We start from the raw sequence: 57,014 nt of genomic DNA on the forward strand, positions 1-57,014 counted from the left end.
CGGCCTCCTTGTCCCACTCGTCATACGCCCCCCGGGTGTTGGGGGGCTTTTCTGTGTTCCCCTGCACGACCTTTCCCGCCCCCCGCCCGCCGGCGGGGGGCGCCCCCCCCCGCTGGGGGGCCCGGGGCCACCGCGCCCGGCCCCCCTCTGTGAGTGTGGCGTTCAGTAGGCGCGGGACAATTGCGCTTCACACTGCTCGCGAGTGATCTCGCCCGCGTTGCACCTGGCCATGAGTGCGGCGTCTGCGTCGCGCAGTCGGTAGAACGTCATCATCACGGCGCAGATCAGAGCGCCGAGCGCGGGGATGAGCGCCACCGTGATCCAGAGTGCTGCCAGTGCGCTGTCGGGCTGTGTCACGCCCTGTGCGGCCAGGTCGGCAAACGATTCGGCTTCCACGGTGATCCATCCCCCGAGCCCCAGGATGAACAGTGCCAGCGCCGCGGCGAGCCCAGAGACGGCCTTGGTGACGAAAGAGTCGAGCGAGTAGAAGATCCCCGCGCAATCCTGTCCGGTCCGGTAGCGCGTGTATTCGATGGTGTCGGGGATGAGGAACGTGCGCAGGATGACATTGACGGTTGCGGGGATCGAGCTGATGGCCATCAGCGCGATGACCAGAAAGAGATTGCTCGGTCCGGCGAGATAGAGGGCGAGTCCGGCGAGGGCGCCGATCAGCCCGAAACCCACGATCGCATTCCGCTTGCCTACGGCGTGTGCGATGCGATCGGCGAAGAACTGCAGGATCAGCCCGGGGATGAACGCGATGAGGATCGGAATCGTCAGCACCATCGAGTTGCCGAACAGGAAGAAGGCGGCGAAGACAGAGGTCGTGAGCGACGTCAGGCTGATTCCGCCGACGATGTCGGCGGACAGGATGAGGAGCATGTATCGGTTGGTCCGGATCGCGCGCAGCATCTCTCGGATCGTGTACTTCGGCGCCGCCTCGTCAGTGACGTTCTTGAGTTGAACGTTGTGCTCGGTGACCTTGCGGCTCAGGGGAAGCATCAGCAGAAGCGCCACGATGGCCGAACCGATTGCGACCACGGCGATGGGAAGGCCCACGAACTCGCTGATCGAGAACTGCCAAAGCAGTCCGCTGACCACCGTGACGAAGATCAGGAGCACGCCCCTGATCTTGAGGAGATTGTCTCGCTCGCTGATCCTGTCGGTCAGCGTCATCACCATCGAATGCATCGGCACCTGCGAAAGGGTGCACGCGAGGTCGTAGATCAGATAGGCGACGGCAAACCAGGCCAGCTTCGCAACGTCCGGCAGACCGCCCGGCATCGCGAAGAACAGCACCACGCTCAGCGGAAGAAGGAAGAAGGTGACGCGGTACCACGGCAGATACTTCCCGGCGCCGGCGATCTTGCGCAGGAACTGCAGTTGCGTGGGGTTGATCCGGTCGATGACGTAGCCGAACAGCAGGTCGTCGAGCGCGTCGATGACCTTGACGATCAGGATCAGGGTCGCGACGGCCGCCAGGCTCACGCCCTGGAACATGAGGAACATCGTCATGAAGAAGATCACGATGCTCGCACCGGCAGTCCAGCCGACCGAGCCGAGCTGGTATCGAGTGCGTTCGCCGCGCGTCATGCGCCACGTCGCCTTCTCCTCCGCGCGGGACATCGTCGCGGTCGCGGCTGTTGATGCTACGACTGTGGTTGCGTCATTACTTGCCACGCCTGATCCTCCTTGATCGAGGAGCCCATGCTCCAATTTCTGATCGTACATAGAAATTAGGGAAAGGCGCAACGGGCAGAATCAGAGATCTTGTCGGCTGCCGGGATCGGAGAACCGGGCACACTACTCGTCGAGCGATTTCCGATCGACGTCGATCCAACTCTCGTTGCGGGTGATCTCGGCGTCTGGACCGATGAAGACCTGCTCGGCTTCGTCGTCGCCCATCAGCGTGTACCTGAACCATGCGGTCATGTAGCCGTCAGCCCACGTGAGCATGTCTCCGTGGTCGGCGCCGTCGCGCCTCGCCATCACCGCAGGCACTCCGTCGGGCACCGCATCGAAGTTCTCCCGCATCGAAGTGAGCGGCGCGATGGTCTCGGCATCGACCTCGCCGGTTCCTGCGACAGAGAAGTAGGGCACACGGACCTTCGCAGTGTCGTAGGTCCACGCCGAGAGCTCGGCATCCTTGATGAGCGCCAACGATGGCGTGCTGGCGGTGAACAGTGATGCGAAGCCGATCGGACCTGAGTCGCTGGTGGCTGCCCTGATCGCGGCGGCGCCGCCTTGAGAATGGCCCGCGATCCCGATTCGATCGATATCGACGCGCTGATAGAGCTCGCTTTGCGGGTCGTCGTTCATCTCGACCAGATAGTCGAGTGCGAGTGTCGATGATCTGCCGTTGCCTGAGTCCGGGTCATCGTTGCCGATCACAATGAATCCCCACGACGCGAGATGTTTGAAGACCGGTTCGAATCGGAAGAAGGGTGTTCCAGACCCGTTCGCCACCACGACCGCCGGGAGCGCCAGATCCGCTCGGCTGTCGGCTTCGGCCGGTAGCCAGATCTTGAAGGTCTTGAACAGCGTGTCATCGGAGCCGACGGTGACCTCGTCCACGTCCCAAGGTCCGAGGGCGGTGTATTCGGTTTCGAGCGGCATTGAGACATCCGTTTCGTCGTAGTAGGTGTCTCCTACGACCGAGCCGTTGACCACCTGATTGAAGAGCGCCCAGCCAAGCGAGACGATGATGGCTGCCGCGAAGGCGATCGAGAGCGCCTTGGTCAAGCGTCGTGGCAGCCGGCCAGGTTTCCCGATGGAGCGTCCGTTCTTGTCGGTGCGAACGCCGAGCAGGATCTGGAGCAGGTCAGCGATCGCGCCCACGCCTAGCCCGCCGAGGGACAGCGCGTAGAGCCCGCCCGTGACGAACTTGCCCTCGTAGAAGCGGTGCGCGCCGAAGATCCCCAGGAAGAGGCACAGGGCGATATCGACTGATTTGGACTTGGGTGACGCGGTCACGGGAGGGCCTCCATTGAGGTGGTGGAGCGGTCTACGCCTTGACATCGCACCCGGCAGAAACCTTGGTGCGTTCATATTTACACGGTAACGGTCGCCGTCCTCGTCGGACCTGAGGCAAGAATGAAATTATGTGTCGAGTCCGATTTTCGTGCTACGGTGGCGGCGCCCGTGCCTCATCCGGCGCGCCAGCGCCAGCGCCGCGAGGAACGCCGGAGACTGCTGGCTGTGGGAGAAAGAAAGGGAACATCATGAGCGTTGTCGAAAGACTTCCGGAAGAGTGGGGCGGCAGGTGGATCTCGCCGTTCGAAGACGCCATAGTTGCGCCGGACCGCCCGGCCTATGTCCTCGAGCGGAGATTCTCGCTCCCTGCGGAGGCGGCATCAGCGGCGCTCTTCGTGACAGCGCTTGGGGTGTATGAGGCATTCCTGAACGGCCGTCGGGTCGGCGACCACGAACTCGCGCCAGGATCCACCAGCTACGACCGCACCCTGTACGCCCAGGCATACGACGTGGCCGAGTACCTCGTTCCGGGCGAGAACCGCGTGCAAATCATTCTTTCTGACGGTTGGTATCGCGGGCGCAACGGTTCCACTCGGGATCAGAACTGCTGGGGCGATACGACTGCGGCTCTTGTCCGACTCGAAGTGGAAGGAGTCGATGGGTCGACCGCGACAGTCGTGAGCGATGAGTCGTGGACGAGCCGCATTTCAGAGATCGTCCGCGCCGATCTCATGGGCGGTCAGACGACCGATTTCTCGCGCCCCGAAAGCGCTGCCCGGGAGGTTCGGATCGGTCTGGTCACCGGGGCTCCGTCACCGACGCTCTCGCCCGCGCCGCCCGTGCGTCGTATCGAAGAGCGTCCCGTCGTATCTGTCGCGACCGTCTCGGACGACGTGTCCATCGTCGACTTCGGACAGAACCTGACCGGGTGGGTCCGCGTGACTGACCTCGGGGCGCCAGGCGATGAAACCGTCCTGGAATTCTCCGAGCATGTGGACCCGGGCAGCACCTTCACGACTGCGCACCTCGACACCAAGACGCCGCGCGGCGAGCACATCCCGTTCACGCAGGTCGATCGCGTCGTCGCAGGAGCGGATTCCACGGAGTTCGAGCCACGGCATACGGTCCACGGGTTCCGGTACGTGCGGATCTCGCACCCCGGTCGCGCGCTTCAGCCAGACAGCCTCACGGCAGTGGTCGTGCACTCCGACCTCGCTCAGACCGGCTGGTTCGAGTGCGGCGATGAACGCATCGAACGGTTGCACGAAGCGGGCCGATGGACGTTCCGCGGGAACGCCGTCGACGTGCCCACAGACTGCCCGACCCGCGAGCGGGTCGGCTGGACCGGTGACTTCCAGATCTTCGCACCGGTGGCGGCCACGCTCTTCGACATCGATGGATTCGGACGGAAGTGGCTGCAGTCCGTCCGAGATGATCAGTACGACGATGGATGTCTTGCGATGTTCTCGCCCGATCCGCTCCGGATGCGCAGCTCAGAGAACGCCGATCGCGTGGGTGGTGGATCTGCAGGCTGGGGCGACGCTGCGATCGCGGTTCCGTGGACGCTCTACCGGCAGTACGGTGATCCGTCAGTGCTGGAGGACAGCTGGGACTCGTGCGTGCGCTGGATCGAGTACGCGCTGAGCTGTGCCCGCCGGTTCCGGCACCCGTCGCGGGTGCAGCGATCCGCCACGCCCCTGGAGCATGAGGAGTACATCTGGGACGGGCCTTTCCACTTCGGGGAATGGCTGGAGCCGCGCGACCCGAACGCGCCGGATCGAGACCCCGCCGAAGCATTGCGTGCACTCTTCGCCGCAGATCAAGGGGAGGTGGGCACGGCCTACCTCTACCGATCGCTGCGACAGCTGTCGCGCATCGCCGGTGTGCTCGAGAAAGCCGACGATGAGGCGCGGTTCGCAGAAACCGCCGCTCGGGTGCTCGCCGCCTGGCGTACCGAATTCGCGCAAGGAGGTGGTCGCACGGCCATGGACACCCAGGCTGCCTACGTGCGGGCAATCGCGTTCGGCCTGCTCCCGCAGCAGGAAGTCGCTCAGGCCGCTGCCCGCCTGGTCGAGCTGATCCATGAGCGAGACGATCGTCTGGGTACTGGGTTCCTCAGCACAGGAATGCTGCTCCCCGTGCTGGCGGACGCCGGGTACGCGGAACTCGCCCATCGACTCCTCGTCCGAGATGGTGTGCCGTCGTGGCTGGAGATGCTCAATCGAGGCGGGACCACGTTCTGGGAGAACTGGGACAACGTCGACGAATCCGGGACCGTCCGAGCCGGCTCACTCAACCACTACAGCAAGGGCGCGGTCGTGGGGTATCTCTACAGCCATCTCGCGGGTCTGCGCCAGCACGAGGACTCCGCGGGGTGGCGTCGCGTCACGATCGCGCCGCACCCGACCGGAGACCTGGAGCACGCATCCGCGCGCATCCGCATACCTGCCGGGATCCTCGCAGCGAGTTGGAAGCGCGACGGAGACCTCCTCGAAGTCTCCGTCGATGTTCCACCGGGAGTGGAGGCAGAGGTGCGCCTTCCCGGTGGCGATGTCCGGTGCCTCGAGCCCGGTTCCACCACGCTTCGCGCCACCATTCAGCGCGACGACCATTCGACGAGCAAGGAGCAGCATTCGTGAACAACGAGACACACGGGTTTCCCGAAAGTTTCCTGTGGGGCGCCGCGACGTCGGCGCATCAGACCGAGGGCAACAACACCAACTCCAACTGGTGGCACCTCGAGACCTCGCCGAACTCGCCGTTCAAGGAGCGGAGCGGGCAGGCAGTGGACTCCTACCACCGCTATCGGGAGGATATGGAGCTGCTCGCCGCCGCGGGACTCGACTCCTACAGATTCAGCCTCGAGTGGGCGCGGATCGAGCCGCGACCCGGAGAGTTCGACGCCCAGGAGCTGGCGCACTATCGCGACATGATCTCCACAGCGTTCGAACTCGGGCTCACGCCCGTCGTCACGCTGCATCACTTCACCACTCCGCTGTGGTTCTCTCAGACGGGTGGCTGGAACGCGCCGGACGCCGTGGACCTGTTCGCCAGGTTCGCCGGGAAGGCAGCGGAGATCGTGGGTGATGTTCCTTGGATCTGCACGATCAACGAGCCGAACATGATCGCGTTGCTCGCCGAGATGCCGGCGAAGCTCGCGGCTGCGGAGAGCAGCGTAGCCGCCATGGACGATCGGCCGATCGCGGGTCTGGCGCTCAGCATGCCGTCCAGCGCTGTGACTGCGACGCTCACCGAAGCTCACCGACGGGCCGTCGAGGTGCTCCGTCCTCGCACGGACGCGCGGCTGGGATGGACGGTATCCGGCCAGGGCTTCGAAGCTCAGCCTGGCAGCGAGAAGGTCATGGCGGAGGTCAAGTGGGCCTGGGAGGATCGTTACCTCGAGGTGTCGCGTGAAGATGATTTCGTGGGCGTCCAGTCCTACACGACCCGAGTCATCGGCCCGAACGGACTGCTTCCATATTCTCCGGCTGAGCGGCAGACGATGACCGGCTGGCCCTTCCGACCGGACGCCGTCGGGCGTGCACTTCGCAACGCCTGGCACGTCACGGGCGGTACGCCTCTGCTCGTGACAGAGAACGGTGTCGCCACTGCGGACGACACGCAGCGCATCGACTACATGTCCGGAGCCTTGGACGAGGTCCGCTCCGGGATCGCCGATGGCATCGATGTTCGCGGGTATCTGTATTGGAGCGCGCTGGACAACTACGAGTGGGGCGAGTGGGGCCCGACCTTCGGGCTCATCGCCGTCGACCGGGAGACATTCGTGCGTGCGCCGCGCCCCAGCCTCGCCTGGCTCGGAGACATGGCCAGATCGCACCGCATGGTCTCGCGCTGAGAGAACGAGAGAGCAGAAGAACATGGCCAGACCAGATGAATCCGACCTGCGCGCACGTGCCGTGCAGGAAGCCGTGATGGTGAAGCTGGGGCGCAATCGTCCCGCGAACTCCTTCACCCCGGCGAGGGAACGCGCTTCCCAAGTCGGCGAGGACGGCGTGCTCTACATCAACGATGTCCCCTACGGAACGGAGTATCCGAACAGCTTCCTGGACGTCTGGTACCCGGACACGAATCTCGAGCAACCACGCCCAGTGCTGATCTACTTTCACGGTGGCGGGTTCCTGTTCGGAGACAAGATCGCCGGTGACCCCCTGGCTGACGAGACGCAGGTCGGGGTGAAGTCCCTCATCAAGCCGTTCCTCGACGACGGCTTCTGCGTCGTCTGCCCCGAGTACGCGTTTGCTCCGGACCACCGCTATCCGACGCAGGTCAAGCAGGTCGATCATGTGATCGCCTTCCTGCAGAGCCACCGTGACGAGTTCGCGGTGGACACCGACCGGATCGTGATCATGGGCGGCAGCGCGGGGGCGAACCTCACAGAAATCTACGGACTCGTCGTTTCCGACGAACGCTACGCTCAACGGCTCGGCATCGAGCCGTCAGTGCGAGCTGGACAGGTGCGCGGCCTCATCATCGACGAAGCCGCGCTGGGGCTCGGCGACCTGGCTGACGAGAACATGAGGACGCTGTCCGAGACCTGGCTGGGGGACACCGACCTCGAAGGTAGCGAGCAGGCCGAGCAGACCGACGTTCCCGGGAATATCGCCGGGTCCTACCCTCCGGTGTTCATCAACGCGAGCAACGTCGAGCCCTTCTTCCGACAGTCAGCCGAGGCACTGCGCGACGTTCTCGATCGTGACGGCCTCCCATACGAGTACTTCTATCGCGATCAGTCGGTGGATTCGCTCGAGCACGGGTACGTGAACCGTCATCGGACCAATGCGGTCGCCAAGGAGTGTCTTGAGCAGATGCGAGAGTTCGCCCGCAGAGTCATCCGCTGACCCGGAGTCGTGTGAGTAGTGTCCGAGGCGGCGGTGTGGGCGATCAGCCCACCGCCGCCTGAACGCTTCAGTCGGGCTGCTCGGCTGAAGCCACGGCGGGAACTTCATCGATCTCAGTCTCGACGCAGTGCGCAAGACGATCGAAGCCCATGTGATCGAGGCGCTCACATGGACGAAGCAGATCCATCGCGCGTGGCAGGGGCGCGTCAGCATCGCGTCCGTGGCGTCGTGCTGGCCTGCGTCGACGATCGGCTCCTACGGCGCGAGCAAAGTGGTGCTAATCCAGCTCACGGAGCGCCTGGCCCTCGAGCTCGGTCCGAGAGCTCGGGTCAACGCGGTGGCGCCTGCGGTCGTCAAGACCAGACTTGCCGCCACTATGTACGAAGGTCGGGAGGGTGAGGAGGCCGAGAAATACTCTCTGAAGCACGTCGCCAGACAACTTCATCGAGAATGCTGCCGCGCCAGCGGGCGCCATAAGCTCTTCGCGCCCGATATCCCAGCATCGCAAAGTGTCCGGAAAGTGTCCGGAGTGTCCCGAGCGCCTCGATTCTGGAGTGCGTTGGGCATGATTGAGTGTCTGACGATCCTGTCATTGCATTGCTCGGACGCGCGGAATCTCGCGAATCCGACGTGCTCTCCGATGAAGTGGGCGGCGGAGCTCGCGCACTCGGTTAGACGATGCACCACCCTGCTAAGGTGGAGTCCTCGCAAGGGGACCGAGGGTTCAAATCCCTCCGTCTCCGCCATTTTTTCCCTGGTCAGCGCACTGAGCGACCGGCCCTCACCGCCCGAGGAAGTCCGGCGTGCGCTTCTGTTGGAACGCCGCGAATCCCTCGCGGTAGTCATCGGTGTCGCACAGCGCAGCCTGGGCGGCATTCTCGAGGTCGACGGACGCCCACAGCGCGAGGCGCTCGTCGCGGATCCGAGCGATGAGTCGCTTGCTCGCCAGGAACGCCGCCGTGGCTCCGCGAGCGGCGGTGACCGCGGCATCCTGCGTCGCCGTGACGACCTCGTCGTCGGGGAAGACGCGCGAGAAGAGTCCGGAGGCGACGGCCTCCGCGCCGCTCATCAGGCGACCGGTGTAGATCAGATCCAGCGTCCGGTGGGCACCGAGGCGGTCGAGGAACAGCGCATGCCCACCAGAGTCGAGCGTTGCGCCGAGCGCTCCGAAGGGGGACCCGATCTTCGCCGACTCGGCGACGTAGACGACGTCGGTCGCGATCAGGAGGCCGAGTCCGACGCCGAGGCACGCCCCGTGGGCGACTGCGAACGTCGGCGCGGGGAACCGCGACATCCGCTGCAGCAACGGGGTGACCAGGCCGCCGAGGTAGCCGAGCACATCGTCGTTCCGAGGGTCGACGCCGGAGATGTCGCGACCGGCGCAGAACGCGCGTCCCTCCCCTCGGAGCACCAGCGCCCGCACGCCGGCGGCTTCCGCGGCGGCGTACGCGGCATCCAGCTCGGCCAGGGCCTGCTCGTCGAGGGCGTTCAGCTTCGACGGCGCGTTCAACACGATCGTGGCGACGTCGTCGGCGACGGTGAAGTCGATCATCAGAGGCCTCCGGTTCAGACGTCGTAGTCCACGACCACGCGGTCGCTGGTCGGATGGGACTGGCAGGTGAGCACGAATCCGCGCTCGAGCTCGTCGGGTTCCAGGGCGTAGTTCTCGGTCATCGTGACGCTGCCCTCCAGGACGCGTGCGCGGCAGGTGCCGCAGACACCGCCCGCGCACGCGAACGGGGCATCGGGTCGCACGCGCAGCGCCGCGTTGAGCACCGACTCGTGCGCGTCGACCGGACTCTCCACGGTCGAGGAGACGCCGTCGAGCGTGACCTCGATCCGCACCGTCTTCTCGCCGGCCCGCATCTGCACCGGCCGCGCTGCGCGGGCCGGTTCATCGCCGGTCGTGAAGAGCTCGAAGCGGATGTGCGAACGGTCGACGCCGACATCCGCCAGCACCTCGCGGCAGAGGTCGACCAGGGCGAGCGGTCCGCACAGGAACCATTCGTCGACCGTCGACGGCGGGATGAGCGTGCCGAGGATCGTACGCAGCTTCGCCTCGTCGATGCGTCCCGAGAGCACCGGGGCTGCGCGCTGCTCGCGGGAGAGCACATGGTGCAGCACGAGTCGGGTGGGGTAGCGGTCCTTGAGGTCGGCGAGGTCCTCCAGGAACATCACGTCGAGCGTGGCGCGGTTCGTGTAGAGCAGCGTGAACCGCGACGTGTCGGACCGGGTGAGCACCGTGTGGGCGAGTGCCATCAGCGGCGTGATGCCGGAGCCGGCGGCGATGCCGACCACCTGTCGGTCGTCCAGGTCGGCGAGGTGCGAGGTGAACGTCCCCTGCGGACTCATCACGTCGATCTCGAACCCGGCATGGAGTCCGGTCTGCGCCCACGTCGAGAACAGTCCGCCCTCGTCGCGCTTCACAGCGACGCTCAGTCGGGTGTCCTGTCCGTCGTCGCGGTGCTCGGGCGCGCGGCAGAGCGAGTAGGAGCGCCGCACCTCGACGCCGTCGAGTGTGGTGCGCAGGGCGACGTACTGGCCGGGAAGGTGGTCGTACTCGTCGGCGAGCGCCGCCGGGACCGTGAACGTCACCTCGACCGAGTCATCGGTGAGCGGGCGCACGTCCTCGACGGTGAGCGTGTGGAAGCGGGCGCGCTTGCGAGGCGCGTTCGCGCGCAGCGCCGTCGCACGCAGGACGGATGCCGGAGCGGAGGAGAAGAGCGACACGTCAGTGCACCTTGAAATGGTCGAAGGGCTCGAGACAGGCGCGGCATTCGAACAGCGCCTTGCACGAGGTCGAGCCGAAGTGGGAGACCTCGCGGGTGTCGAGGGATCCGCACCGCGGACAGCGCACGCTCAACGACAGACGGAGGGGGCCGGTCGACACGGCGGCGCGTCCGGAGGGAGGAGCGATGCCGTACTCGGCGAGCTTGGTCCTGCCGGCATCCGTCATCCAGTCCGTCGTCCAGGCAGGGGAGAGGACGAGGCGCACGTCGACCTCGTCGTAGCCGGCCGCGGTGAGGGCGAGGATCACGTCGTCGCGGATCGCGTCCATCGCGGGGCACCCGCTATACGTCGGCGTGATCTCGACCCGCACGCGCTCGCCGTCGACGGCGAGCGCGCGGAGCACGCCGAGGTCCTCGATCGTGAGCACGGGCACCTCGGGATCCGGCACGGCCGCCACGACGCGCCAGGCCTCCTGCGTCGGAGTGAGCGTCACCATGTCGCCCCCGGGTGCCGCCGTGCGAGCACCTGCATCTCGGCGAGAATGTGCCCGAGAGGTGTCGCATGCACTCCCTGCCGTCCCCCGGCCGACGACGAAACGACCGCGGGGACCGACAGCCCCGCCTCGGCGAAGACCGTGTCGACCACACCGTCGAATCCGGCGCGGAGACTCGACGGGCGCACGGCCGCCTGTCCGAGCCGATCGATCAGGTCGTCGTCGCGGAACAGCTCGTCGACGTATGGCCAGACGTCTCCGGTCGCCCGGATGATCCGCGTGCGGGACTCCTCGGTACCGCCGGCGAGGCGCAGCATCCACTGCACCGCGTGGTCGCGGTGGTAGTCGACCTCCTTGAGCGACTTCTCGGCGATCGCGGCGAATGTCTCGTCGCTGCTTCCGCGCAGCGCGGAGTACAGCTCGAACATGTAGGTGGCGACGACGAACTGACGGGCGATGGTCTGGGCGAAGTCGCCGTTGGGCTGCTGCACGATCCAGGCGCAGCGGAACTCGGGCTCGTCGCGGAAGAAGGCGAGGTCGTCCTCGCTGCGACCGTCGAACGACCCGGCGTAGTGCAGGAACGAGCGCGCGTGGCCGAGCAGATCGAGGGCGATGTTGCCGAGCGCCACGTCCTCCTCCAGCTCAGGGGCGTTGGCGATCCACGCGCCGAGCTGCTGCGCCAGAATGAGCGCGTCGTCGCCCAGGCGCAGCGCATACTCCGCGATGTCGGCCGATGCCGCGGTCGCGCCGGTGCCGGAGAGCTCCTGTGCGAGGCGGAGCTGGTCGACCGAGACGTTCCCGTGGATGTCGATGTCCTCGTGTGCAGTGTTCACAGGTGCGGCACCCCCTCGGATGCCGTGTAGTACACGGCATGTCGATAGTTCTTGCCGGCGGGGCTCTCGAAGTACGCGCCCTTGGCGTCCGGGTCGCTCGTCGTGATCGCCTCGGCAGGGGCGACCCAGATCGAGACGCCTTCACCGCGGCGGGTGTAGAGATCGCGCGCGTTGCGGATGGCCATCTCCGCATCGGGTGCGTGCAGCGATCCGACGTGCACGTGGCTCAGTCCCCGATTCGCGCGGACGAACACCTCCCACAGCGGCCAGGGTTCGTGTTCGCCTGCTCCCGGGGTCGCCATCACGCCACCGGTTCGACGGGCTCAGGGGCCGAGGGTGAGCGAAGCGCCTGCTTGCGCGCGTACTCGGCCGCGGCCTCTCGAACCCATGCGCCCTCTTCGTGCGCCGTGCGGCGGCGTTCGAGTCGCTCGGCGTTGCATGGGCCGTTGCCGCGAACCACCTCGAAGAACTCGTCCCAGTCGATCTCGCCGATCACGTACTGCCCGGTCTCCTCATCGAGGCGCAGGTCCGGGTCGGGCAGCGTGACGCCCAGGATCTCGGCCTGGGGCACGAGCATTCCGACGAAGCGCTGGCGCAGGTCGTCGTTCGAGAACCGCTTGATCTTCCACTTCATCGACTGCGCCGAGTTCGGAGACTGGTCGTCGGGCGGTCCGAACATCGCCAGGCTCGGCCAGTACCAGCGGTTCACGGCATCCTGCGCCATCTCGCGCTGCTCCTCGCTGCCCTGCATCAGGGACAGCAGAATCTCGAAACCCTGGCGCTGGTGGAACGACTCCTCCTTGCACACCCGCACCATGGCGCGTCCGTAAGGGCCGTACGACGCCCGGCACAGCGGGACCTGGTTCACGATCGCCGCACCGTCGACCAGCCAGCCGATCGCCCCCATGTCCGCCCAGGTGGGCGTGGGGTAGTTGAAGATCGACGAGTACTTGGCCCTGCCGCTGATGAGCTGATCCATCATCTCGTCGCGGGTGATGCCGAGGGTCTGCGCCGCCGAGTAGAGGTAGAGGCCGTGCCCCGCCTCGTCCTGGACCTTGGCCATCAGGATCGCCTTGCGCTTCAGGCTCGGCGCGCGCGTGATCCAGTTGCCCTCGGGCTGCATGCCGATGATCTCGGAGTGCGCGTGCTGGGAGATCTGACGGATCAGCGTCCTGCGGTAGGCGTCCGGCATCCAGTCGCGGGGCTCGATGCGCTGCTCGTTCGCGATGAGCTCATCGAACAGGCGTTCCTCGTCGGAGATGCCGCCCACCAGGGACAGGTCTGCGGGGCCGGTCATCGTCGCCTCCTCGGCACCAGGTCATCTTTACTGACCGATCGTTAGGTAATTGTGTCAGGTTGTGCGACCCGTTTCAAGACGGGCGCCGGGGTGCGGCGGGGGCTCCGTGCTCGCTGCTTCCTTCGAGACCAGAGTGAGGACGTCGTAGGTCGCGACGATCTCGTCCTTCTGATTGCGGATCACCGCGTCCCAGCGCACTTCGCCGTACTCGTCGGTCTCGCGCGGCGTGATCTGCTTCGCGGTGAGTTCGACCCGGATGCTGTCGCCCGGCGACACCGGCGTGACGAAACGCAGATTCTCCAGGCCGTAGTTCGCCAGCACGGGACCGGGTTCGGGATCGACGAACAGGCCGGCGGCCCACGAGACGAGCAGGTAGCCGTGCGCGACCCTGCCGGGGAAGAACGGGTTCGCCGCGGCGGCCTTCTCGTCCATGTGGGCGTAGAAGGTGTCGCCGGTGAAGTGCGCGAACGTCTCGATGTCGTCGAGGGCGACCTCACGGGACGCCGACACGATCTGATCGCCGATCCGCAACTCGTCGAGGGACTTGCGGAACGGATGCCGTCCGCCGCTGGTCGCGGCAGCCCCGGTGTGCCATACGCCGGTGAGGGCCGTGAGCATCTCGGGCGAACCCTGCACGGCGGTGCGCTGCATGTGGTGCAGGACGGCGCGGATGCCGCCGAGCTCCTCGCCCCCGCCGGCCCGGCCAGGGCCGCCGTGCACGAGGTTCGGCAGCGGCGAGCCGTGGCCGGTCGATGAACGGGCATCGTCGCGGTCGAGCAGCAGCATCCGGCCGTTGAAGGGAGCGATGCGGGTCGCGAGTTCCACAGCCTGCACCGGGTCGTGCGTGGCGAGGCTGGTGACGAGAGAGCCGCCGCCGCGGGCGACGAGGGCCGCGGCCTCCGCGGTCGTGTCGTAGGTCAGCAGGGACGAGACGGGGCCGAAGGCCTCGACGTCGTGCACGGCATCCGCCTGCGCGTCCGCGAACCGCAGCAGTATCGGCGAGACGAAAGCACCATCGGGCGCGGCACCCGTCGTTCCGTCGGCGTGGAGCACCTCGGGGGCGTCCGTCGTTCCGACGACGACCTCGCCGCCGGCATCCTGCAGCCTCCGCACCTGGCGGAGCACCTCGTCGCGCTGCGCGGTCGAAGCGAGCGGACCCATCGTCACACCCTCGGCACGTGGGTCGCCCAGCACCGTCTTCTCGGCGATGCGCGCCCGCACCGCGGCGATCACGGCATCGGCGGTGGCGGTCGGGACGATCGCGCGACGGATCGCCGTGCACTTCTGGCCGGCCTTGGACGTCATCTCGGTGACGAGCTGGCGCACGTAGGCGTCGAACTCCGGTGTGCCCTCGACCGCGTCGGTGCCCAGCACCGAGGCGTTGATCGAATCGGTCTCGGCCGTGAACCGGACCCCGCCCGTCTGCACCGCAGGGTGGGCCTTCAACGACTCGGCGGTCGATGCGCTGCCGGTGAACCCCACGATGTCGCCGAGGCGCAGGTTCTCGAAGAGGTCGGGCACACTGCCGCTGATCAACTGCAGCGTGCCGGCGGGAAGAAGTCCGGATTCCACGAGGATCCGCACCATCGCCTCCGCGAGGTAGCCGGTCGGGGTCGCCGGCTTCACGACCGTCGGCATGCCGGCGAGAAACGCGGGAGCGAACTTCTCCAGCGAGCCCCACACCGGGAAGTTGAAGGCGTTGATCTGCACCGCCACGCCGGGGAGTGTCGTGTAGACGTGGCGGCCGAGGAACGAGCCGTCCTTCGAAAGCGGTTCGACGGGGCCGTCGACGTGCACTCTGCTGTTCGGCAGCTCGCGGCGACCCTTGCCCGAGTAGGAGAACAGCACGCCGATGCCGCCGTCGATGTCGACCCAGGAGTCGGACTTCGTGGCGCCCGTGCGCGCCGAGAGGGCGTACAGCTCCTCTTTGCGTTCGGTGAGCGCGAGCGCGAACTGCTTGAGCAGCACGGCGCGCTGGTGGAAGGTGAGAGCGGCGAGGCTCGCCTGGCCGGTCTTCCGCGCGAACTCGAGCGCGCCGGCCAGATCGAGACCGTCGGTCGACACGCGCGCGACGACTTCTCCGGTGGACGCGTCTCGGACCTCGGTCGTGCCCGCAGGCGCGCTCAGGGACCCAGCGGGCGTGGAAGGCGTCCACCATCCGTCCTGGACGTAGCTCGGCAGGTAGTCGGTCATCTCTCCTCGTTCCAGACATAGAAGCCGCAGCCGGTCTTGCGGCCCAGCTTTCCCTCGGCGACCAGACGGCGCAGGAGCGCCGGCGGTTCGAATCGCTGCCCCAGTTCGCGGGTCAGCTCCTCGGCGATCCCCAGCCGCACGTCCAGACCGACGACGTCGGTGGTGCGCAGCGGGCCCATCGGATGCCGGTAGCCGAGCGTCATCGCGGCATCGATGTCGGACGCCGACGCGACGCCCTCCTCGAGCATCCGGATCGCCTCGAGCCCGAGCATGACGCCCAGTCGCGAGGAGGCGAAGCCGGGGGAGTCGCGCACGACGATCGGCGTCTTGCCGAGGGACATGACCCAGCTGCGGGCCGCGTCGGCCACGTCCGCGCCGGTGGCCGCTCCGTGCACGATCTCGACCAGGGCCGATGCCGGCACTGGATTGAAGAAATGCAGACCGAGAAAGCGCTCGGGGCGCAGGCGTGCGGTGGCCAGGTCATCGATCGAGATCGACGAGGTGTTGCTCGCGAGCGTCGCGTGCGGAGGCATTGCGGCCTCGGCATCGGTCAGGGCCTGCTCCTTGAGATCGCGATCCTCTGGGACCGCCTCGATCACGAGATCGCGGTCGCCGAACGCCGCGATGTCCGTGCCGGTGCTCAGGCGCGCACGGAGCGCGGCCTCGTCGAGGGACATGTCGCGCTCGACGGAGCGGCGGATGCTGTCGCCGACGCGTTCCGCCGCGGCATCCGCGCTGTCGTCGTCGCGCTCGATGACGATCACGTGCGAACCGGCGAGCAGGAAGGCGTGGGCGATGCCGGCGCCCATGCGCCCACCGCCGAGCACTCCCACGCGGTCAGGGGCGGTGCCGGTCATCGTCCCCTCCTCTCCAGGAACTCGGTCATCCTGCGGTGCTTCTCGGGGGATTCGAACAGCTCGGCCTGCAGCTCCCGTTCGATCTCCGGATGCTGCGCTCGCAGGGTCCGGAGGGCGAGCTTGGTGTGCCGCGTGGCGAGCGGGTCGTTCGCGGAGATGCGATCGGCGATCGCGTGCGCGGCGCTGAGGAGATCTTCTGCGGGATGCACTGCGGAGATCAGTCCCCAGCGCAGGGCCTCCGCGGCATCCAGCGCGCGTCCGGTGAGGAGCATCTCGCTCGCCCGCGCCTCTCCGATGATCTCGGGGAGCCGCCAGGTCGCGCCCGCTGCGGCGATGATGCCCAGCCCGGTCTCGGGATTTCCGATCCTCAGGGAGGGCGTGGCGACACGGATGTCGGCCGCGTAGGCGAGCTCGGCGCCGCCGCCGAGCGCGTAGCCGTCGATCGCCGCGACAACAGGCATCGGCAGCTCTCGGATGCGGATGAAGGCCGTCGCGTTGATCGCTTCTCGCGCGTCTGCGGCGGTGCGGTCGCGCAGCTGCGCGATGTCGGCGCCGGCGGCGAAGTCGCCCCCTGAGCCGGTCAGGATCAGAATGCGCGGGTCGGCCTCGAGCGACGCGCAGAGCGCGTGCAGCGCGTCGATCATGTCCTGATCGATCGCGTTGCGCTTCTCCGGGCGGTCAAGGATCGCGATGACGCGGTCGGCGCGTTCCTCGATGCGCAGGGTCATAAGACGCGCTCCACGATCATGGCCGTGCCCTGGCCGACTCCGACGCACATGGTGGCCAGGCCGCGCCGGGCGTTCTCGCGCTCGATCCGTCCGAGGAGCGTGACGACGATGCGGCATCCGCTCGATCCCAGCGGGTGGCCGAGGGCGATCGCGCCGCCGTCGCGGTTCACGATCTCGGAATCCAGGCCGAGTCGGCGGATCGAGGCGAGCGACTGCGTGGCGAAAGCCTCATTGAGCTCCACCGCGCCGATGTCGGCAATGCCGAGTCCGGCGCGCTGCAGGGCCTTCTCCGTGGCGGGCACGGGACCGAGGCCCATGATCTCGGGGGCGAGGGCGGCGGAGGTCGCTGTGACGATGCGGGCGCGGGGCACCAGTCCATAGCGGCGCACGGCCTCGGCGCTCGCGACGACGATCGCGGACGCGCCGTCGTTGAGGGAACTGGAGTTGCCGGCGGTGACGACGGAGCCACCGGCGACGACGGGCCGGAGCGCGGCGAGCGCCTCCAGGCTCGTGTCGCGTCGGGGCCCCTCGTCGACGGCGACCTCGCCGGTGCGGGTCGGCACGGCGACGATCTCGGCGGCGAATCGCCCGGCGTCGATCGCGTCGATCGCGCGCTGCTGGCTGCGCAGGGCGAAGGCGTCAGCATCCTCCCGGCTGATGCCGTCGCGCCGGGCGACCTCCTCCGCGGTCTCCGGCATCGAGAACGTGGCCTTGTCACGGGCGGCGAGGCGCGGATTCGCGAAGCGCCAGCCGATCGACGTGTCGAAGGCATCGCCGGGTTTCCCCCACGCCCGCTCTGGCTTGGCCTGCACCCAGGGGGCGCGGGTCATCGACTCGACGCCGCCGGCGACCATGACGTCCGCGTCGCCCGCGCGGATCGCCTGCGCGGCCATCGCGATCGCGGACATGCCGGAGGCGCACAGCCGGTTGACGGTGATGCCGGGGACGTCGTCGGGGAGCCCCGCGAGCAGGACGGCCATCCGGGCGACGTTGCGGTTGTCCTCGCCGGCCTGGTTCGCCGCCCCGAGGATGACCTCGTCGATCGCCTCGTCGGGGACGCCCGCCCTGGTCACGGCATTGCGCACGACGAGGGCGGCGAGATCGTCGGGGCGCACGCTCGCGAGCGCCCCGCCGTAGCGTCCGATCGGGGTGCGCGCACCCCCGATGAGGAACACCTCAGTCATCTTCGCCTCCGGGGACGGGAGCGTCGACCGGCCGGACCGAGCCGCCTCGCTCTTTACCTAATGATCGGTCAGTAAATCATATCTGCGGGATGAGTGCCCGCGTGGCTCGAATCACGCGCTGCCGCACGCGGTGGGACACTGTGTGGTGATGTCCGAGAACCAGAACCCACGACGCGGTAGACCCGGCTACGACCAGCAGGGGATGCTCGCGATCGCCGTAGCCGCATTCAACGAGTACGGCTACGACGCGACATCGATGGGCGCGCTCGCCGAACGGCTCGGCGTGTCGAAGTCCGCGATCTATCACCACTTCGCATCGAAGGACGAGATCCTCGACCTGGCGCTCGATGCGGCGCTCAGCGCTCTCGAGGCTGCGGTGGAGGAGGTGGCGCAACCCGAATCAGTCGGAGGCCGAGATGCCGGGCGGCATGCCGCCGATCGTCTCGAGCTCGTCCTCCGCGGCGCCGTGCACGTGCTGGTGGAGCAGCTGCCAGCAGTGACACTGCTGCTCCGCGTCCGCGGGAACACCGAGGTCGAGCGGCGGGCGCTGGTGCGTCGCCGTGCTTTCGATCAGAGGATCACCGCTCTCGTGGCGGAGGCGCAGGCCGAGGGCTCGCTGCGCGGCGACATCGATGCGAGCGTCGTCGCCCGCCTCGCCTTCGGCATGATCAACTCGATCGTCGAGTGGTATCGCCCCGGCGGACGCGAGGATTCCGACCGTCTCGCCGACGACGTCGTCGCCGTCGCCCTGGACGGCATGCGCACCCGTCAGTGATGACGCGTGCCCGTCACGCCCGAAACGGCCTCGAGCGCGATCCGTTCGAAGTCCAGGGTCGCCGGTCGTCGCGGATGCATGGCCCGGACGAGGAGGACCTCTGCCGGGGCGATGTCGACGATGTCGAGGTAGGCGAGATCGGCGCGGCCGAAGTGCGTGGCGACGGAGCGCGTCGCGATGTTCACGCCCACGCCGGCCGCGCACAGCTCCATGAGCCCTTCGACGTCATCGGCCGTCGCCACGACGCGAGGATGCGAGCCGTCGGATCTCGGGTCGACGAGCCACCACGAGCGTGCCGTGCCAGCGGCTGCACTCGGGACGACGAAGTCGAGATCGTCTGTCTCCGCGATGGTCACGCTCGCTCGCGCGGCGATCGGGTGATCCGCCCGCACCACCAGGACGCGCGGTTCGGACATGAGCGGAGTCGCCGAGAACTCTGCGCTCTCGGGCGCCGGGGCGAGCACGAACGCGGCGTCGACGCGGCCCGCCCTGATCGCCTCGGCGGCGTCGAAGAACCCCAGCCGCACGAGCTGCAGCCGGATGCCGGGGTGGCGCTGCACCATCGTGGTGAGGATCCTGCTGGTGACCTCCCCGGCGCCAGACGCCACGATCCCGATGTTCAAGGCGGTGGTCTGCGGGGCCTCGGCGCTCCAGGCCAGCACGAGATCGTGCGCGGCGACAGCGCGCTGGGCCAAGGGCAGCAGCGACCGCCCGTCGTCCGTGAGCGTCACGCCCTGGGGTGACCGGCGGAGCAGCTGCCTGCCCGTCTGCTGTTCGAGCCTGCTGATGCTCTGACTCAGCGACGGCGTCGTGATGTGCAGGCGAGCCGCGGCCCGCGTGAAGTGGAGCTCCTCGGCGAGCGCGACGAAGTAGCGCAGCGCAGTGTCCGAGATATGCATGGCTCCATGTTAGGGCGAGCCTAAGACGCTGCGAGGAAGATCCATATGGATTCCCACATCCGATGCCGGGCATGATCGAAGGACCCGAACTTCAACGAGGAGATTCCCATGACTGCAGCCGATGTCACCAGCGCGCTTCCGAATGTCCCGGCGCCGTACTTTCTCGGCGAGGCGGATGGGGACAAGCTCGTCCTGTTCGATCAGCTCTTCACGCTGCTGACGACGGGCACGCAGACCGATGGACAGTTCGACGCCTTCTTCAACGACGGGCGTCCCGGTCAGGCCGTCCCGCCGCACTTCCACGCGCTGACGCACGAGACCTTCTTCGTCATGGAGGGAGCCATCCGGTTGTGGGTGGACGACCAGCAGGGCAACCGGCAGACGCGGATCCTCGAGGCGGGGGAGTTCGGCTATGTGCCGAAGAACACGATCCACTCCTACCGGATCGAGCGCACCGGCCGGATCTTCGGCATCACCAGCGCTGGCTTCACCGACTTCTTCCGTGCCGTCGGGCGTCCGACCGCGCAGGCCGGGATCCCGGAGCCGGCGGACTTCCACATCCCGCCGCTGGAGCTCCTGGGTGCCGAGGGTGCCAAGCACGATGTGAACTTCGTTCCCGGCTACGAGCTGTTCGACTGATCGTGCCGACGACGCACCGCGACATCGTCTTCGCCGAGCATCCGGGTTTCCGTCCGCTCGCCCTGGATGCGCACCTTCCGGATGCCGCGTCTGCGCCGGTCGTGATCTTCCTGCACGGCGGCGGATGGCGCCAGGGGAGCCGCCGCACCTTCTGGCCGGGGATGTCGGATGCCGCGACGTTCGGACGCATCGTCGCGGCAGGATGGGCGGTCGTCTCGGTCGACTATCGCCTGAGCGGTGAGGCGGTCTTCCCCGCCCAGCTCGACGACGTGCGTGCGGCGCTCGACTGGGTGCGCACGGAGGGCGTGCGCCGATTCGGTCTGGATGCCGCGCGCATCGTCCTGTGGGGCGAATCGGCCGGGGCGCACCTGGCCGCGCTGGTCGGGCTCACCGACGACGGCGTGCGCGGCGTCGTCGATTGGTACGGACCGTCCGACCTGCGCACGCTTCCCCAGAACATCGACGAACTGACGCGGGAGGAATCGCTGCTGGGCGGGAAGGTCGCCGACCTTCCCGATCGGGCGCTGGCTGCAAGCCCCGTGGCCCACGTGCACGAGGGTGCGCCGCCGTTTCTCATCGCCCACGGCGATGCGGACCGTTTCGTGCCCGTGGGGCAGAGCATCGCGCTCGCCGAGGCGCTCCGTGGAGTGGGGGCCGAGGCGACGCTGCAGATCGTTCCGGATGTCGATCACATCTGGCGCGGACTCGATGATCCGGACACGGTGTTCGATCCGGCACTGGAGTTCCTCCGCGGCGTCGCGTGACGCCGGGGCCGTGCATGCGCGGGGTGGCGCCTGTCGACCGGCTGCTTGACAACGGCTGCCGGAGCCGGTTACTCTCAACGAGTCATACGATTAACTAGTCCACGAGGAGGTGTGACATGGGCCGCAAGCCGCGCAACACCGCGACGATGAAGCAGGTCGCCGAACGCGCCGGCGTGTCCCAGGCCACGGTCTCCCTCGTGCTCAACAACGTCGGCGGCAGCCGCGTCAACGAGACCACGCGACAGCGCGTGCTCGAGACCGTCGACGAGCTCGGCTACCGGACCAACGCCTTCGCCAAATCGCTGCGCAGCGGTGAGTCCGGAATGATCGGCTTCATCTCGGACGAGGTCGCCAGCTCGCCCTTCGCCGGAGAGCTCCTCAAAGGCGCGCAGCTTCTCGCGTGGGAGACCGGCAACGTCATCCTCAGTGTCGACACGTTCAACGAACCGGACCTCGAGGCGGCAGCCATCGACATGATGCTGTCCTATCGGGTGAAGGGCGTCGTCTACGCGTCGATGTATCACCGCGTGCTCGATCTGCCTGCCGGACTGGATGCTGTGCCGACTGTCGTGGTCAACGCGCAGGAGCGCTCAGGCCGCGTCGCGAGCGTGTTCCCCGATGAGGAAGCCGGCGGTTACGCGGCCACCCGTCAGCTCATCGAGGCCGGGCACACCCGGATCGCGATGATCAGCATCCAGCCGGAGGACAGCGACCTCCCGGCCGGTATCGGCAGGCTCGCCGGCTACCACCGGGCGCTCGCGGAGGCCGGTGTCGCCGAGCATCCGGAGCTCGTCCGATACGGCGGAGGGATCGTGGAAGACGGCCTCGCGCTGACGCTCGATCTGTTCGATCTCGATGAGCCGCCGACCGCGATCTTCTGCGGAAACGACCGTACGGCGTGGGGCGCCTACCGCGCCCTCGAGTCCCGCGGGCTGAGCGTGCCTGAGGACTGCTCCATCGTCGGCTTCGACAACCACGCGATGCTCGCCCCCATTCTCGACCCCGGACTCTCGACCATCGAGCTCCCCTACGAGCAGATGGCGCGCACGGGCATCGAACTCCTCCTGTCCGGCAACGCGCAGGAGCCCACGACCCATCCGATCGAGTGCCTGCCGATCCTGCGGGGATCGGTAGCCGATGCGAAGGTGCATGCATGAACAGACAAGCCCCCGCCGAACCGGCGTCCCGTATCGCCCCCCGCAAGGGACGCATGCGGGCGCACCTGCGGCGCGCACTGCACTCGTGGCAGTTATACGTATTACTAGCTCCAGCGGTGATCTACATCATCGTCTTCAAGTACTGGCCCATGTACGGCGCGCAGATCGCCTTCCGCGACTACAACCCCGCTCTCGGATTCGCCGGCAGCCCGTGGGTCGGGCTCGAGCACTTCATCCGATTCGTCAACTCGTTCCAGTTCTGGCGCCTGATCGAGAACACACTGACGATCAACGCCCTCGGCCTGCTGATCGCGTTCCCGGTGCCGATCATCCTCGCGCTGGTCGTCAACCAGCTCTCCAGCCCGCGGTTCAAGAAGTTCACCCAGAGCGTCCTCTACGCCCCCTCGTTCATCTCGGTGGTCGTGGTCGTCGGCATGATCTTCCTGCTGTTCTCGCCGCGCTCCGGAATCGTCAACAACGCCATCGTCGCGTTCGGCGGTGACCCGGTCTTCTTCATGGGGTCGCCCGAGTGGTTCCGGCCGCTCTACATCGGGTCCGACATCTGGCAGAACGCCGGCTTCTCGATGATCGTGTACCTCGCGGCACTGACCGCGATCGACCCGGCCCTGCACGAGGCGGCGCGCGTCGATGGAGCCAGCAAATGGCAGCGCATCCGCCACATCGACATCCCCGGGATCATGCCGGTCATCACCATCCTCTTCATCCTGGCGATCGGCAACCTCTTCAACCTCGGGTTCGAGAAGGTGCTGCTCATGCAGACCGATCTGAATCTGCCCACGTCCGAAGTGATCCAGACCTACGTCTACAACGTCGGCCTCCAGCAGGCGCAGTTCAGTTATTCCGCTGCCATCGGCCTGTTCAACTCCCTGATCAACCTCGTCCTGCTGCTGACCTTCAACTGGGTCGCGAAGCGTGCCGGACAATCGACCCTTTGGTGATGACGCCATGACCGACACGCTCGCCGCACCGCCGGCATCCGCCCGCCCGTCCGTCCCGTCCGGCACCGACGCTCCGCGTCGACAGCCCGCACGCGGACGCTGGCGCGACCGCGCCTCCGACCCGGTGTTCAACTTCTTCGCCATCGGGATGCTGATCGTCGCGATCATCGCGATCCTCTACCCGATGTACTTCATCGTGATCGCTTCGGTCAGCGAGCCGTCCGAGATCCTCAACGGCAACGTGTGGCTCTGGCCGCGGGGCTTCACCCTGGAGGGGTACGCGCGCATCTTCTCGGATGCCACGATCATCCGCGGATTCGGCAACTCCGTGCTCTACACGGTGCTCGGCACGGCGATCAGCGTGACCGTGATCCTGTGCGCCGCCTACGCCCTGTCGCGCAAGGACCTGTACGGACGCACATTCTTCATGCTGCTGTTCATCATCACGATGTTCATCGACGGCGGGCTCATCGCCCGCTACCTCGTGGTCCGCGATCTCGGCATGCTCGACACCATCTGGGCCATCGTGCTTCCCGGCGCCGTCGGCGTCTGGAACCTGATCATCGCTCGGTCGTTCTTCGAGAGCAACGTACCGGCGGAACTGCGCGAAGCCGCCCAACTGGACGGTGCGAACGACTTCCGCTTCTTCTTCCAGATCGTGCTTCCGCTGTCGAAGCCGCTGATCTTCCTGATGATCATGATCCATCTCGTCGCCAACTGGAACGCGTTCTTCGATGCGCTGATCTTCCTCAATGACGAGAGCAAGTACCCGTTGCAGCTCGTGCTGCGCAACGTGCTCATCCAGTCCGAGGTCTCCTCGGCCGGAGGCACCGGCGCACTCGACTCGTACGCCGCTGCCCAGCGCCTGGGCGAGCTGATCAAGTACGGAATGATCGTCGTCTCCACGATCCCGCTGCTGATCGTCCTCCCCTTCATGCAGAAGCACTTCACCAAGGGCGCGCTCCTCGGTGCGGTGAAGAGCTGACCCGTCCCGATCACTGACCCCCAACCAGAAAGCACATCATGAGACACCGCCGTTTCCTCCTCGCTTCGACCGTCGCCATCACCGGCACGCTGCTGCTCGCCGGGTGCACCGGCGGCGGCGACACCGCCGCCGAGATCGAGGACCAGTCCGACGACTACGGCTTCAACGAGGAAGGCCTGCCCATCGTCGACGAGACGCTCTCGCTGACGTTCGGCGGGACCAAGGCTCCGCTCGCGCCGAACTACTCCGAGATGGAGCTCGTCCAGCAGTGGGAGGCCGACACCAACATCGCCATCGAGTGGGAGAACCTGCCGGATCAGGTCTACGCCGAGAAGAAGAACCTCATGCTCGCCAGCGGCGATCTGCCGGACGTGCTGTTCAATACCGGACTCTCGGATGCCGAGATCGTCGAGAACGGCAGCAACGGGACCCTGTTGCCGCTCGAGGATCTCATCGACGACTACGCGCCGACGCTCTCGGCGATCCTCGACGAGCGGCCGGACATCCGGGCGGCGATCACCGCCTCGGACGGCCACATCTACACCCTCCCCTCGGTGGAGGAGCTCGGCCTCGTCGCGTACCCGAACTTCCTCTTCATCAACACCACCTGGCTCGACGCACTCGGCCTGCCGATGCCGACGACGATCGACGAGTACCACGACGCGCTCGCGGCCTTCGCCACGCAGGACCCGAACGGCAACGGCACCGCGGACGAGATCCCGCTGAGCTTCCGCACGGACTCCTTCGCCGCGAACTCGCATGACCTCATCGCCGCGCTCGGCGGGCAGCCCGAGAACAACGACCACCGCATCGTCCGCGACGGCGAGGTCGAGTTCACCGCGAACACCGACGAGTACAAGGCCGGCGTCTCCGGGCTCAGCGACTGGTACGCCGAGGGCCTCATCGACCCGGAGTCCTTCTCGCAGGATGATGTGGCCTACCTCTCGAAGGGCAAGGCTCCGACCGAGATCCTCGGCTCGTTCTTCTGGTGGGAGCTGAAGGAAATGGTCGGCGACGATCGCGTCGACGACTACGCCCTGGTCGGCATCCTCGAGGGCGCGGACGGCGAGAAGCTCGCGAGCGTCTCGAACAACCAGGAGATCGGCCGTGGCGCGATGGCGATCACGCGCGAGAACAAGTACCCGGCAGCGACCATGCGCTGGGCGGACCGGCTGTTCGACCCGGTGATGTCCGCGCAGTCGAACTGGGGGCCGATCGGCGTCACCCTGGAGGAGAATGCCGACGGCATCCTGGTCCAGATCCCCGCCGCGGCGGGCGAATCCGAAGGCGAACGCCGTCAGCGCGTCGCGCCCGGCGGTCCCAAGATCACCACGGCAGAGGACTTCGTGACCGTCGTCGCCCCTGAGCCGCGCGCCAAGGAGCGTCAGGATCTCGTCACCGAGTTCTACGAGCCCTACCAGGCCAACGAGGGCTACCCGCCCGTGCTGCTCTCCAACGAGGAGCTCGAGCAGGTCTCGTTCGCGACCACCGACATCAACACGCTCGTCAAGGAGAAGTTCGCCTCCTGGATCGTCGACGGAACGATCGACGGCGAATGGGACGCCTACGTCTCCCAACTCGAATCCCTCGGCGTCGACGACGTCATCGCCACATACCAGCAGGCGTACGACCGCTTCCAGGAGGGCGGCGAGTAATCCTCGCGGGTGGGGAGGGTCACGATCCTCCCCACCCGGCCCTCCGCTCCGCCATCGACACCACAGGAAAGTCCGTGACCTCTCTTCCCACCGCCCATCTCGCCGCCTTGCGCCCGGCCGTCCACTTCACCGCGAAGGACTCCTGGCTCAACGACCCGAACGGACTGCTGTACCACGACGGCACCTTCCACCTCTTCTTCCAGAACAACCCGATCGGCAGCACCTGGGGCAACATCTCCTGGGGGCACGCGACCTCGACGGACCTCGTCTCGTGGGAGGAGCTGGAGGTCGCGATCCCGTGGACCGATCAGGAGATGGCGTTCTCGGGCAGTGCGGTGGTCGACGTGCGCAACACGGCGGGCTTCGCGGGCCACGGGGAGACCGCGATGGTCGCGATCTACACTGCGGCGACCCACGGGTCCCAGGCGCAGGCGCTCGCATACAGCGTCGACGACGGCGCGACCTGGACGCGCTACACCGGAAATCCCGTGCTCGACATCGGATCCGACGAGTTCCGGGACCCGAAGGTGTTCTGGTACGGCGGGGACGACGGCCACTGGGTGATGGTCGCGGTCGAAGCCGTCGCACGCCGTGTCGTCGTCTACACGTCGCCGGATCTGAAGGAGTGGACGTTCGCATCGCACTTCGGTCCCGCGCACGCCACGGGAGGGGTGTGGGAGTGCCCCGATCTGTTCCCGCTCGTGGTGGAGGGAACCACCGAGGTGCGCTGGGCGCTCATCGTCAGCATGAATCCTGGCGGCATCGCCGGCGGCTCCGGGACCCAGTACTTCATCGGTGATTTCGATGGCGCGCTCTTCACCCCCGAGCGTCTCGTCGACTCCGACGATCTCGCGGACTTCGACTGGCTCGACTACGGCCGGGACTACTACGCCGCGGTCTCGTTCAACGACGCTCCGGACGGACGGCGGCTGATGATCGGCTGGGCCAGCAACTGGGACTACGCCAACGAGACCCCGACCGCGCCGTGGCGATCCGCCATGTCCTTGGTGCGCGAGATCCGCATGGTGCGGGACGCTGACCGCCGGCTGCGCATCGCGCAGCGACCCGTGCTGCCGAACCACCGAGACGACATCTCGGTCTTCGAGCTCTCGGTGCCTGCCGAGGCGGGCGAACGGCACGCTGTCATCCTGTCGGGTGCCGACGACGAACGCCTCGTCATCACCGTCGACGGGGATGAGCGCAGCATCACCTGTGATCGCACCGCCAGCGGCGAGACCGGGTTCCACGCGAGCTTCCCGTCCGTCGACCAGGCACCGCTTCCCGCCGACACGACCGAGAGCCTGGACCTCACGATCGTGGTCGACGGCACCATCGTCGAGATCTACGCCGGCGATGGCCTGGTCACGATGACGGAACAGGTGTTCCCGGTCGAGCAGTATCGCCGCATCCGCGTCGAATCCCTCGGGCGGTGAGATGACGGATCGGTCGGAGATCGAGGTTCTCGTCGTCGGTGAGGCACTCGTCGACATCGTCGAGACCGCCGGGGTATCGAGCGAGCACGTCGGCGGCAGTCCAGCCAACGTCGCGCTCGGCCTCGGCCGCCGCGGAGTCCCGGTCGCGCTCCTCACCCAGATCGCCATGGACACCAGAGGGCTCGTGATCGTCGAGCATCTCTCCGCGTCGGGTGTCGACGTGCTCCCCGAATCGATGACCGCGTCGGCGACGTCCACCGCCAGGGCGGTCATCGGAACGGATGGCCAGGCCGAGTACGACTTCGACATCGCCTGGGAGGCGTTCCCGGCTCCGGTCGATCTCGCCCCGCGGGTCGTTCACACCGGTTCGATCGCCGCCTTCCTGGCGCCGGGAGCGGCATCCGTCGTCGGCCTGCTTCGGAGCGCGGATGCCGCGGTGGTCACCTTCGATCCCAACATCCGGCCGGCGCTCGTCGTAGACCGCGCCGGGGCGCTGCGTGCGTACGAGGCCGTCGCCGGGCTGGCGGACGTGGTCAAGATGAGCGATCAGGATGCCGAGTGGCTGCACCCCGGCAAGAGCATCGATGGGGTGATCGACGCGGTGCTGGCTCTGGGACCTTCCCTGGTGGCGATCACGCTGGGCTCGGATGGGGCGGTCGTCGCGACCGCGGATCATCGCGTGACGATCCCGGCGGTGTCCGTCGCGGCGGTCGACACGATCGGCGCGGGCGACACCTTCATGGCCTCGCTGATCCACTCCGTGCTCGAGCACGGCACTGCTGGTCTGGATGCCGCAGATCTGACGGGCATCGGACTCGCTGCCGCGGGTGCGGCGGCGATCACGGTGTCGCGGGTCGGAGCGGATCTGCCGTGGGCAGAGGAGCTCTGAGGATCACGCCGAGCCGCCGGCCTGCGTCGCGTGCAGGTGCGCGTACCGGCCCTGCGCGGCGAGCAGCGTGGTGTGGTCGCCCTGCTCGACGATGCGGCCGTGCTCGAGCACGACGATGCGGTCCGCCTCGCGGATCGTCGACAGCCGGTGCGCGACGACGAGCGTCGTGCGTCCCGTCATGAGGCGTGAGAGCGCCTCCTTCACGAGGCCCTCCGACTCCGGGTCCAGCGCGGACGTCGCCTCGTCCAGCAGCAGGATGCGGGGGTCTCGGACGAGCGCTCTCGCGATCGCGAGCCGCTGACGCTGCCCGCCGGACAACCGGGACCCTCGCTCGCCGACGATCGTGTCCCAGCCGTCGGGCAGCCGGTCGACGAACTCTGCCGCGTTCGAGTCGACCAGCGCTCGCCGCAGCCGGTCCTCGGGCGGGTGCTCGAGGCCGTAGGCGATGTTCTCCCTGATGCTCCCCTCGAACAGCACAGACTCCTGCGGCACCACCGACATCGACTGGCGAACGGTGCGCATGTCGACGTCCTGCATGTCGAGGCCGTCCAGCAGGATCCGCCCGCTCGTGGGCCGCACGAAGCCGAGCACGAGATTCAGCATCGTCGACTTCCCAGACCCGGAGGAGCCGACGAACGCGACGGTCTGCCCTGCGGGGATGTCGAGATCGATCTCGTGCACGGCATCCTCATCGGCGCCCGAATAGCGGTGCGAGACCTTCTCGAGCTGCACATGTCCGGTGACCGAGTCGACCGGGCGCTTTCCGGCGTTCTGCTCGAGGTCGGGCTCCTGCAGCACCTCCGAGATCGACCGCATGGATTCGAGACCGCGCGCACCGACCGGGATGAGCATGAGCAGCGAGGTCAGGCCCTGCGTGAGCAGCGCGAAATAGGACGACAGCAGGACGACCTCGCCGGGCGAGATCGGCAGGATGCCCGTCAGCGCGAAGATGCCGGCGAGAGCGAGGCATCCGAGTCCCAGCAGCTGCATCGCGACCCAGGAGATCGAAGCGACATGGCCGTTGAGCATGTCGAGGTGAAGCCCTGCCCTGCGCACGCCGTCGGCGCTCGCCGAGACCCGCGAGACGGCCGTCTGCTCGAGGCCGTGCGCACGGGTCACCGGAATGAGCGATGCCATCTCGCCCACGCGTGCGGCGAAGCCCTCGACCTCGCGCCGGAACACCTCGTTCCGCGCCCGCGATCGACGGCTCAGCGCCCAGCGCAGCACGAGGGCGATCGGCACGGCGAGGGCGTACACCGGCAGGAATTCGGGCACGGCGATGGCCGTCATCGTGATCGCGCCGATCAGGACCATGGTCGCCGACAGCAGCGGGTGCGTCAGCTGCTGCAGCATGAGTTCGACGTTCTCGACATCGCGCACGACCTTCGTCTGGACGATCGACGAGCTCACTCTCGTGTGATAGCCGATCGACAGGCTCTGCAGGCGCGCGGCCAGGGCGTTGCGCAGGTCGGCCCCGGTGTCGCGCACGACGGTCATGAAGTTCCGCGTGTACACGATGTGGTTGGGGTAGTTCTGCAGGAGCAGCACGGCAGCGATCGCGAACCATACGAGCAGCGTCGACACGTCGCCGCCTGTGGCGACGAGATCGATGATCTCGGCGGTGACCACGGGGAGGAACCACAGCGGGATCTCCTTGAGTGCGAAGGCGATCAGGGCGATGGAGATGCGTCCAGGACGGCGGGCGAGCAGGCGCAGCACTGAGCGGGCGGGACGGGGCCCCTGGACGATGCGGATCGTTCCGGTCGAGGTGCTGGAAAACGCTTTCGCGGGCATGCTCGATGGTACCGCGGGATTCGAATAACTTCCACGTGGAGGTTTCTGCTATTCTGACCGCTGGGCCGCCGTCGGCCCCTTGTTCCCATCAGAGAAGGAAGGTCAACGTGGCCCTGCCAGAAGCCTCGGTTCAGCTGTATACGCTCGCAGCGGAGTTCTCCGCCGACATGGGGGGCTCGCTCGACAAGCTCGCCGCGATCGGCCTGCGCAACGTGGAGGCGTTCGACTTCGTGCGCCGCCCGGACGAGATCCGCGCCGCACTGGATGCCTCTGGCCTCGTCTCTCCGACCGGTCACGCGCCGCTGCTCACGGACGAGCTCTGGACGCCGGACGGCTCCATCCCCACGCCCGCGCCCGAGGTGGTCTTCGAGGCCGCGGCGAAGATCGGCATCAAGACGGTCATCGACCCGTTCGTCACGCCCGAGCGCTGGTTCACGCTCGAGGGCGTCACCGACATCGCCGACCGCCTGAACGCGCTCGTCGAGAAGGCCGCCGAGTTCGGCCTCGAGGTCGGCTACCACAACCACGCGCAGGAGTTCGTCGCCGATTTCGACGGTCAGACCGCCTACGAGCGCTTCGTGTCGCTCACGGATGAGCGCGTCGTGATCGAGCTCGACCTGTACTGGGCTCTCGTCGGAGGCCAGGATGTCACGGCCCTCGTGTCGCGCCTCGGCGACCGCCTCGTGGCGGCGCACGTCAAGGACGGCGTGGCTCCCGAGAGCAACCCGTTCGCCCCTGGTGCAGGCGAGTTCGGCTCTGCCGCCCTCGACCAGCGTCACGCGGGCACCGGAGACGTGCCGCTCGCCGACGCGCTGCGCGCGGCATCCGCTCTCCAGTACGCGATCATCGAGTACGACAACGCACCCGGAGACGTGTTCGCCGACATCGCGGCCAGCTACGCCTTCCTGATCGAGGGCGGGTTCGCCCGATGAGCGCGGTGGGCATCGGCATCATCGGCGTCGGCGTCATCAGTGACACCTATCTGCAGAACCTGTCGTCTTTCCCGGACGTCGAGGTGCTCATCGTGGGCGACCTGCTGCTCGACCGCGCGGCCGCGCAGGCCGAGAAGTACGGGGTGCCGGCATCCGGCTCGGCCGAGGACGTCCTCGCCCACCCCGGCGTCGACCTCGTCGTGAACCTGACCATCCCGGCCGTGCACATCGAGGTCTCCCGTGCGGCGATCGCGGCGGGCAAGCACGTCTGGACCGAGAAGCCGCTCGGCCTCGACCGCGACGGCGCAGCAGAGCTGCTCCGTGAGGCGGAGGCCGCGGGCCTGCGCATCGGCTCGGCGCCCGATACCCTTCTGGGCCCGGCCTTCCAGGCCGCACGGCGGGCGATCGACGGCGGCATCATCGGCCGGCCGCTGTTCGCCCAGACCGCATTCCAGACCCAGGGACCCGACCTGTGGCACCCGAGCCCCGCGTTCCTCTTCGCGCAGGGCGCAGGCCCGCTGCTCGACATGGGGCCGTACTACTTCTCGGCACTGGTCAGCCTGCTCGGCCCGGTCGACCGCATCGCGGCCGTCGGCTCGAAGGCACGCGAGGAGCGCGAGATCCACGCAGGCCCGAACGCCGGAACGATGTTCCCGGTCGAGGTGCCGTCCACGATCCAGATCGTCACGGCGTTCGAGCAGGGGACGCAGGCACAGAGCCTGCTCAGCTTCGACTCGGCGCTCGAGCGGCACGGCATCGTGGAGATCCACGGCACCGAGGGCACGATCGTGATCGCCGACCCGAACCAGTTCGCCGGCCGCATCGCGTACGTCAAGCCGCTCGGCGTGATCCGCGACGGGATGTCGTTCGAGCAGGAGTGGATCGAGATCGAGCACGACGATGTCGAGGTCGGACGAGGCATCGGCGCGCTGGACATGGTCCGCGCGATCGCCGAGGACCGCCCGCACGTCGCATCCGGCGAGCTCGGATTCCACGTGCTCGACATCCTGCTGTCCGCACAGGAATCGGCCGCGACCGGCCAGACGATCGTCGTCGAGAGCACGGTCGCACCGGTCCCGTTGCTGCCCGAGGGCTTCGACCCCTTCGCTGCGACTCTCTGACGTCAGCTGCTCGGGGGCGTTCCGCCCCTGAGCAGCCCGTCGAGCATTTCCAGCGCGGCTGCGTGATCGACGGCATCCTCGAGCAGCCACTGCGTCTGCAGGCCGTCGGATGCCGCGATCACGAGCGCGGCGACGAGCACCGGGTCGAGATCCGTGCGCAGATGACCCGATTCCTGCAGGTCGCGCACCTCCTGCGCGATGCTCTCCCGGAGACGGGCGAAGCGGGCGGAGATGAACTCCTGCGCGGCCGGGTGGTTGTCCTCGAGCGCCATCGCGTTCAGCGTCGAGTACAGCTGCACGAGCCCCGGGATCGCACGGTTCTCCTCGGCGGAGATCCGCATCGACATGGCGGGGCTCGCATCCGGCGGGAGCTGCTTGCCGCTGCCGGGCCTGCGTTCGGACTCGCGATAGACCTCGACCAGCAGCTCGTCGAGGGAGCCGAAGTAGTGCGTGAGGGCGGCGTGCGTCACGCCGACCTCCTGGGCGATCGCGCGCAGACTCGTCTTGCGCGAACCGCGCTTCGCGAAGACCTCGATCGCCTTGTCGAGGATCTCCTGCCGCCGCGCGATCCCCTTGGGGTAGCGTCCCTGGGGGCGCGGGGGCTCGGCTGCGGAAGCGGTCATATCCCGATGATAGCGAGAGGGGACGCAAGAAACCTCCGCTTGGAAGTTCTTGCCCTGCCCGATCGTCAGCGCCGACGCGCTCCCACCACCAGTGCGATGGATGCCGCGGCTCCGACCGCGCTAGCGCCGACTGCCATCCAGAACACCGTTCCGTAGCCGGTTGCGGAATCCGTGGCAGTCGCCGCCAGCACCGCGGCGACCACCGGTGCCGCTGCCGCCGAGCCGATCGTGCGCACGACGCTGTTCAGGCCGGTCGCGGCTCCCGTCTCGGCGGCGGGCGAATGCTGCATCACCAGCTGGGCGCAGATCGCGTACCCGATGCCGTTGCCGAGTCCCAGGATGGAGAAGCCGATGATCACGGCGAGCGGGACGGTCGGCCACACGGCGAGTCCCACCGCGCCGACGCCCATCACGATCGCGGAGATCAGGCCTGCGGCGCCCGCGCCCCAGCGGGCGGCCAGCGCCGGCGTCATCCGCCCGCCGAGGAAGACGAGAACGGCGCTCGGGAACATGGCCAGTGCGGATGCCGTCACCGACAGCCCGTGTCCGTAGCCGGTGCCGGCCGGGGCCTGCATGAGCGGGGGGAGCGCGATGTAGCAGACGTAGGGCACGAACCCGACGGCCAGCGTGAGGATGCTGATGAGCACGAGTGGGCCGTGGCGGAAGGTGCGGACGTCGACGACGGGAGAGGGCGTGCGCACCTCGACCAGCACGAGCGCGACCAGGAGGAGCAGGCCGAGAGTGCCGACGCCCAGCGTGAGCGGCGAGACCCAGCCCCATGCCGAGCCCTGCGACACGGCCAGCAGCACGCCGACCAGCCCGCCGGCGAGGAGGACGATCCCCGGCCAGTCCGTGCGCTTCGCGACAGCCGGCGCAGCGCCGCCGGGAACCTGCACGATCACGAGGAGCGCGGAGAGCGCGATGAGCACCGCGCCGATGATGAACAGCCATCGCCACGAGAGCGCGTCCACGATCACTCCGCCGACCACGAGCGCGATACCGGCGCCGAGGCCGATCATCCCCGGGATCCAGCCGAAGGCCGCTGCCAGCCTCGGGCCGCTGAGCAGCGTGCGAGCCAGGGCGAGCGCCAGGGGGAATGTCGCGGTGCTGATGCCCTGCACGACGCGCGCGACCAGGAGCACGGTGAGGTTCGGTGCGGCCGCGGCCGCCAGTGTCGATGCCGCGAAGACGGCGAGTGCGATCAGCAGGATCCGGCGATGCCCGAATCGGTCGCCGAGATTGCCCACGACCGGTGCGAGCACAGCGCCCGAGAGCAGGAAGGCGGTGAGGATCCAGCCGGTGCCCTGCGCGTTCGCACCCAGGTCGGCGCCGACGGTCGGCAACGCGGGAACGACCAGCGTCTGCATGAGCGAGAACACGAACACGGCTGCGCTGAGGGCGAAGAGCACCGCGCCGGGGCGTCGTGGTCTGGGCTGCGGCCGGGCCACCGGGACGCTGTCGGTCGGGAGTTCCTCGTCGAGGATGCTGGGGGTCACGGTGCCTGCTCGTCTCTCTGTCCGCCACTTATCGGAACGGAACCTTCGTTCCGATAAGAATAGCACCGTGGTCGCGTTACAGTGGTCCGGTGCCAGAACCCGCAGCCCACGAACGCCCGTTGCCTGGCAGACAACGGGAAGCCCGCTCGAACGACATCGCCGTGCTCGCCGCGGCGCGCGAAGTGCTCTCGGCGCAGGGGCACGACGCATCCATCGCCGATATCGCCCGGCACGCCGGAGTCGGCGTCGGGTCGATCTATCGGCGATACGCGACCAAGGAGGCGCTCGTCGAGGCGCTGCATCTGCACGCCGTCCGCGAGGCGGCCGCCCGTGCGCACGAGCTCGCTCGCGAACTCGAGGAGGACATGTCGGCCGATCGCGGAGGCGTCACGACCTTCCTCGCGCGCCAGATCAGTGGTGCGAGCGGTCCGCTCCTGCGTCCGCCCCGCATGGCGGGCCCGATCCCGGCGGAACTCGCCTCGGCATCCGATGAGCTGCGCGCGGGCATCGACCTCCTGATCGCGCGCGATCGGAATGCGGGGATGCTGCCGGCCGGATTCACTCCCGCGGACGCCATGCAGTTGCTCCAGCACCTGCGTCCCGCGCTGCCGCTGCCGAGGAACGAAGCGGATGCCCTGCATCTGCGGTATCTCGATCTGATCGACCGGGGGCTGCGCGCGCAGGCGGCAGAGGGCGTCGTGCTCTCGGACGGTCCCGACTGGGACGACTGGGTCGGCGCCTGGCACGGCTGATCGCTCGGGCGGAGAACGGAGCACCTGCGCCGCGCACGCGCACGCACAGGGACCTCGTCGATCGGGACCTCACCCCCGCGGGATGATTCCCGGTGTCCACCGTCGGCACGGGTGCGAACATCCCCCCAGACGCATCCGATCGGGGGAGGGAGCCCGTTCATGATCGGCACTCGCGCTTCGCTCGCCCCCGCGCAGTACGGTCCGGTGGAGCTCACGGTGATCTCGCTGCGGGACCCCGTGCCATCCGCCGCCGTGCTGCACGCGCTCGCCGCCCAGGTCTCCGAGGGCGTGGTCAGAGTGCTGGATTTCGTGGTCCTGTCGCGCAGCCGCACGGGCGCCGTGTCGGTCGCCGAGATCGATCTGGACGGCTTCGCCCTCGTCGGGCTCGAGCTGCACGCCCCCGGGCTCGCGGGGGACGAGGACCTCACCGCGATCGCCGAGCGGATCCCGATCGGCGGGTCCGCCGCGGTCGTGGTCCTCGAGCTGCTGTGGGCGAGCGATCTCGCTGAGCAGCTCGCCCACGAGGGGAACGCGGTGATCGTGGCCGAGCGCATCCCGGCATCCGTCGTGAACGCGATCGCCGAGCTCGCCGACGTCGACTGACCGGCCTCAGGCGAACAGCCGTACGGCCTCACGACGGGACGCGACCCCGAGTTTCCGGTAGATCGCCCGCTGATGCGTCTTGATGGTGTTGATCGAGACGCCGAGGCCGGCCGCGATCTCCTGCATCGTGCGCGTGGTGCGCAATTGCGCGAACACCTCGCGCTCGCGCTCGGAGAGCACCTGGAGCGAGCCGCTCGCGGTCTTCGGCGCAAGGCAGGACGTGATGAACTCCTCGTGCTTCGTCCCCCACGCGAGCTGCTCGGTGAGCACCTGGCGCACGTCGAGGCCGCCTCCGGCGAACGGACGGCGCAGATCCTCGGCCACGGCGATCTCGAGTGCATCCTCGATGACGTCGTGGGCCTGCGAGAGGCGGTCCGCGCGCCAGTGCAGGACGCCTTCGACCAGCATCCGGCTGACGCGGACGTACGAGATCGCGTCGTAGCGCTCGATCCGGCGCAGCATGTGCAAGGCGACCTGCGGGCGCCCCATGCGCTCGGCGACGCCGGCGAGGATGACCGTGACCAGCGGCAGGTCGTCGGCATCCTCGTACTGCGCGACGATCTTCAACGCCTGCTCACGACGTCCCGTCGCCTCGAACAGGACGGCGAGCGATGCGTGCCGGAACGCCGGCCACGACACGCCCTGCTGCACGGTCTGCGGCAGGGACTGCAGCTCTCGTGCGGCGTGCTGGCACGCGTACGGATCCCGCGTCGCCGCCGCGGTGAAGGCGAGCATCATCCGCGCGACGCCGGCGAACGATCGGTTCGACCCGCCGCTGCGGGCGGCACGGGTCAGGTCGGCGTGCGCGCGTTCGAGATCATCGCGCCAGTACGCGGCGAAACCCGATGCCGTGGCAGCGCTGCCGCCGGCGTACGCGGCCCATGCCGGTTCGTCCGGCCGCTCGACCGTGCTGGCCAGGACGTCGGCCGCGCGCGTGAACCGGCCGGCCCACGCGAACGCCATCGCCTGGTGGGAGAGCGCGCGATGTTCCAGGGCAGCCTGTCCCGATGCTCTGGCCTCCACGGCCGCCGAGGCGAACAGCTGGACGATCATCTCCGGCGAGGTGCGGTGACGCAGCTCCGACCAGCCGAGCAGATACAGCAGCGCCGCTCGATCGCCCGAGGTCGCGGCTCCCGTGCGCTCCAATCGGTGGCGAACCCTCTCGGCGGAGCGCGTGAGGTCGGCCCTGTCATCGAGGAGGAACAGGTCGGCGCATTCCCGGATCTCGGCGTAGCCGTCCGGCCCGTCGCCCTCGAGAAGGGAATGCGCCCTCGACGCATAGATCTGCGCCACATCGCGATTGCCGATGACATCCTGCGCGCACGAGCGCATGAGCAGGACTCGGGGGTCGTCGGCGTACCCATCCGGAAGCGCCGCGCACCACGCCTCCAGGGCGTGCGCCTTGGAACCGACGGCGAGCCCGACCCAGTGGCGGGCGACGAGGCGCACCGCCGCCTCGCCGGCACCTGCGTCGACCAGGTACTGGGCGGCGGACAGCGGATCCTCGTCCTGCAGATGCGCGGCGGCGATGCGCAGCACTTCGGCGCGTCGCCCTGGCCTGTGCTGATCGAGGAGAGCGCTGAAGTGACGCGCCGCGGCACCGTGCCATCGGAAGGCGGGCCCCGATGGGGTCTCGAACCGGTCCAGGAAGAGGCCCATGTCGGCGCACTGCTCGAGCAGGGCGCCGCCGTCGGCGTCGGCGGAGATCGCCGAAGCGAGCCCCGGGGTGAGGGCGACGCACACCGACGTGTCGAGGACGAACTCGACGACGTCGTCGGGAAGCGCGGAGAGGACATGATCATGCACATATCGGCGCAGCAGCGGCTCGTCGGTGCCGTCGACGGCGCCGGACGAGCCACCGCTCAATTGCACGAATCGCAGCGCGACGGGCCAGCCGCTCGTCTCGGCGAGGATCGCGTCCACGTCGACGACCTCGTCGGCCGACCCGTAGAAGGACATGACCTCGTCGCGAGTGAACACCAGGTCACGGGGCCGGATGATGCAGGTCGACTGCGTCACGGCGAGGCGGCTCAGCGCGATCTCGACATAGCCCGTGCCGACGACGATCACCTGCAGCTGCTCGCACTCACCGCGGATGAAGGCGTCGAGCATCCCTTCGGACAGGGCATCCTGCGCGCGGTGCGCATCGTCGACGACGAGGGTGATCGGCTGCTCCAGCTGGGCGAGCGCCGCCGAGACGATCTCGAAGGCGAGGGATTCGTCGATCTCGTCCGGGTGGATGCCGAGCAGTTCGGCGAGCTCGGTCTGGCCGGTCTGCAGGGCGAGCGCCTGCAGAGCACGGAGCACGCTCACGTTCAGGTGCGCACGGTCGGTGTCCCAGGTGCCGAGGGTGAGCCAGGCCACGTGTTCCGGTCGCGATGCGGCCCATTCGACGACCGCCGAGGTCTTGCCGTATCCGCTCGGTGCGACGATCATGACCGTCGGATGCGCGGCCAGCCGTGCATCGATCAGCCCGGCCAGACGCGGTCGCCGCAGGTATCCCGGCTGCTGCGTCGGCGGCCGGAACCGGATGCCGCGGGCGCGGGTGGAGACGGATGGCGGGGGGACCATGCCCTCAGTATCTCAGCGGATGCCGATCGGGACGTCCGACCCGCCTTCGCGCGTCATGCGTGCGCCCATCTGCACCAGCTGCGGTTCGGCGGCGAACCCGCCGGCGAACAGCGCCTGCCCCTGCTGGAACTTCGGCGCCCGCTCCAGCAGTTCGGAGGGTGCGAAGCCGAAGATCTGACCCAGCTCGTCGAGATCGCGCGTCGAGCTCATCTTCATCAGAGCGAGGTTGTCGCACTGCGAGATGACGTTGGGGTGCAGTTTCGACGGGCGCTGCGTCGACAGCAGCAGCCAGATGCCGTACTTGCGGCCCTCGGCAGCGATCTGCACGATGCGCTCGGTGAGGGCTCTGGCCAGCGGAGTGTCGGCGTCGGGGGCGGCGAGATTGTGCGCCTCGTCGATGACGACGAGGCGGCCGGTGCGCTCGTGGCGTTGCGCCCAGAGCTGATCGAGCACGGCCAGAGCGGTGGTCTGCAACTGCGCTGCCGAGTCGAAGCCGCCGAGATCGATCACGGTCGCATCAGGCACTTCGTTGACGACGTCGGTCACGTCATGACGACCCCACGCCCACAGGTCCCAGTCGAGGACGCCCAGGTTGTGCAACCGCAGCGCGAGCCGGTGCATCATCGGATTCTCGTGATTCTCCAGCCACTCCGCCAGCCGACGGTCGTCTCCGAACGTGTACTCGGATCTGATCTGCAGCATCGCGTTGTACTCCTCCGCATCCAGCACGGGGTCCAGCTGCAGCACGGCCGCACGCGAGCGGATGTCCATGTCGACGAAACGCACCCGCAGTTGGTCGTCGCCCTCTCCGCCGGGGCGGAGGACGCGGACGTCGCGCGACGACAGCTGCGCCGCGGCATCCTCGGGCGCCGAGTCCTGCGGGGTGTCCAGGTGCACGAAGTCGGAGTTCGGGTCCAGGATCACGAGCGGGAGCCGGGTGTGCAGCATCACCTGTTCGAGGACGACGCCGAGTGCGTAGGTCTTGCCCGAGCCGCTCTGACCGCACCAGAACGTGTGACGGTTGAACTTGAGTGCGCGCAGGTACGCGGGGTCGGACGAATCGAGAAGGGTGCCGATCGGCATCTCAGCGCTCATGACCGCCATCGTATTCGGTGCCTCGAGTCCTGATCGCATCGAGCGCTTCGTCGAGCGAGTCGCCCAATCGCCGCCGCAACGGGAAGATGTTGCCCTCTCCGATGATCGCCCCGACGCCGGTGGCCTCGAGCTGGTGGGCGAGTCGCGGTTCGACGCCCGTGATCATCAGGGTGGCGCCGTACCGGCGGAGTTCGGCTGAGTAGTCGCGGATCATCGTGAGGAATGTGACGCCGAGCTCTTCCGTCCCCCGCAGACGGATGACGACGGTGGCCCCGGCGGATGCCGCGGTGGCGGCCGGCAGCTGCGCGCGGAACGACTGCGCCGAGGCGAAGAACAGGCTCCCGTAGGCGGTGAGGATCACGGTCTCGCCGGCGGGCAGCTCCGCTGGAGGCGCCACTTCGCGCGGATGGAAGCTGTTGTCGTCGAACATCCAGCGCAGCACGCGGATCCGATTGGACTGCCGGGCGATGTGCATCACGATCGACAGCCCGACGCCCGCGAGCACGGCGTACTGCAGCGGGATGAGGATGGTCAGCACGAACGTCACCAGGAACACGGCGATCTGCATGGTGCCGGTGCGCCACACCATGGCGATCTGGTGGAACTTGAACGTGCGGGCGCCGATGAGGATCAGGAGCGCGGCGAGCGCCGGCATGGCCACGTACTCGATGAGCGGACCGCAGGCCAGCAGGGTCACGAGCATCACGACGCCGGCGGTGAGATTGGCCAGCGCCGTCTTCGCACCCGCCGCACGGACGAGCGACGTGGCCGACATCGAGCCGCCGACCGGCATGCCCTGCAGCATCCCCGTCGCGATGTTGGCGATGCCCTGCCCGCGGAAGTCGGCCGAGGCATCCGGATAGGTGCCGTCAGGGTTGGGGATGGAGCCCGAGATCGCCGCGCCCTGCACGAGGCCGACGAGCGCCAGCGACAGCGCGGGGACCAGCAGCGACAGCACCAGCAGCGGGTCGGGCAGCGAGATGCCGGGCAGGGACCGCGTCACCTCGGCGAGGTCGCCGACGGTCGCGACCGACTGGTTGGGCATGAGCAGGGCGGCGGCCGAACCGACCACGACGGCGACGACCATCGCGAGCGCCCCGATCCTGGTGCGCTCCAGCAGCAGGATGATCGCGGCCGTCACCGCGCCGACGATGAGCGACGGCCAGCTGAAATGCGCCATGCCCAGGAGGCTGTCCAGCGCCCGGACGAGTCGGTTCACCCCGGTGCTGCTGAACCCCGTGAGGTTGTCGAGCTGGCCGAGGATGATGTTGATCGCGACCGCATTCACGAAGCCGATCAGCACCGCGGTCGGGATGAACCGCACGAGGCTGCCGAGTCGTGCCAGCCCGAGGCCGAGCATGATGAGGCCGGCCATCACCGTGAGCGTCGCGATCGCGGTCGCGGCGAGCGGGCCCTGCATCTCGGGGACGTCGGCGAGGATCACCGACATCGCGCCCGTCGCCTGCACGCTCATGAACACCGAGCCGGTCGTGAGGGCGCCGGCGAACGTGCCGATCATGTACGCGTTCAGCCCGTACAGCGGACTGACGCCTGCAAGGACACCGGCCGCGAGGCCGTCGGGCACGCTCTCGACGCCCAGCGCGATGCCGGCGATGAGGTCCTTGCGGAGCGTCTTGCGGCCGCCGAAGCGGCGCAGGTATCTCTGCGCGGGTGCCGGAATCCTCATCGGGGGATCAGACCGCGGCCCGCTCCGGCTGGTCGGCCGCGGCGGCGGCCGTCGCGGGTTCCGGACGCCGCAGGACCTCGATGAGCAGCAGCAGCACGAGGACGCCGACCAGGGTCCAGATCACCCCGCCGATCGTGATCGGTCGCGAGAGGAACAAGATGGCGACGGCGCCGAGCACGATGATCACGCGCAGGGCCGTCGCGGCCTTGTCGAGGAATGCCCCGAAACCGCCGGTGCTCAGGCCGTAGCGCTCGGCTGCGCGTCGCAGCGTGTTCTCGGCGTCCTGACCGATCCGTCGGATCTTCCGCGCGGGACGCCAGGGGCCGCTGAACCAGGCGCCGACCGTGATGAGCAGAGCCAGAACCGTCAACGCGACGAGCGTCGAGTTCATCAGCTCGATCACCTGGTCGAACACGACGGTGGCGGTGGCGGAGGGCATCACGGATGGACTCACCGCGCCGATGAAGAACTGCTTGCCGATGCCGAGCCCGCCCAGCAGCGCCAGGAAGGCGATCGTGAGTCCGGCGCCGGTGACGACCACGGCCCTGGGTCGCTTGATCGACAGGGCGATGCCGATCACGAGCAGCCCGAGCACGACCCACGGCAGCCAGTAGCCGGCGGCCGTGGCCACCTGGTAGAGCGTGCGGATCAGCCCGAACGACTCGGCCGTCGCGATGGGGATGCTCTTCTCGATCGCCGGGATGGCCTCGGCGAAGCCGAACCCGTTCTCGACCATGTAGTCCTTGACCTTCTCGACGACGACGCCGAGGTCGATGGCGATCGTGCCGTCGTCGCTGAGGGTCACGGCCGTGCCCTCCTGCCCCTGGATGATCGCGATCGCGCGCGAGTGCGTCTCGCGCAGGGTCGTCTGCCAGACATCCGCGAAGACGTCGGAGGTGACGACCCTGTCCACGGCGTCTTCGATCAGGCCATGAATGCCCTGGGCTGCGGGAACCGTGAGCAGCTGGATGGCGCTCTCGGCCCGCGGCGGCAGGTCGAGCTGGGTCAGGCCGTCGGCGAGGTCGTCGACGATGCCCTGGATGTCGAGGTTCTCGTCGATCGCGACCATCGCCTGATCCGAGATGTACGACTGCACCTGCGGGTTCTCGGCGAGCGGCGCGAACGTGGCGACGAACCGATCGGTGTCGACGAGCTGGACGCGCGCCCACGTGCCGAGCACGGCGATCGGGGCGAGCAGCACGGCGACCACGAGCAGGACGCCCGCGACGATGCTCCGACCGTGCACGCGGCGGCGCCGCGGCTTCGCGGCGCGGAGCGAGTCGTTCTCGGCCTCGAGCGCTGCGATCTTCGCCTGCAGCTCTGCGGTGTGCGTCTCGGTGGTCATGCTTCCCCCATCGCTGTCTGCGGATCGCGCCGGCGGTCCGTGCTCCACTGTGCCGGTGCGCGCACCGTCACGAGCGCCGCTGTCATCCCTCACGGGTGAGCGTAGCGCTCCGCAGCACCACGAGCTCCCTCGTCGACCGCGTCATCGCGACGTACCGGTCGACGGCGCCCTCTATCCCGTCGCCCCACGCGTCCGGATCGAGCAGCACCACGAGATCGAACTCGAGTCCCTTCGCCGTCTCCGGTGTGAGCGAGAGCACACGAGGCGGCGTGGGCCAGTGGTCGATGCCGATCACCGCGGCCGTGCCGTCCTCGTTCGTCGCAAGCCAGGAGGCGAGCAGATCGTCCAGATCGGACAGGATGCCGTGGCGCACCGGGACCCCGCTCTCGCGGATCGAGGTCGGAACGTTCGCATCAGGGATCGCCGCTCTGATGACCGGCTCGGCCGCGGCCATGATCTCCGCGGGCGTGCGGTAGTTGACCGTCAGGGACGACACCCGCACATCGCGCAGCCCCACCAGCGCCAGATGCTCCTCCCAGGTGTCGGTGAAGCCGTGCCTGGCCTGGGCACGGTCGCCGACGATCGTGAAACTGCGCGACGGGCAGCGCGCCAGCAGCATCTGCCATTCGGCATCCGTCAGTTCCTGCGCCTCGTCGACGACGATGTGCGCGAAGGGCCCGGCGAGCGGATCGGCGGTGAGTTCGGGCAGCGTGCTGTCGTCGTCGAGCGAGTTGCGCAGGTCGTCCCCGCGGAGCATCGACATCAGACCCAGGTCGTTGTCGGAGCTGGCGATGAGGTAGTCCGCGATGTCCTCGCGGTACGCCCGTTCGGCCGCCCGCTGCGCGTCGCGCTCCCGCCGGACCCGCTCGGCGGTCGGGTCGCCGACCAGTCGGCGCGCGGCATCCAGGAAGGGCAGATCGGATGCCGTCCACCGCGCGCCCTCCGCCCTGTTGAGCGCGGCGATGCCGGCATCGGGAAGCCACGGGGCGCAGCGCTCCAGGAAGGCGGCATCCGACCAGAGTGCAGCAAGCAGCGCCGTCGGCTCCAGCAGCGGCCACGCCCGATCGAATGCCGAAGCGAGACGGCTGTTCTCCGCCATCGCCGGGGCGAGCAGCCGCTGCGGCACCCGTGCTCGACGCGACAGGATCTCGACGAGCGCGCGCCAGATGTCCGGGCGGGCGTCGTCGTGCGCGGTTCCCGGTTCGACGGCATCGAACGCGTCCGCCCAGTCGTCCGGCGTCAACGGGATGTCCGCCCATTCGGTCTCGACCAGGAGGTCGTGCTGCGGCGGCTGCTCGTAGGCGCGAACGGCGTTCGCCACGGCATCCAGAAGCCGGGCATCGGCCTTCAGCGCCGCGGTGCGGGGCTCGGACTCCGCAGCCGCGGCGGCGCCCTGCGGCACCAGATCGCGCAGCGTGCAGGTCTGCACGCCGTCCTCGCCGAGGCTCGGCAGCACGTCGTCGACATAGGCGAGGTAGGGCTCGTGCGGACCCACGACGAGCACGCCGCCACTGCCTCGCGCGATGCGCGGCTCGGCGTAGAGCAGGTAGGCGGCGCGGTGCAGGGCGACCACCGTCTTGCCGGTACCAGGGCCGCCGTCCACGACGAGCGCGCCGTCGGACCCGGCGCGGATGATGGCGTCCTGGTCGGCCTGGATGGTGGCGAGCACGTCGCGCATCCGCGGGGATCGGCTCGCGCCGAGGCTCGCGATGAACGCGGACTGGTCGTCCAGCGCCGCCCGGTTCTCGAGCCCGTCGGCGGTGAACACCTCGTCCCAGTAGTCGCTGACGCGCCGGCCGGTCCAGCGGTAGCGCCGGCGGCTGATGAGCCCCATCGGGTCGCCGTGGCTGGCCGCGAAGAACGGTGCGGATGCGGGCGCCCGCCAATCGACGAGGAGCGGATCGCCCGCGGCATCCGACAGCCCGACGCGTCCGATGTAGACGGCGGGGCCGCGCTGGGGGACCATGCGCCCAAGGCACAGATCGATGCCGTACCGGCGCAGGACGTTCAGTCGCGCGTTCAGCCGGTGGATCTCGAGGTCGCGCTCGACCGCCGCGCCGCCGACGCCTGCCGGGGAGTGCCGCACCGCATCCAGGCGGGAGGATGCCGAGGCGACGGCTTCCTCGAGTGCGGCGGTGATGCGCTCGAAGTGGCCGATGTCGCCCTGGATGAGGGCCGGATCCGCCTTGGCGGCAAGGCGGTCGGGAAGGTCGAAAACGGGGTGTGTCACGCAAGCTCCGATCGGGTGCCCGCCGGGTATCGGCTGGTGCGACGGACCAGTATGCGCCTGGTGGGGGCCCTTGCCGCAAGCCCCCACCCCTCCGGTATCCTGGAAGTGCGGGCAGGGTCGGCACCTGGGAGACTGGACGTATGCACGCCTCCCGTCCGACGGAACCGAAGTTCCAGCGCAACGCGCTCGCTCCGGGCATCCTCGCCGCGATCGCCCTGTTCCTCTCGCCGCTCGTCCCGGACGGGCTCGGCGCCACGATCGTCCGGTTCGTCGTGGCGATCCTGGCGCTCATCGTCGCGTGGTTCGCCGTCCAGGCCGGGCAGTGGTGGTGGACGATCGTGTTCCTCGCGGTCGCTGTGTTCTGGAACCCGATCGTCGCGGTCGAGGTGGACTACGCGGTGTGGGCCGTCGGCGGTGTGATCGGGGCGCTGCTGTTCCTCACCGCTGGCGCGCTCATCAAGAACCGGAGAGTCGAGTCGTAGCAGTGGAGGCTGTTCTCCGGTTCCGCTCCCGGAACGTGGGGCGAGTCGAAGAGACGTGGCGGCAGTTCGTCCCCACGGCGCAGTTGCAGCGTGCGGAGCCGCGGGACTTCCGCTTCGACTGGGCGTCGGCGACTCTCCCTGGGCTCTCCGTCGTGCGGTACGAGCTCGCGGCGGGCGTGACCTCCACGGTGGCACCGAGCGGTCAGCTGCTCGCGTGCCGTGTGAGCGGCGGAGGCGCGCGGGTGGGCACCGGGGAGAAGTCGCTCGCGCCGGACACCGCATGGATCACCGACGGGCGCCCCATCACGGCGCACTGGGACGGACCGGCGACGGTCCAGGCGCTGATCTTCGACCGCGACGGCGCGCAGCGCGCGGCACGCCAGATCTCCGGCGACGATCGTCTCGAACTGACGGTGCACGACGCGGCGGCGCTGGACGCCGCGTCCGGCGAGCTCTGGAACCGCACGTTCGACTACCTCCTGGGGGCGCTCTCGTCCGCTGCGTCCAGCGATGCGCTGGTGTTCGCCGCGTTGCAGCGCCATGCACTGAACGTGACGCTCACCGCGTTCCCGACGAACTTCCGCGACGCGATGGAGCTCTCGCCGCAGACCAGGGCAGCACCCGCCGCGGTGCGCCGTGCGCTGGCGTTCATCGACGAGAACGCGCACCGTCCGATCACCATCGACGACGTGGCGCTCGCCGTGCACATGTCGACGCGAGGACTGCAGCGCGCGTTCCAGCGCGCGCTCGGCACGACGCCGCGTGACGCGCTGCGGCGCGCCCGTCTCGCCGGCGCCCGCCGCGACCTGATCCGAACTGCTGATCCGGTGGCGGTGATCGCCCGACGGTGGGGGTTCTCGCATCCCTCCCGATTCGCGGCGTACTTCCGCGCCGAGTACGGCGTGCTGCCCGGAGCGACGGCACGCCCCGACGCATGAGCCCGATGACCGCGCCGAAGGCTGCCGTGTGATGACAGTCCGCGCACCATGTGCGTCGGCAGATGGATACCTGGCCGGTCCCTGCGCCCCGCGCGCTCGCCCTGGCTCTAGCGTCATCCCATGGGACAGCTGTACTACGGCGACGAGGCGAAACCGATCCTCATCGAGGATCGGGCGCTCGCGCATCTGAAGGTCGTCATCGCGACGAAACTGCGTCGCAATGAGAGCTTCACGCTGTCCTGGCGGCATCCGGAGGGTCAGCCCGCGGGGCGGTCGACGCTCTGGCTGCATCCGTCCATTCCGCTGCGTTTCGTGTTCGAGGAACCGGAGCCGCCGGAACTGAGTCCGACGTGGATCACCGACCTGGCGAACTCGGCGAACTCCAGCGGCGGGATCACGCTCATCGAGGAGCATCTCGAATCTGGGGACTGACAGCCGCCGCGGGTGAGATCCTAGAGGGATGAGTTCTCCCCGGATCGAAGCGAGCACACTGACGGACGCCGAGGTGCTCCGGCTCAAGGCGGACTTCCCGATTCTCGGGACGTCCGTGAACGGGCATCCCCTCGTCTATCTCGACTCCGGCGCGACGTCGCAGCGGCCGCTCGCGGTGCTGGATGCCGAACGCGACTATCTGCTGAACCTCAACGCCGCCGTGCACCGCGGCGCGCACACGCTCGCCGCCGAAGCCACCGAGGTCTTCGAGGATGCCAGGGCGACGGTCGCCGGATTCGTCGGCGCCGACGAGGGCGAACTCGTGTGGACCTCGAACGCCACCGAGGCCGTCAACCTCGTCGCCTATGCCATCTCGAACGCATCGATCGGTCGCGGGGGAGTCGCCGCCGAACGGCTGCGGCTCGGCCGGGGCGACGAGATCGTCACGACCGAGATGGAGCACCACGCGAACCTCATCCCTTGGCAGGAGCTCGCGGCGCGCACCGGTGCGAACCTGCGGGTCATCCCGGTCGACGACGACGGCGCGCTGCGACTCGACGAACTCGACGAGTACATCACCGAGCGCACCCGTCTGGTCGCCGTCACGCACGTGTCGAACGTGCTCGGCGTGATCAACCCCATCGAGCGCCTCGTCGCCGCGGCGCATGAGGTGGGAGCGCTGTTCCTGCTCGACGCGTGCCAGTCGGTGCCGCACCTGCCCGTCGACGTGCGCGAGCTAGATGTCGACTTCGCGGTGTTCTCCGGGCACAAGATGCTCGGCCCGACCGGCGTCGGCGCGCTCTACGGGCGCCGTGCGCTGCTGGAGGCGATGCCGCCGTTCCTCACGGGCGGGTCGATGATCACGACCGTGTCGACGACCGAGGCCGAGTACCTGCCGCCTCCGCAGCGCTTCGAAGCCGGGACGCAGCGGGTCTCGCAGGCGATCGCGCTCGCCGCAGCGGTGCGCTACCTGGACGGCGTCGGAATGCCGCGGATCGCCGCGCACGAGGCCGAGCTCGGGCAGCGTCTGGTCGATGGGCTCGGCGCGATCGACGGCGTGCGGGTTCAGGGTGCCGGGATCGACCTACCGCGCGTGGGGCTGGCGAGCATCGACGTCACCGGCATCCACTCGCACGACCTCGGCCAGTTCCTCGACGACCGCGGCATCGCGGTGCGCGTCGGGCACCACTGCGCCCAGCCGCTGCATCGCCGACTCGGGGTCACGTCCTCGACGCGGGCCAGCACCTACCTCTACAACACGGCCGACGACGTGGATGCCGTGATCGACGGCGTCGCTGCGGCCATCGACTTCTTCGGGAGGATCCGATGAGCTCATCCGATCTGCAGAACCTCTATCAGGAACTCATCCTCGACCATTCGCGCACACCGCACGGCTACGGGCTGCGCGATGAGGTGCCGTCGCAGTCGCATCAGGTGAACCCGACCTGCGGGGATGAGATCACGCTCCAGGTGCACCGCGCGGACGACGGCACGATCGAGGCCGTCGCGTGGGAGGGCCACGGCTGCGCGATCTCGCAGGCCTCCGCCTCGCTGTTCGCCGAACTCGTCGAGGGGATGCCGCAGGTCGAAGTCGAGCGCCGCATCGACGTGTTCCGTGAAGCCATGCGCTCCCGGGGCAAGATCGAGCCCGACCCCGAACTGCTCGGGGATGCGGCGGCGCTCGGCGGGGTGTCCCGCTACGTCGCACGCGTGAAGTGCGCCATGCTCGCGTGGGTCGCCGCGGAGGACGCGCTGCGCAAACTCGACGCCTGACGATGCTCAGGCGTCAGCTGTCTCGTCTCGACGCCGTGGCGCCGGCCTCTCCGCGGGGATGCCGCCCGAGAACAGCAGCGAGAGCAGGCTGATCCCGATCAGGCCGACGAAAGCCACGCGCAGCGATGCCAGCTGCGACTGGCGGTAGATCTCGGTGAGCGCTGCCGCGTCGTCTTCGTCCAGGCCCGCGTCCGTCGCCAGGCCGTCGACGTCAGTGGCCGGCACGATCGTGACCCCGGCCTCCGTCGCGGCGTAGACGACCGCCCTCGTCTCTTCCGGGAGGCTGCTGGCCGCCACGCCGGAAGCGAACGACGTCGACAGGGCCCCGATCAGCACGGAACCGATGAGCGCCGTGCCGAGCGACGAACCGAGGTTCTGGAAGACTCCCTGCAGTCCGCCGACCTCACTGGTCTGTTTCTCCGTGACACTCGACATGTTGACGTTGCCGAGCTGAGAGGCCAGCAGGCCCAGGGCGCTGCCGGCCAGGAACATCCCGAGGGCGAACAGGCCGCTGCGCAGGTCCTCGGTGGTGGCCCCGAGCAGCAGCAGCGCGCTGCCGACGAGGACGAGCTGACCGATCCGCACGATGCGTCTGGGCGAGAACCGCCTCGACAGTCGCGTCCCGATGATGGAGAACAGGATCAGCGAGATCGACAGCGGGAAGATCTTGATCCCGGTCTCGAGCGCATCCAGCCCAAGCGTCATCTGCAGATACACCGGCACCATGAAGAACAGCCCGGCCGTGACGGCGTACTGTGCACCGAGCACGGAGAGTCCGCTGCGCAGCGCAGTGATCGAGAACAGCTCCACATGCAGGAGCGGAGACCGGCCGTGCGCGATGAGGCGTCGTTGACGCCCGACGAACAGGGCGAGGAGCACGCCGCCGACGCCGATGCACCAAGCGGTCAGGGAGACGCCGAGCGGTGCCAGGGGTGCGCCGGCGAGCACGGGGACGTGCAGCGGAATGATCCAGCCCCAGGTCTTGCTCTGCAGCATCCCGAACACGACGAGGACGAGCCCTGCGGAGGACAGGAGGATGCTGAGGAGATCGATCCGCACCCGCTGACGTTCGCTCGCGTCGGTGATGATGCGAGCGAAGAGCACGACACCGACCATGATGACGACTTCGGCGACGAAGACGTAGCGCCAGTCGAAGTAGGTCGTCACGAACCCGCCGATCAGCGGACCGGCCGCGACCGCGGCACCGGACACCGCCCCGATCGCGGCGAATGCGGTGACGCGGTCGCTTCCCCGATAGTTGTCCGCCACGAGGGCGGCGATCGCGGGGATCACAAGCACGGCGCCCAGCCCCTCGACGATCGACCAGCCGAGGAACAGCGTCTGCACGTTCGGGCTCAACGCCGTGATGAGCGAACCGATCGCGTAGATGCAGGAGCCGATCACGAAGGCGCGGCGTCTGCCCCAGACGTCACCCAGCTTCGCTCCGAGCAGCATGAATGCCGCCATCGTCAGGGTGTAGAAGGTGATCGCGGCCTGCATGGCAGCCACACTCGTGTCGAGGTCGGCGACGACGGTGGAGATCGAGACGTTCATGACCGTCCCGTCCAGGACCATGACGAACTGGGCCAGGCCGAGCACGATGACGACGTTCCATCTCTTCACGATGCATCCTTCATCGGCCGTGTGGACCGGGGGTCGGGTGGCGCGATGTCCGCCGGCTTGCGTGCCCCTCGCATGATCCGGGCGACGGCGGTGATGAGGAAGAGCTGACCGGTGATCGCTTCTGCGACGGCGACGCTCTGCACGCCGGGGCCGACGGGAACGATGTTCCCGAAGCCGGTCGTCGTGAGGGTGGTGAACGAGAAGAACAACTGTGCGGACAGCGAATCAGGACTCGTGTCGCCGAAGATCGGGTCTTCGCCCGTGAGGCCGATCAGGTTGCGTCACCGCGACCGTGATGAGTTGGACGAGAAACGCGATCGGGCTCGGATCCGTCGTGGACTGCGCTGCGCACAGACCGTAGGAGATGACGAGCAGAACGAGAACCAGCCAATAGCCGGTTCGCCAGCCTGATCCGGGTCCGGAGACGATCTCGATCCACCTGCGCATCACCCCACGGCCGCCCGTCGTGCCCTGTTCCATGCTCGCTCCTCGCTGCCGGTGAGTGTGGCGAGGCTGTCATCGGCGATCTGAGGCGAGTATCGCAGTACGGCGGCGCGAGTTCCAGATGCGCTCACGAAGTCATCCGGACGCATATGACCTCGTGTTGCGCCGCATGAAGCGGCATGTCGCGAGCCCGTGACGGCATCCGGCGCGGCCCAGGATGCTGGGGCCATGAGCAATCTCGTCAGCCCGGCGCAGCTGATCCATCTTCAGCGACGCGCCGAACACGGTGAAGGCCCGGTGGTGCGGGTCCTCGATGTGCGCTGGCGCTTGGACCGACCGGAGGGCCGGCCCGAGTACGTCCGCGCACATCTCCCCGGAGCCGTCTACGTCGATCTCGACCACGAGCTCGCCGACCGCGGACAGCCGGAGCGGGGGCGGCATCCGCTTCCGTCGGCGGAGCAGTTGCAGGCCGCCGCGCGCGGTTGGGGTCTGCACGTCTCCGATATCGCGGTCGCGTACGACGACAACCGCGGCGTCGCCGCGGCGAGGCTGTGGTGGCTGCTGCGGCGTGCGGGTGTCGACGTGCGGGTTCTCGACGGCGGCATCCGCGGGTGGGTCGCCGAGGGCCTGCCGCTGGAGTCCGGGGACGTGCTGCCCGAGCCGGGCGACGTCGAGCTGGCCGCGTCGGATGACGGGCAGATCGACCTCGAGGACGTCGAGGCGTTCGCGCGCACGGGAGTCCTGCTGGACGTGCGCACTCCGGAGCAGTACAGCGGAGTGCAGAGTTCGCTCGACCCGGTCGGCGGGCACATCCCCGGGGCGGTGAATCTGCCGGCCATGGCGGTGCTGGACGGGGACGGGCGACTGCGGCATCCGGATGCCCTGCGTCGCGTCTTCGCCGGCGCAGGGGTGCGCGCGGGTGTGCCGGTCGCCGTGTACTGCGGCTCCGGGATCGCGTCGACGCACACGGTGCTCGCGCTCGAGCACGCCGGCATCCAGGCCGTGGTGTATCCCGGTTCGTGGAGCGAGTGGTCGAACCGTCGCGGGCTCCCCGTCGCGGTGGGCATCCTCCCGAACGGGCGACTCTCCGCCGTGTGAGTCTGTGGACGGGCCATCGGCGCAGGGCGCAGGATGGACTCCGTGACCGTCCGCCTGGAGCCGCTGCCCCCCGACCGCTTCGATTCCTGGCGCGCCGCCGTGCGCGAGCGCCTGATCCGGCGCCGTCGGGACTCCGGGCTGCGCCCAGGAGCGGATGCCGATGAGCACGCAGACGCGATCATCACGCAGATGCACCAGGCGGGCGCGGAGAGCCGGGCATCCGCGGTGCTCGGCATCCTGATCGACGAGGTCGAAGTGGGCACGACGTGGCTGAGCCTGCCGGGGGAGCGCGCGTACCTGATCGACGTGCACGCCGAACGGGAGCTCGAGCGGCACGAACGCGATGCCGTCATGACGCTGATCGAGCGCCTGGCGCGCGAGACCGGTGCAGTCACGCTCTCGGCCGATGCCTTCCTGGGCGACGAGGAGACGCGCAGCCTGCTGGACGGACGAGGGTTCGAGGCGTCGTCGATCCAGATGCTGCTCGAACCGCTGCCGGACCGCACGGACGCGGATGAGCACGTCGACGTGGCGCCGATGTCGCGTGAGCGGTTCGAGCGATTCGCCGCCGATGCCGAGCGGGGCTTCGCCGAGGAGCTCGCGGCCACCGGGCGCATCTCGTTCGAGGACGCCGCCGCCGAGGCACGGCGTCAGTTCGGTGTCGAGCTGCCGGATGGCGTCGACACCGACGGGCAGCAGCTCTTCACGGCCGCGGTCGACAGCGAGGAGGTCGGCGTGCTGTGGCTGAGCCGGCGCGTGCGCGACGGCGTGCCGCACGGCTTCATCCTGGACATCGCTGTGGATGCCGCGCACCAGCGCCGCGGATACGGGCGCGCGCTCATGCTCGCGGCCGAGCGGGAGACGCGGCGGATGGGCGCGGCATCCCTCGGCCTGCATGTGTTCGGCGGCAACACGGCGGCGGTCGCGCTGTACGAGCAGCTCGGCTACCGGCGGGTCCAGGAGCTCGTGGTCAAGACGCTCTGAGGGCTTTGGGATACCAGAGTGGTGCGATCCCCGGGCAGGTGGGAGAATCCATCCATGACAGGGGGCTCGGAGCTCGAGTCGGTGCGCGTGACACGCGTGCTGCGCGAGGACATCATGCTGGGCAGGCGCGCCCCCGGTTCGCGTCTGGTCGAGCGCGACATCGCCGCCGAGCTGAACGTCTCCCGACTTCCCGTGCGCGAGGCCATCCGCGTCCTCGTCGGGGAGGGCATCGTCATCGCCCGCCCGCGGACCTGGGCGGTCGTCCGGGAGTTCACCCAGCGCGACATCCAGGATTTCGCGGAAGTGCGCGAGGCGATCGAGACGCTGATCTTCGCCTTCGCCGCCGAACGCCACGATGACGAGCAGCTGGCGCAGCTTCGGGCGGCGCTCGCGCGTGAGCGTGCCGCTGCGGCGGACGGAGACCTGATCGCAGGTCGCGCCGCCGCCGGCGAGTTCCACGAGGTCGCGTCGAGCATGGCCGGCAACGACATGCTCCGCGAACTCGTCGGCGTGTTCATCACGAGGCTGCGGTGGCTGTTCGGGCAGCACCAAGACCTGGACGGCATGCTGGCCGAGCACGAGAAGCTCTACGACGCGATCGCCGCGCGCGACGTCGAACTGCTGAGCGAGCTGGTGCCGCAGCATCTCGCCCGTGGCAGGGCGGCCGCCGAACTCCGGCTGCTCGACACCAGCCGGGTCGTCGACTGACATGGGGCGGATCGGGGTGCGCTTCGTGCCGTTCGCCCTGTGCGTGCTCGGCGGACTGCTGCTGGTGTGGGGTGCCGCCACCGTCGTGCAGGCCGACCAGGAGCACCCGGTCGGGCACGGGCTTCAGGCCGCGGTGCGCTCCGCCGACCTGGGGTCCGCGGACGAGGACGTCCGCGCGCGTGCCGTGATCGCGGAACGCGAAGCGGCCGCGGCGTCCCACGCCGCCGATCGCCCTGAGGGCGCTCCGAGGGGGGAGCGGGTGCTCGCGGCATCCTCAACCAAGGCATCCGGAGTGGACGGCTACGCACGCGTCCGGGCGGCCCTCGATCTGGTCGGCGGCGGGGATGTGGGCCTCGAGGAGTCCTCGTCCTGCGCCGGCGGCACGGCCGCGGCCTGCGCGAACAGCAACGGCTACATCAAGTACCGCTCTGATGTGGCGACCTGGAGCGACGATCGGCTGAACTGGGCCATGGCGCACGAGCTCGCGCACATCCACCAGTTCCAGGTGTGGGGCGCGCTGAACGACTCCGACGGATACCACCGCCTGTTCGGCGGGGACCCGGAGTTCCTGGCGAATTGCATGGCGCTGGTGCGCGGGTACGCCGGCGCCGTCGGATGCGATGCGGATCAGCAGGCCTGGGCGTCGGCCATCTGGGTCGGCGCCGTCCGCTGACCGGTACGATCTCAGGAGGGAGGTCGACGTGGGTCGGACAGCGGATGCCATCGCGGAAGGCGTGGCGATCGCGACGGCTGCGACCCGGTTGGCGGTCAAGAACCACATCCTCGTCGGCACCATCGCACAGGGTGGGGTGTTCGACACGGATCGTTACCTGCAGGACGCCCGCGAATCGCTCCTGGCGATGGCGAAGGAATCAGAGGATGCCGCGGCGCTGGTCACCCAGCTGCGCAAGCGGGCGCGGGGCCGGCATTCCGATCCGTCAGGCACGCACGACTACCGCGACCGCGATGTGCGCAATCTGCGCCGTCGCGCCCGGCAGTCCACCGGCGTCGCCACACGGCTGCGGGCGATGGCCGAGGACGACGAGAAGATGCTCGCCCTGGTCGAGGAGGCGCGCTCGGCCGCCTGGGCCGACGTGCGCCACAACCTCGACCGCCGGCTGCGGGTCGAGGGGATGCGACCCGATCAGGACCCGGATTACGACACGATGCGCGAGGCGCGGATGCAGGCGCTGCGCCTCGTCGATCTGCAAGCGCTCTCGTCCGAGCAGCGCGCTCGCCGCAAGCGCGAGTCAGAGGCGGCATCCGAGTCCGCCTGACCCGCGCCCGCCGGTTCTAGGCGTTGTCGACCAGGCCTCGATACTCGCCGTAGCCCTCGGCATCCAGCTGGTCGGCGGGGATGAAGCGCAGAGCCGCGGAGTTCATGCAGTAGCGCTGGCCTCCGGCAGAGGCGGGGCCGTCAGGGAACACGTGGCCCAGATGGCTGTCGGCTCCGGACGAGCGCACCTCAGTGCGCGCTGACCACAGGGTGCGATCGGTGCGGGTCGTCACGGCATCCGCGTCGATCGGGCGGGTGAAGCTCGGCCATCCCGTGCCGCTGTCGAACTTGTCGGTCGACGAGAACAGCGGCTGTCCCGAGACGACGTCCACGTAGATGCCCGCCTCGTGGTTGTTCCAGTACGCGTTGCGGAACGCGGGCTCGGTGCCGTCCTGCTGGGTGACGCGGAACTGGTCCTCGGTCAGGGCGCGCAGGGCCTCGTCCGTCTTGCGGTACACGTTCGACATGATCTGTCTCCTTGTCCGACGTTGCTGGCTGCGACGTCATCTGAGTCAACGTCGCGTGAGCCGGATCTGGTCCCTCGGACCTGGGAGCGCGCTGTGACTTGTCATGAGCATTCCGGACCGAGGACAGGGTCGGAGTACGTAGTGCGCGTGCGTCGACTACGTACTCCGACTGCTTCACAACTCGATAGGCGGGATCACTCCCCCTCGTGCAAGGCACTCGGGTTGACTGGGAGCCACCGCAGGTTCGATTCTGGCCGGCGTGCGGCACCCGCGCATGCGGCGTGTGGCCGTCGAGCCAGGGGGCGTCATCGCAGCACACCCGCACGAGAACCGTCCGACGATCCTCTACGTCCTGTCGGGAACGTTCCTGGAGTTCGCGGCCGATTCCGATGTGGCGGTCGAGCGCGTCGCCCCGCGATCGTGCTGCCGACGACAGAGCACTGGTGGCGCAACGCCGGAGATGAGACGGTGGTCATCATCGGTGCGGATCTCTTCGATCCGATGAACGATCCATCGCGGGGATGAGGAGGAGAGCGAATGGCTGTGATCTCTCGCGGATTCGGCGCCCATCGCAGGGCGAGCGATCCGAAGCTGCCGCCGGGGCAGTTCCTGACGGAGGATTTCCCTGTGCTGTCCGCCGGCCCGACTCCGCGGATCGAGACCGAGGACTGGACCTTCGGCATCCGTAACGAGGTCGGGCAGGTGATCTCGTGGACGTGGGACGAACTGCACGCGCTGCCCATCGAGGATGTCCATACGGATATCCATTGCGTGACCCGCTGGTCGAAGCTGGGCACGACCTGGCGAGGCGTGTCGCTGGACACCCTGTTCGCGGACACCGACACGGCGGCGTCCTACGCGATGGCCCATTCCTACGGCGGCTACACGACCAACATCGCGCTGGACGATCTGCTCGGCGGACAGTCGTGGATCGCGTTCGAGTTCGAGGGCGAACCGCTGGATCCGGAGCACGGCGGCCCGGCGCGACTCATCGTGCCGCACCTCTACTTCTGGAAGAGCGCGAAGTGGATCAGAGCGCTGACGCTCATGGACGAGGACGCGCCGGGATTCTGGGAGCAGAACGGCTACAACATGCACGGCGACCCCTGGACCGAGGAGCGCTATTGGTGACGGTCGGGGGCTGGCGTCCGGCGCGGGTGATCGAGACGCGCACGCAGACGCCTTCGGCCCGCAGCATCCGACTCGAGGTGCCGGGGTGGCCGGGAAACCTCGCAGGGCAGCACGTCGATATCCGGCTCACCGCTGAGGACGGCTATCAGGCCGTGCGATCGTACTCCGTGGGGTCGTACGGACCGAGCGAGACCATCGAGCTGGCGGTGGACGAGGTCCCGGACGGCGAGGTCTCGCCCTACTTGGTGCGCGACCTGCGGACCGGCGACGAACTCGAAGTCAAAGGACCGCTGGGGCAGTACTTCGTCTGGCGTCCGGAGTCGGCCGGCCCTGTTCAGTTGATCGCGGGAGGCTCGGGAGTCGTCCCGCTGATGGCCATGGCGCGGGCGGCAGCGGATGCCGGGACGGGCGCATCCGTGCGGGTGCTGTACTCCGTGCGCAACCCCGACGATGCGATCTACCGCGACGAACTCGTTCTCGCTGCGGATGCTGGAGTGGACGTGCGCTGGGTCTACACGCGATCGGCGCCGCCGGAGTGGGATGGCGTGGTCGGACGTGTCGATGCGGATGTTCTGCGGTCGAGCATCTGGCCCGCCGACGAGCAGCCCGCCGTCTTCGTCTGCGGGCCGACGGGTTTCGTGGAGCACGTCGCGGACATTCTCGTGCAGCTCGGGCATGATCCGGCGCGCGTGCGCACCGAACGATTCGGAGGTGGATGATGAGAGCCGTGAATGCGTCGACGGTCGTCGACGGCAACGCGATAGCGGGCATGCTGCTCGACATCTTCGGGGCTGATGTGACGGCGCTGTTCGGCACCTGCGCGGGGTGCGGGAGCGAGGCGTGCTTCGCCGAGGCGGTCGTGGAGCTCGATCGGCAGATCGCGATCGTGCGGTGCCGATCCTGTACCCGCACGCTGTTCACGGTGCTGCATGCGCAGGCGGATCCGCGGCTCGTGATCGGGGCGCTCGGCGCGATCCGGGCGTGATGCGGTCTCGATTCGCTCCGGCGCTGATCCTCATGTATTCTTGACGACGGCCCGGAAAGCGTTCTGCCGAACAGGCCATGCGCCCGTAGCTCAATGGATAGAGCATCTGACTACGGATCAGA

At 68.4% G+C, this 57,014-nt stretch carries 53 protein-coding genes, 2 tRNA genes and 1 pseudogene (1 of these 56 running past the window's edge); 32 read left to right on the forward strand and 24 right to left on the reverse strand.

Annotation, left to right across the window (positions count from 1 at the left end):
* Positions 1 to 162: 162 nt before the first annotated feature.
* Together M2317_RS17985 and M2317_RS17990 are read right to left on the reverse strand one after the other, a co-directional pair.
* On the reverse strand, positions 163 to 1,680 hold the full coding sequence (locus M2317_RS17985) for an MFS transporter (protein WP_429462594.1): 1,518 nt from the start codon (positions 1,678 to 1,680) through the stop codon (positions 163 to 165).
* Positions 1,681 to 1,803: 123 nt separating this feature from the next.
* On the reverse strand, positions 1,804 to 2,973 hold the full coding sequence (locus M2317_RS17990) for an NINE protein (RefSeq protein ID WP_429462596.1): 1,170 nt from the start codon (positions 2,971 to 2,973) through the stop codon (positions 1,804 to 1,806).
* Positions 2,974 to 3,221: 248 nt separating this feature from the next.
* Here M2317_RS17990 and M2317_RS17995 point away from each other — a divergent pair, with 248 nt between their 5' ends.
* From M2317_RS17995 to M2317_RS18015, 5 genes and pseudogenes are all read left to right on the forward strand, one after another.
* Positions 3,222 to 5,612 (forward strand): family 78 glycoside hydrolase catalytic domain, encoded by a 2,391-nt coding sequence (locus M2317_RS17995; protein WP_429462598.1) that lies wholly within the window; start codon positions 3,222 to 3,224, stop codon positions 5,610 to 5,612.
* Complete coding sequence (locus M2317_RS18000; RefSeq protein ID WP_429462600.1) at positions 5,609 to 6,829, forward strand: glycoside hydrolase family 1 protein; 1,221 nt, start codon at positions 5,609 to 5,611, stop codon at positions 6,827 to 6,829. Before M2317_RS17995 ends, M2317_RS18000 begins: the two co-directional genes overlap by 4 nt.
* A 22-nt stretch (positions 6,830 to 6,851) precedes the next feature.
* On the forward strand, positions 6,852 to 7,832 hold the full coding sequence (locus M2317_RS18005) for an alpha/beta hydrolase (protein WP_429462602.1): 981 nt from the start codon (positions 6,852 to 6,854) through the stop codon (positions 7,830 to 7,832).
* A 106-nt stretch (positions 7,833 to 7,938) separates the two neighbouring features.
* A pseudogene (locus tag M2317_RS18010) lies at positions 7,939 to 8,223 on the forward strand (SDR family NAD(P)-dependent oxidoreductase); the annotation flags it as partial.
* Positions 8,224 to 8,483: 260 nt separating this feature from the next.
* Positions 8,484 to 8,578: transfer RNA gene (locus M2317_RS18015), tRNA-Ser, on the forward strand.
* Positions 8,579 to 8,613: 35 nt separating this feature from the next.
* On the opposite strand, the gene M2317_RS18020 is transcribed toward M2317_RS18015, so the two are convergent.
* The 10 genes from M2317_RS18020 to M2317_RS18065 are packed head-to-tail and all read right to left on the reverse strand — an operon-like array spanning position 8,614 to position 18,147.
* Entirely contained in the window at positions 8,614 to 9,384 is a 771-nt protein-coding gene (locus tag M2317_RS18020; protein WP_429462604.1) for an enoyl-CoA hydratase/isomerase family protein, read from the reverse strand.
* A 14-nt stretch (positions 9,385 to 9,398) separates the two neighbouring features.
* Positions 9,399 to 10,562, reverse strand: coding sequence for a 1,2-phenylacetyl-CoA epoxidase subunit PaaE (gene paaE, locus M2317_RS18025; protein ID WP_429462606.1), 1,164 nt, complete (start codon positions 10,560 to 10,562; stop codon positions 9,399 to 9,401).
* Position 10,563: 1 nt separating this feature from the next.
* Complete coding sequence (paaD, locus tag M2317_RS18030) at positions 10,564 to 11,058, reverse strand: 1,2-phenylacetyl-CoA epoxidase subunit PaaD (RefSeq protein ID WP_429462608.1); 495 nt, start codon at positions 11,056 to 11,058, stop codon at positions 10,564 to 10,566.
* On the reverse strand, positions 11,052 to 11,888 hold the full coding sequence (paaC, locus tag M2317_RS18035; protein WP_429462610.1) for a 1,2-phenylacetyl-CoA epoxidase subunit PaaC: 837 nt from the start codon (positions 11,886 to 11,888) through the stop codon (positions 11,052 to 11,054). The genes paaD and paaC overlap by 7 nt, the downstream gene beginning before the upstream one ends.
* Entirely contained in the window at positions 11,885 to 12,190 is a 306-nt protein-coding gene (paaB, locus tag M2317_RS18040; protein WP_429462612.1) for a 1,2-phenylacetyl-CoA epoxidase subunit PaaB, read from the reverse strand. The genes paaC and paaB overlap by 4 nt, the downstream gene beginning before the upstream one ends.
* On the reverse strand, positions 12,190 to 13,185 hold the full coding sequence (gene paaA, locus M2317_RS18045) for a 1,2-phenylacetyl-CoA epoxidase subunit PaaA (RefSeq protein ID WP_429462614.1): 996 nt from the start codon (positions 13,183 to 13,185) through the stop codon (positions 12,190 to 12,192). Before paaA ends, paaB begins: the two co-directional genes overlap by 1 nt.
* A 54-nt stretch (positions 13,186 to 13,239) precedes the next feature.
* A complete protein-coding gene (gene paaZ / locus M2317_RS18050) occupies positions 13,240 to 15,378 on the reverse strand; it encodes a phenylacetic acid degradation bifunctional protein PaaZ (protein WP_429462616.1) in 2,139 nt (712 codons plus the stop codon).
* Positions 15,375 to 16,235, reverse strand: coding sequence for a 3-hydroxyacyl-CoA dehydrogenase family protein (locus tag M2317_RS18055; protein ID WP_429462618.1), 861 nt, complete (start codon positions 16,233 to 16,235; stop codon positions 15,375 to 15,377). Before M2317_RS18055 ends, paaZ begins: the two co-directional genes overlap by 4 nt.
* Positions 16,232 to 16,963, reverse strand: coding sequence for an enoyl-CoA hydratase/isomerase family protein (locus M2317_RS18060; protein ID WP_429462619.1), 732 nt, complete (start codon positions 16,961 to 16,963; stop codon positions 16,232 to 16,234). The genes M2317_RS18055 and M2317_RS18060 overlap by 4 nt, the downstream gene beginning before the upstream one ends.
* Positions 16,960 to 18,147, reverse strand: a complete 1,188-nt coding sequence (locus M2317_RS18065) for a thiolase family protein (RefSeq protein ID WP_429462621.1) — start codon at positions 18,145 to 18,147, stop codon at positions 16,960 to 16,962. Before M2317_RS18065 ends, M2317_RS18060 begins: the two co-directional genes overlap by 4 nt.
* A gap of 148 nt (positions 18,148 to 18,295) precedes the next feature.
* Here M2317_RS18065 and M2317_RS18070 point away from each other — a divergent pair, with 148 nt between their 5' ends.
* Positions 18,296 to 18,922, forward strand: coding sequence for a TetR/AcrR family transcriptional regulator (locus M2317_RS18070; RefSeq protein ID WP_429462623.1), 627 nt, complete (start codon positions 18,296 to 18,298; stop codon positions 18,920 to 18,922).
* Here the strand turns inward: M2317_RS18070 and M2317_RS18075 are convergent.
* Positions 18,916 to 19,821 (reverse strand): LysR family transcriptional regulator, encoded by a 906-nt coding sequence (locus M2317_RS18075; protein ID WP_429462625.1) that lies wholly within the window; start codon positions 19,819 to 19,821, stop codon positions 18,916 to 18,918. The genes M2317_RS18070 and M2317_RS18075 overlap by 7 nt on opposite strands.
* A 108-nt stretch (positions 19,822 to 19,929) precedes the next feature.
* Here M2317_RS18075 and M2317_RS18080 point away from each other — a divergent pair, with 108 nt between their 5' ends.
* The 8 genes from M2317_RS18080 (at position 19,930) to M2317_RS18115 (ending at position 28,302) form a co-directional block, all read left to right on the forward strand.
* Positions 19,930 to 20,460: a quercetin 2,3-dioxygenase gene (locus M2317_RS18080; RefSeq protein ID WP_429462627.1), complete on the forward strand. Its 531-nt coding sequence runs from the start codon at positions 19,930 to 19,932 to the stop codon at positions 20,458 to 20,460.
* A 2-nt stretch (positions 20,461 to 20,462) separates the two neighbouring features.
* A complete protein-coding gene (locus M2317_RS18085) occupies positions 20,463 to 21,224 on the forward strand; it encodes an alpha/beta hydrolase fold domain-containing protein (protein WP_429462629.1) in 762 nt (253 codons plus the stop codon).
* 116 nt (positions 21,225 to 21,340) lie between these two features.
* Entirely contained in the window at positions 21,341 to 22,381 is a 1,041-nt protein-coding gene (locus tag M2317_RS18090; protein WP_429462630.1) for a LacI family DNA-binding transcriptional regulator, read from the forward strand.
* Positions 22,378 to 23,340, forward strand: a complete 963-nt coding sequence (locus M2317_RS18095; protein WP_429462632.1) for an ABC transporter permease — start codon at positions 22,378 to 22,380, stop codon at positions 23,338 to 23,340. Before M2317_RS18090 ends, M2317_RS18095 begins: the two co-directional genes overlap by 4 nt.
* A gap of 7 nt (positions 23,341 to 23,347) precedes the next feature.
* Positions 23,348 to 24,325, forward strand: coding sequence for a carbohydrate ABC transporter permease (locus M2317_RS18100; protein WP_429462634.1), 978 nt, complete (start codon positions 23,348 to 23,350; stop codon positions 24,323 to 24,325).
* A 38-nt stretch (positions 24,326 to 24,363) separates the two neighbouring features.
* Positions 24,364 to 25,980, forward strand: a complete 1,617-nt coding sequence (locus M2317_RS18105; protein ID WP_429462636.1) for an ABC transporter substrate-binding protein — start codon at positions 24,364 to 24,366, stop codon at positions 25,978 to 25,980.
* Positions 25,981 to 26,054: 74 nt separating this feature from the next.
* Positions 26,055 to 27,413, forward strand: a complete 1,359-nt coding sequence (locus tag M2317_RS18110) for a glycoside hydrolase family 32 protein (RefSeq protein WP_429462638.1) — start codon at positions 26,055 to 26,057, stop codon at positions 27,411 to 27,413.
* A gap of 1 nt (position 27,414) precedes the next feature.
* Positions 27,415 to 28,302, forward strand: a complete 888-nt coding sequence (locus M2317_RS18115) for a carbohydrate kinase family protein (RefSeq protein ID WP_429462639.1) — start codon at positions 27,415 to 27,417, stop codon at positions 28,300 to 28,302.
* A gap of 3 nt (positions 28,303 to 28,305) precedes the next feature.
* Here the strand turns inward: M2317_RS18115 and M2317_RS18120 are convergent, their stop codons facing one another.
* Complete coding sequence (locus M2317_RS18120) at positions 28,306 to 30,096, reverse strand: ABC transporter ATP-binding protein (protein ID WP_429462641.1); 1,791 nt, start codon at positions 30,094 to 30,096, stop codon at positions 28,306 to 28,308.
* Positions 30,097 to 30,203: 107 nt separating this feature from the next.
* On the opposite strand from M2317_RS18120, the gene M2317_RS18125 reads away from it, so the two are divergent.
* Positions 30,204 to 31,028 (forward strand): sugar phosphate isomerase/epimerase family protein, encoded by an 825-nt coding sequence (locus M2317_RS18125; RefSeq protein WP_429462643.1) that lies wholly within the window; start codon positions 30,204 to 30,206, stop codon positions 31,026 to 31,028.
* Complete coding sequence (locus M2317_RS18130) at positions 31,025 to 32,149, forward strand: Gfo/Idh/MocA family protein (RefSeq protein WP_429462645.1); 1,125 nt, start codon at positions 31,025 to 31,027, stop codon at positions 32,147 to 32,149. Before M2317_RS18125 ends, M2317_RS18130 begins: the two co-directional genes overlap by 4 nt.
* Before the next feature lie 2 nt (positions 32,150 to 32,151).
* Here M2317_RS18130 and M2317_RS18135 read toward each other — a convergent pair whose 3' ends face one another.
* Together M2317_RS18135 and M2317_RS18140 are read right to left on the reverse strand one after the other, a co-directional pair.
* A complete protein-coding gene (locus tag M2317_RS18135) occupies positions 32,152 to 32,772 on the reverse strand; it encodes a TetR/AcrR family transcriptional regulator (protein ID WP_429462647.1) in 621 nt (206 codons plus the stop codon).
* A 65-nt stretch (positions 32,773 to 32,837) separates the two neighbouring features.
* On the reverse strand, positions 32,838 to 34,268 hold the full coding sequence (locus M2317_RS18140; protein WP_429462649.1) for an MFS transporter: 1,431 nt from the start codon (positions 34,266 to 34,268) through the stop codon (positions 32,838 to 32,840).
* Positions 34,269 to 34,357: 89 nt separating this feature from the next.
* Between M2317_RS18140 and M2317_RS18145 the strand changes: the two genes are divergently transcribed.
* Positions 34,358 to 35,020 (forward strand): helix-turn-helix domain-containing protein, encoded by a 663-nt coding sequence (locus tag M2317_RS18145; protein WP_429462651.1) that lies wholly within the window; start codon positions 34,358 to 34,360, stop codon positions 35,018 to 35,020.
* 159 nt (positions 35,021 to 35,179) lie between these two features.
* The gene (locus M2317_RS18150) at positions 35,180 to 35,623 is read left to right on the forward strand and encodes a DUF6325 family protein (protein WP_429462653.1); all 444 of its coding nucleotides are present in this window, start codon (positions 35,180 to 35,182) and stop codon (positions 35,621 to 35,623) included.
* Positions 35,624 to 35,629: 6 nt separating this feature from the next.
* On the opposite strand, the gene M2317_RS18155 is transcribed toward M2317_RS18150, so the two are convergent.
* The 5 genes from M2317_RS18155 to helR form a co-directional block, all read right to left on the reverse strand.
* Entirely contained in the window at positions 35,630 to 38,194 is a 2,565-nt protein-coding gene (locus M2317_RS18155) for a LuxR C-terminal-related transcriptional regulator (protein WP_429462654.1), read from the reverse strand.
* A gap of 12 nt (positions 38,195 to 38,206) precedes the next feature.
* Entirely contained in the window at positions 38,207 to 39,289 is a 1,083-nt protein-coding gene (locus M2317_RS18160) for an ATP-binding protein (RefSeq protein ID WP_429462656.1), read from the reverse strand.
* Entirely contained in the window at positions 39,279 to 40,976 is a 1,698-nt protein-coding gene (locus tag M2317_RS18165; protein ID WP_429462658.1) for a SulP family inorganic anion transporter, read from the reverse strand. The genes M2317_RS18160 and M2317_RS18165 overlap by 11 nt, the downstream gene beginning before the upstream one ends.
* Positions 40,977 to 40,983: 7 nt before the next feature.
* Positions 40,984 to 42,321 (reverse strand): hypothetical protein, encoded by a 1,338-nt coding sequence (locus M2317_RS18170; protein ID WP_429462660.1) that lies wholly within the window; start codon positions 42,319 to 42,321, stop codon positions 40,984 to 40,986.
* A gap of 82 nt (positions 42,322 to 42,403) precedes the next feature.
* The gene (gene helR / locus M2317_RS18175) at positions 42,404 to 44,551 is read right to left on the reverse strand and encodes an RNA polymerase recycling motor ATPase HelR (RefSeq protein ID WP_429462662.1); all 2,148 of its coding nucleotides are present in this window, start codon (positions 44,549 to 44,551) and stop codon (positions 42,404 to 42,406) included.
* A 140-nt stretch (positions 44,552 to 44,691) separates the two neighbouring features.
* On the opposite strand from helR, the gene M2317_RS18180 reads away from it, so the two are divergent.
* The 5 genes from M2317_RS18180 (at position 44,692) to sufU (ending at position 48,176) form a co-directional block, all read left to right on the forward strand.
* Positions 44,692 to 45,033: a DUF6804 family protein gene (locus M2317_RS18180; RefSeq protein WP_429462664.1), complete on the forward strand. Its 342-nt coding sequence runs from the start codon at positions 44,692 to 44,694 to the stop codon at positions 45,031 to 45,033.
* 35 nt (positions 45,034 to 45,068) lie between these two features.
* A complete protein-coding gene (locus tag M2317_RS18185; RefSeq protein ID WP_429462666.1) occupies positions 45,069 to 45,971 on the forward strand; it encodes a helix-turn-helix transcriptional regulator in 903 nt (300 codons plus the stop codon).
* A gap of 120 nt (positions 45,972 to 46,091) precedes the next feature.
* Complete coding sequence (locus M2317_RS18190) at positions 46,092 to 46,403, forward strand: hypothetical protein (protein ID WP_429462668.1); 312 nt, start codon at positions 46,092 to 46,094, stop codon at positions 46,401 to 46,403.
* A gap of 28 nt (positions 46,404 to 46,431) precedes the next feature.
* Positions 46,432 to 47,733, forward strand: coding sequence for a cysteine desulfurase (locus tag M2317_RS18195; protein ID WP_429462669.1), 1,302 nt, complete (start codon positions 46,432 to 46,434; stop codon positions 47,731 to 47,733).
* A complete protein-coding gene (gene sufU / locus M2317_RS18200; protein WP_429462671.1) occupies positions 47,730 to 48,176 on the forward strand; it encodes a Fe-S cluster assembly sulfur transfer protein SufU in 447 nt (148 codons plus the stop codon). The genes M2317_RS18195 and sufU overlap by 4 nt, the downstream gene beginning before the upstream one ends.
* A gap of 6 nt (positions 48,177 to 48,182) precedes the next feature.
* On the opposite strand, the gene M2317_RS18205 is transcribed toward sufU, so the two are convergent.
* On the reverse strand, positions 48,183 to 49,799 hold the full coding sequence (locus tag M2317_RS18205) for an MFS transporter (protein WP_429462673.1): 1,617 nt from the start codon (positions 49,797 to 49,799) through the stop codon (positions 48,183 to 48,185).
* Positions 49,796 to 50,008: an ion channel gene (locus M2317_RS18210; RefSeq protein WP_429462675.1), complete on the reverse strand. Its 213-nt coding sequence runs from the start codon at positions 50,006 to 50,008 to the stop codon at positions 49,796 to 49,798. Before M2317_RS18210 ends, M2317_RS18205 begins: the two co-directional genes overlap by 4 nt.
* A 463-nt stretch (positions 50,009 to 50,471) precedes the next feature.
* Between M2317_RS18210 and M2317_RS18215 the strand changes: the two genes are divergently transcribed.
* Genes M2317_RS18215 through M2317_RS18235 form a run of 5 tightly spaced genes read left to right on the forward strand, consistent with a single transcriptional unit; the run spans position 50,472 to position 54,310 of the window.
* Positions 50,472 to 51,341 carry a sulfurtransferase gene (locus tag M2317_RS18215; protein WP_429462677.1) on the forward strand — a complete coding sequence of 290 codons (870 nt, stop codon included), beginning with the start codon at positions 50,472 to 50,474 and terminating at the stop codon, positions 51,339 to 51,341.
* A gap of 42 nt (positions 51,342 to 51,383) precedes the next feature.
* Positions 51,384 to 52,325 (forward strand): GNAT family N-acetyltransferase, encoded by a 942-nt coding sequence (locus M2317_RS18220; RefSeq protein WP_429462679.1) that lies wholly within the window; start codon positions 51,384 to 51,386, stop codon positions 52,323 to 52,325.
* A 54-nt stretch (positions 52,326 to 52,379) separates the two neighbouring features.
* Positions 52,380 to 53,033, forward strand: a complete 654-nt coding sequence (locus tag M2317_RS18225) for a GntR family transcriptional regulator (RefSeq protein WP_429462681.1) — start codon at positions 52,380 to 52,382, stop codon at positions 53,031 to 53,033.
* Positions 53,034 to 53,058: 25 nt separating this feature from the next.
* A complete protein-coding gene (locus tag M2317_RS18230) occupies positions 53,059 to 53,706 on the forward strand; it encodes a hypothetical protein (RefSeq protein ID WP_429462683.1) in 648 nt (215 codons plus the stop codon).
* 28 nt (positions 53,707 to 53,734) lie between these two features.
* Complete coding sequence (locus M2317_RS18235) at positions 53,735 to 54,310, forward strand: asparagine synthase (RefSeq protein ID WP_429462684.1); 576 nt, start codon at positions 53,735 to 53,737, stop codon at positions 54,308 to 54,310.
* Positions 54,311 to 54,326: 16 nt separating this feature from the next.
* Here M2317_RS18235 and msrB read toward each other — a convergent pair whose 3' ends face one another.
* Positions 54,327 to 54,776, reverse strand: coding sequence for a peptide-methionine (R)-S-oxide reductase MsrB (gene msrB, locus M2317_RS18240; protein ID WP_429462686.1), 450 nt, complete (start codon positions 54,774 to 54,776; stop codon positions 54,327 to 54,329).
* Positions 54,777 to 55,313: 537 nt separating this feature from the next.
* Here msrB and M2317_RS18245 point away from each other — a divergent pair.
* The 4 genes from M2317_RS18245 to M2317_RS18260 form a co-directional block, all read left to right on the forward strand.
* The gene (locus M2317_RS18245; protein ID WP_429462687.1) at positions 55,314 to 55,907 is read left to right on the forward strand and encodes a sulfite oxidase-like oxidoreductase; all 594 of its coding nucleotides are present in this window, start codon (positions 55,314 to 55,316) and stop codon (positions 55,905 to 55,907) included.
* Entirely contained in the window at positions 55,904 to 56,626 is a 723-nt protein-coding gene (locus M2317_RS18250) for an FAD-binding oxidoreductase (RefSeq protein ID WP_429462689.1), read from the forward strand. The genes M2317_RS18245 and M2317_RS18250 overlap by 4 nt, the downstream gene beginning before the upstream one ends.
* Complete coding sequence (locus M2317_RS18255) at positions 56,626 to 56,892, forward strand: DUF6510 family protein (RefSeq protein WP_429462691.1); 267 nt, start codon at positions 56,626 to 56,628, stop codon at positions 56,890 to 56,892. The genes M2317_RS18250 and M2317_RS18255 overlap by 1 nt, the downstream gene beginning before the upstream one ends.
* 79 nt (positions 56,893 to 56,971) lie before the next feature.
* A tRNA-Arg gene (locus M2317_RS18260) sits at positions 56,972 to 57,014 on the forward strand; it runs 30 nt beyond the window's last position.

The organism is Microbacterium sp. ZKA21 (assembly GCF_050434165.1).
Taxonomy (GTDB): domain Bacteria; phylum Actinomycetota; class Actinomycetes; order Actinomycetales; family Microbacteriaceae; genus Microbacterium.

Excerpts from the sequence above, each read along its gene's own strand:
- M2317_RS17995 (WP_429462598.1), top strand. The coding sequence starts at position 3,222 with ATGAGCGTTGTCGAAAGACTTCCGGAAGAGTGGGGCGGCAGGTGGATC.
- M2317_RS18005 (WP_429462602.1), top strand. The coding sequence starts at position 6,852 with ATGGCCAGACCAGATGAATCCGACCTGCGCGCACGTGCCGTGCAGGAA.
- M2317_RS18020 (WP_429462604.1), bottom strand. The coding sequence starts at position 9,384 with ATGATCGACTTCACCGTCGCCGACGACGTCGCCACGATCGTGTTGAAC.
- paaD (WP_429462608.1), bottom strand. The coding sequence starts at position 11,058 with ATGGTGACGCTCACTCCGACGCAGGAGGCCTGGCGCGTCGTGGCGGCC.
- paaB (WP_429462612.1), bottom strand. The coding sequence starts at position 12,190 with ATGGCGACCCCGGGAGCAGGCGAACACGAACCCTGGCCGCTGTGGGAG.
- paaA (WP_429462614.1), bottom strand. The coding sequence starts at position 13,185 with ATGACCGGCCCCGCAGACCTGTCCCTGGTGGGCGGCATCTCCGACGAG.
- paaZ (WP_429462616.1), bottom strand. The coding sequence starts at position 15,378 with ATGACCGACTACCTGCCGAGCTACGTCCAGGACGGATGGTGGACGCCT.
- M2317_RS18055 (WP_429462618.1), bottom strand. The coding sequence starts at position 16,235 with ATGACCGGCACCGCCCCTGACCGCGTGGGAGTGCTCGGCGGTGGGCGC.
- M2317_RS18060 (WP_429462619.1), bottom strand. The coding sequence starts at position 16,963 with ATGACCCTGCGCATCGAGGAACGCGCCGACCGCGTCATCGCGATCCTT.
- M2317_RS18065 (WP_429462621.1), bottom strand. The coding sequence starts at position 18,147 with ATGACTGAGGTGTTCCTCATCGGGGGTGCGCGCACCCCGATCGGACGC.
- M2317_RS18070 (WP_429462623.1), top strand. The coding sequence starts at position 18,296 with ATGTCCGAGAACCAGAACCCACGACGCGGTAGACCCGGCTACGACCAG.
- M2317_RS18075 (WP_429462625.1), bottom strand. The coding sequence starts at position 19,821 with ATGCATATCTCGGACACTGCGCTGCGCTACTTCGTCGCGCTCGCCGAG.
- M2317_RS18080 (WP_429462627.1), top strand. The coding sequence starts at position 19,930 with ATGACTGCAGCCGATGTCACCAGCGCGCTTCCGAATGTCCCGGCGCCG.
- M2317_RS18090 (WP_429462630.1), top strand. The coding sequence starts at position 21,341 with ATGGGCCGCAAGCCGCGCAACACCGCGACGATGAAGCAGGTCGCCGAA.
- M2317_RS18095 (WP_429462632.1), top strand. The coding sequence starts at position 22,378 with ATGAACAGACAAGCCCCCGCCGAACCGGCGTCCCGTATCGCCCCCCGC.
- M2317_RS18100 (WP_429462634.1), top strand. The coding sequence starts at position 23,348 with ATGACCGACACGCTCGCCGCACCGCCGGCATCCGCCCGCCCGTCCGTC.
- M2317_RS18105 (WP_429462636.1), top strand. The coding sequence starts at position 24,364 with ATGAGACACCGCCGTTTCCTCCTCGCTTCGACCGTCGCCATCACCGGC.
- M2317_RS18115 (WP_429462639.1), top strand. The coding sequence starts at position 27,415 with ATGACGGATCGGTCGGAGATCGAGGTTCTCGTCGTCGGTGAGGCACTC.
- M2317_RS18120 (WP_429462641.1), bottom strand. The coding sequence starts at position 30,096 with ATGCCCGCGAAAGCGTTTTCCAGCACCTCGACCGGAACGATCCGCATC.
- M2317_RS18130 (WP_429462645.1), top strand. The coding sequence starts at position 31,025 with ATGAGCGCGGTGGGCATCGGCATCATCGGCGTCGGCGTCATCAGTGAC.
- M2317_RS18135 (WP_429462647.1), bottom strand. The coding sequence starts at position 32,772 with ATGACCGCTTCCGCAGCCGAGCCCCCGCGCCCCCAGGGACGCTACCCC.
- M2317_RS18150 (WP_429462653.1), top strand. The coding sequence starts at position 35,180 with ATGATCGGCACTCGCGCTTCGCTCGCCCCCGCGCAGTACGGTCCGGTG.
- M2317_RS18155 (WP_429462654.1), bottom strand. The coding sequence starts at position 38,194 with ATGGTCCCCCCGCCATCCGTCTCCACCCGCGCCCGCGGCATCCGGTTC.
- M2317_RS18160 (WP_429462656.1), bottom strand. The coding sequence starts at position 39,289 with ATGAGCGCTGAGATGCCGATCGGCACCCTTCTCGATTCGTCCGACCCC.
- M2317_RS18165 (WP_429462658.1), bottom strand. The coding sequence starts at position 40,976 with ATGAGGATTCCGGCACCCGCGCAGAGATACCTGCGCCGCTTCGGCGGC.
- M2317_RS18170 (WP_429462660.1), bottom strand. The coding sequence starts at position 42,321 with ATGACCACCGAGACGCACACCGCAGAGCTGCAGGCGAAGATCGCAGCG.
- M2317_RS18180 (WP_429462664.1), top strand. The coding sequence starts at position 44,692 with ATGCACGCCTCCCGTCCGACGGAACCGAAGTTCCAGCGCAACGCGCTC.
- M2317_RS18190 (WP_429462668.1), top strand. The coding sequence starts at position 46,092 with ATGGGACAGCTGTACTACGGCGACGAGGCGAAACCGATCCTCATCGAG.
- M2317_RS18195 (WP_429462669.1), top strand. The coding sequence starts at position 46,432 with ATGAGTTCTCCCCGGATCGAAGCGAGCACACTGACGGACGCCGAGGTG.
- sufU (WP_429462671.1), top strand. The coding sequence starts at position 47,730 with ATGAGCTCATCCGATCTGCAGAACCTCTATCAGGAACTCATCCTCGAC.
- M2317_RS18215 (WP_429462677.1), top strand. The coding sequence starts at position 50,472 with ATGAGCAATCTCGTCAGCCCGGCGCAGCTGATCCATCTTCAGCGACGC.
- M2317_RS18225 (WP_429462681.1), top strand. The coding sequence starts at position 52,380 with ATGACAGGGGGCTCGGAGCTCGAGTCGGTGCGCGTGACACGCGTGCTG.
- msrB (WP_429462686.1), bottom strand. The coding sequence starts at position 54,776 with ATGTCGAACGTGTACCGCAAGACGGACGAGGCCCTGCGCGCCCTGACC.
- M2317_RS18245 (WP_429462687.1), top strand. The coding sequence starts at position 55,314 with ATGGCTGTGATCTCTCGCGGATTCGGCGCCCATCGCAGGGCGAGCGAT.
- M2317_RS18255 (WP_429462691.1), top strand. The coding sequence starts at position 56,626 with ATGAGAGCCGTGAATGCGTCGACGGTCGTCGACGGCAACGCGATAGCG.